At 59.6% G+C, this 42,437-nt stretch carries 38 protein-coding genes; 21 read left to right on the plus strand and 17 right to left on the minus strand.

Translation table 11 applies throughout. The features are described 5' to 3' along the window. The first annotated feature begins 256 nt into the window (after positions 1 to 256). The 4 genes from purE to QRN20_RS07700 all read left to right on the plus strand — a co-directional run bounded on the left by purE (position 257) and on the right by QRN20_RS07700 (position 3,040). Entirely contained in the window at positions 257 to 748 is a 492-nt protein-coding gene (purE, locus tag QRN20_RS07685; RefSeq protein WP_285360062.1) for a 5-(carboxyamino)imidazole ribonucleotide mutase, read from the plus strand. Between the two features lie 9 nt (positions 749 to 757). Then, positions 758 to 1,840 carry a 5-(carboxyamino)imidazole ribonucleotide synthase gene (locus tag QRN20_RS07690; RefSeq protein ID WP_069142578.1) on the plus strand — a complete coding sequence of 361 codons (1,083 nt, stop codon included), beginning with the start codon at positions 758 to 760 and terminating at the stop codon, positions 1,838 to 1,840. A gap of 338 nt (positions 1,841 to 2,178) precedes the next feature. Continuing rightward, positions 2,179 to 2,424: a GlsB/YeaQ/YmgE family stress response membrane protein gene (locus QRN20_RS07695; protein ID WP_004881638.1), complete on the plus strand. Its 246-nt coding sequence runs from the start codon at positions 2,179 to 2,181 to the stop codon at positions 2,422 to 2,424. An 82-nt stretch (positions 2,425 to 2,506) separates the two neighbouring features. Beyond that, a complete protein-coding gene (locus tag QRN20_RS07700; RefSeq protein WP_043304009.1) occupies positions 2,507 to 3,040 on the plus strand; it encodes a DUF3299 domain-containing protein in 534 nt (177 codons plus the stop codon). A gap of 12 nt (positions 3,041 to 3,052) precedes the next feature. Here QRN20_RS07700 and QRN20_RS07705 read toward each other — a convergent pair whose 3' ends face one another. Both QRN20_RS07705 and QRN20_RS07710 read right to left on the minus strand, forming a co-directional pair. Next, positions 3,053 to 3,964, minus strand: coding sequence for a D-hexose-6-phosphate mutarotase (locus tag QRN20_RS07705; protein WP_096767397.1), 912 nt, complete (start codon positions 3,962 to 3,964; stop codon positions 3,053 to 3,055). 109 nt (positions 3,965 to 4,073) lie between these two features. After that, a complete protein-coding gene (locus QRN20_RS07710; protein ID WP_004881633.1) occupies positions 4,074 to 4,475 on the minus strand; it encodes an acyl-CoA thioesterase in 402 nt (133 codons plus the stop codon). Positions 4,476 to 4,903: 428 nt separating this feature from the next. Here QRN20_RS07710 and QRN20_RS07715 point away from each other — a divergent pair, with 428 nt between their 5' ends. From QRN20_RS07715 to QRN20_RS07755, 9 genes are all read left to right on the plus strand, one after another. Continuing rightward, positions 4,904 to 6,193 carry an MFS transporter gene (locus QRN20_RS07715; RefSeq protein ID WP_285360066.1) on the plus strand — a complete coding sequence of 430 codons (1,290 nt, stop codon included), beginning with the start codon at positions 4,904 to 4,906 and terminating at the stop codon, positions 6,191 to 6,193. Between the two features lie 153 nt (positions 6,194 to 6,346). Then, a complete protein-coding gene (locus QRN20_RS07720; RefSeq protein WP_004881629.1) occupies positions 6,347 to 7,345 on the plus strand; it encodes a phosphate ABC transporter substrate-binding protein PstS family protein in 999 nt (332 codons plus the stop codon). 138 nt (positions 7,346 to 7,483) lie between these two features. After that, positions 7,484 to 9,769: an ABC transporter permease subunit gene (locus tag QRN20_RS07725; RefSeq protein WP_163000405.1), complete on the plus strand. Its 2,286-nt coding sequence runs from the start codon at positions 7,484 to 7,486 to the stop codon at positions 9,767 to 9,769. A gap of 69 nt (positions 9,770 to 9,838) precedes the next feature. Next, complete coding sequence (gene pstA, locus QRN20_RS07730; protein WP_285360075.1) at positions 9,839 to 11,455, plus strand: phosphate ABC transporter permease PstA; 1,617 nt, start codon at positions 9,839 to 9,841, stop codon at positions 11,453 to 11,455. A 70-nt stretch (positions 11,456 to 11,525) separates the two neighbouring features. Beyond that, the gene (pstB, locus tag QRN20_RS07735; RefSeq protein ID WP_004881624.1) at positions 11,526 to 12,359 is read left to right on the plus strand and encodes a phosphate ABC transporter ATP-binding protein PstB; all 834 of its coding nucleotides are present in this window, start codon (positions 11,526 to 11,528) and stop codon (positions 12,357 to 12,359) included. 70 nt (positions 12,360 to 12,429) lie between these two features. Next, positions 12,430 to 13,194, plus strand: a complete 765-nt coding sequence (gene phoU, locus QRN20_RS07740; protein WP_029242133.1) for a phosphate signaling complex protein PhoU — start codon at positions 12,430 to 12,432, stop codon at positions 13,192 to 13,194. 204 nt (positions 13,195 to 13,398) lie between these two features. Next, the gene (locus QRN20_RS07745) at positions 13,399 to 14,295 is read left to right on the plus strand and encodes a response regulator (protein WP_004881620.1); all 897 of its coding nucleotides are present in this window, start codon (positions 13,399 to 13,401) and stop codon (positions 14,293 to 14,295) included. A 503-nt stretch (positions 14,296 to 14,798) separates the two neighbouring features. Continuing rightward, on the plus strand, positions 14,799 to 20,030 hold the full coding sequence (locus QRN20_RS07750) for a deaminase domain-containing protein (RefSeq protein ID WP_285360068.1): 5,232 nt from the start codon (positions 14,799 to 14,801) through the stop codon (positions 20,028 to 20,030). 138 nt (positions 20,031 to 20,168) lie between these two features. Then, positions 20,169 to 21,071 carry a peptidoglycan DD-metalloendopeptidase family protein gene (locus tag QRN20_RS07755; protein WP_025995439.1) on the plus strand — a complete coding sequence of 301 codons (903 nt, stop codon included), beginning with the start codon at positions 20,169 to 20,171 and terminating at the stop codon, positions 21,069 to 21,071. Between the two features lie 69 nt (positions 21,072 to 21,140). Here QRN20_RS07755 and QRN20_RS07760 read toward each other — a convergent pair whose 3' ends face one another. The 3 genes from QRN20_RS07760 to phoB form a co-directional block, all read right to left on the minus strand. Continuing rightward, complete coding sequence (locus QRN20_RS07760) at positions 21,141 to 22,481, minus strand: hemolysin family protein (RefSeq protein WP_004881613.1); 1,341 nt, start codon at positions 22,479 to 22,481, stop codon at positions 21,141 to 21,143. A gap of 99 nt (positions 22,482 to 22,580) precedes the next feature. After that, positions 22,581 to 23,903: a phosphate regulon sensor histidine kinase PhoR gene (gene phoR / locus QRN20_RS07765; protein ID WP_004881609.1), complete on the minus strand. Its 1,323-nt coding sequence runs from the start codon at positions 23,901 to 23,903 to the stop codon at positions 22,581 to 22,583. Positions 23,904 to 23,964: 61 nt separating this feature from the next. After that, entirely contained in the window at positions 23,965 to 24,654 is a 690-nt protein-coding gene (phoB, locus tag QRN20_RS07770) for a phosphate regulon transcriptional regulator PhoB (protein WP_004881608.1), read from the minus strand. Positions 24,655 to 24,816: 162 nt separating this feature from the next. Here phoB and QRN20_RS07775 point away from each other — a divergent pair, with 162 nt between their 5' ends. Next, positions 24,817 to 25,194, plus strand: a complete 378-nt coding sequence (locus QRN20_RS07775) for a COG4315 family predicted lipoprotein (protein WP_029241625.1) — start codon at positions 24,817 to 24,819, stop codon at positions 25,192 to 25,194. A gap of 20 nt (positions 25,195 to 25,214) precedes the next feature. Here QRN20_RS07775 and ubiA read toward each other — a convergent pair whose 3' ends face one another. Both ubiA and QRN20_RS07785 read right to left on the minus strand, forming a co-directional pair. Further along, a complete protein-coding gene (gene ubiA, locus QRN20_RS07780) occupies positions 25,215 to 26,105 on the minus strand; it encodes a 4-hydroxybenzoate octaprenyltransferase (RefSeq protein ID WP_058430848.1) in 891 nt (296 codons plus the stop codon). Next, positions 26,105 to 26,665, minus strand: a complete 561-nt coding sequence (locus QRN20_RS07785) for a chorismate--pyruvate lyase family protein (RefSeq protein WP_029241623.1) — start codon at positions 26,663 to 26,665, stop codon at positions 26,105 to 26,107. Before QRN20_RS07785 ends, ubiA begins: the two co-directional genes overlap by 1 nt. A 186-nt stretch (positions 26,666 to 26,851) precedes the next feature. Between QRN20_RS07785 and QRN20_RS07790 the strand changes: the two genes are divergently transcribed. From QRN20_RS07790 to QRN20_RS07810, 5 genes are all read left to right on the plus strand, one after another. Continuing rightward, positions 26,852 to 27,019: a rubredoxin gene (locus QRN20_RS07790; protein ID WP_002555879.1), complete on the plus strand. Its 168-nt coding sequence runs from the start codon at positions 26,852 to 26,854 to the stop codon at positions 27,017 to 27,019. Between the two features lie 23 nt (positions 27,020 to 27,042). After that, positions 27,043 to 28,191 carry an NAD(P)/FAD-dependent oxidoreductase gene (locus tag QRN20_RS07795; protein WP_029241622.1) on the plus strand — a complete coding sequence of 383 codons (1,149 nt, stop codon included), beginning with the start codon at positions 27,043 to 27,045 and terminating at the stop codon, positions 28,189 to 28,191. 188 nt (positions 28,192 to 28,379) lie between these two features. After that, positions 28,380 to 28,679 carry an HU family DNA-binding protein gene (locus QRN20_RS07800; protein ID WP_004881597.1) on the plus strand — a complete coding sequence of 100 codons (300 nt, stop codon included), beginning with the start codon at positions 28,380 to 28,382 and terminating at the stop codon, positions 28,677 to 28,679. Between the two features lie 268 nt (positions 28,680 to 28,947). Next, a complete protein-coding gene (locus QRN20_RS07805) occupies positions 28,948 to 29,388 on the plus strand; it encodes a hypothetical protein (RefSeq protein ID WP_025995431.1) in 441 nt (146 codons plus the stop codon). A 168-nt stretch (positions 29,389 to 29,556) separates the two neighbouring features. Continuing rightward, entirely contained in the window at positions 29,557 to 29,934 is a 378-nt protein-coding gene (locus QRN20_RS07810; protein WP_004881594.1) for an SCP2 sterol-binding domain-containing protein, read from the plus strand. Here the strand turns inward: QRN20_RS07810 and QRN20_RS07815 are convergent, their stop codons facing one another. The 10 genes from QRN20_RS07815 to QRN20_RS07860 all read right to left on the minus strand — a co-directional run bounded on the left by QRN20_RS07815 (position 29,935) and on the right by QRN20_RS07860 (position 39,740). Then, positions 29,935 to 31,896: a DUF7844 domain-containing protein gene (locus tag QRN20_RS07815; protein ID WP_025995430.1), complete on the minus strand. Its 1,962-nt coding sequence runs from the start codon at positions 31,894 to 31,896 to the stop codon at positions 29,935 to 29,937. Beyond that, positions 31,893 to 32,213, minus strand: coding sequence for a DUF2388 domain-containing protein (locus QRN20_RS07820; protein WP_004881587.1), 321 nt, complete (start codon positions 32,211 to 32,213; stop codon positions 31,893 to 31,895). Before QRN20_RS07820 ends, QRN20_RS07815 begins: the two co-directional genes overlap by 4 nt. Before the next feature lie 38 nt (positions 32,214 to 32,251). After that, positions 32,252 to 32,557: a DUF2388 domain-containing protein gene (locus QRN20_RS07825; protein ID WP_029241621.1), complete on the minus strand. Its 306-nt coding sequence runs from the start codon at positions 32,555 to 32,557 to the stop codon at positions 32,252 to 32,254. 92 nt (positions 32,558 to 32,649) lie between these two features. Beyond that, positions 32,650 to 32,970 (minus strand): DUF2388 domain-containing protein, encoded by a 321-nt coding sequence (locus QRN20_RS07830; protein ID WP_285360071.1) that lies wholly within the window; start codon positions 32,968 to 32,970, stop codon positions 32,650 to 32,652. Between the two features lie 319 nt (positions 32,971 to 33,289). After that, positions 33,290 to 33,505 (minus strand): DUF1127 domain-containing protein, encoded by a 216-nt coding sequence (locus tag QRN20_RS07835; RefSeq protein WP_004881584.1) that lies wholly within the window; start codon positions 33,503 to 33,505, stop codon positions 33,290 to 33,292. 320 nt (positions 33,506 to 33,825) lie between these two features. Then, positions 33,826 to 35,319 (minus strand): succinyl-CoA:acetate CoA-transferase ScpC, encoded by a 1,494-nt coding sequence (gene scpC, locus QRN20_RS07840; protein WP_285360073.1) that lies wholly within the window; start codon positions 35,317 to 35,319, stop codon positions 33,826 to 33,828. Between the two features lie 180 nt (positions 35,320 to 35,499). Further along, positions 35,500 to 36,954, minus strand: a complete 1,455-nt coding sequence (locus QRN20_RS07845; RefSeq protein WP_025995426.1) for an NAD(P)(+) transhydrogenase (Re/Si-specific) subunit beta — start codon at positions 36,952 to 36,954, stop codon at positions 35,500 to 35,502. Beyond that, positions 36,951 to 37,274 (minus strand): NAD(P) transhydrogenase subunit alpha part 2, encoded by a 324-nt coding sequence (locus QRN20_RS07850; RefSeq protein ID WP_004881581.1) that lies wholly within the window; start codon positions 37,272 to 37,274, stop codon positions 36,951 to 36,953. The genes QRN20_RS07845 and QRN20_RS07850 overlap by 4 nt, the downstream gene beginning before the upstream one ends. A 10-nt stretch (positions 37,275 to 37,284) precedes the next feature. After that, complete coding sequence (locus tag QRN20_RS07855) at positions 37,285 to 38,406, minus strand: Re/Si-specific NAD(P)(+) transhydrogenase subunit alpha (protein ID WP_029241620.1); 1,122 nt, start codon at positions 38,404 to 38,406, stop codon at positions 37,285 to 37,287. A 425-nt stretch (positions 38,407 to 38,831) separates the two neighbouring features. After that, on the minus strand, positions 38,832 to 39,740 hold the full coding sequence (locus QRN20_RS07860) for a LysR family transcriptional regulator (protein ID WP_029241619.1): 909 nt from the start codon (positions 39,738 to 39,740) through the stop codon (positions 38,832 to 38,834). A 155-nt stretch (positions 39,741 to 39,895) separates the two neighbouring features. Here QRN20_RS07860 and QRN20_RS07865 point away from each other — a divergent pair, with 155 nt between their 5' ends. Both QRN20_RS07865 and QRN20_RS07870 read left to right on the plus strand, forming a co-directional pair. Next, positions 39,896 to 41,077, plus strand: a complete 1,182-nt coding sequence (locus QRN20_RS07865; protein ID WP_122427752.1) for an acyl-CoA dehydrogenase — start codon at positions 39,896 to 39,898, stop codon at positions 41,075 to 41,077. 9 nt (positions 41,078 to 41,086) lie between these two features. Beyond that, positions 41,087 to 42,310 carry a CaiB/BaiF CoA transferase family protein gene (locus QRN20_RS07870; RefSeq protein ID WP_205929099.1) on the plus strand — a complete coding sequence of 408 codons (1,224 nt, stop codon included), beginning with the start codon at positions 41,087 to 41,089 and terminating at the stop codon, positions 42,308 to 42,310. Positions 42,311 to 42,437: the final 127 nt, after the last annotated feature.

Here is a 42,437-nt window from a genome sequence, read left to right on the forward strand (position 1 = left end):
GGCTGTAGTCTTGTTTGCGGGATGTTGCAGGTCGTGAACGACTCGAAGTGTCGTCCCATGCTTCGCCCGTCGCAGGCTTTGCAAAAACCTTGTGCGGATGGTCGTCGAGGGGGCTGTCATCCTGGCGCTTTGAGGTATACTGCGCGGCCTTTGGCCGGTTGAATCGGTCATTATTCGTACAGCAAGCCACGCCGGTCCTCCTGCGTGGCTTGTTGTTTTTAGATGCGCCTGCGGGCGCCCGATGAGAGGCACGACGATGAGCGCACTGGTTGGCGTGATCATGGGCTCCAAGTCCGATTGGTCCACCCTTAGCCACACCGCCGACATGCTGGAAAAGCTCGGCATTCCCTACGAAGTGAAAGTGGTGTCTGCGCACCGCACACCGGATTTGCTGTTCCAGTACGCCGACGAAGCGGAAGGCCGTGGTATCGAGGTGATCATCGCGGGCGCCGGTGGTGCCGCTCACTTGCCGGGCATGTGTGCGGCCAAGACCCACCTGCCTGTGCTGGGCGTTCCGGTGCAATCGTCGATGCTGTCGGGTGTCGACTCCCTGCTGTCCATCGTGCAGATGCCTGCCGGTATCCCGGTTGCAACGCTGGCCATCGGCAAAGCGGGCGCGATCAATGCGGCCCTGTTGTCGGCGAGCATCCTGGGCGCCAAACACCCGCAATTCCACGTTGCGCTGAAGAAATTCCGCGCCGAGCAGACAGACAGCGTCCTGAACAATCCAGACCCACGCCACGCCTGAGGTTTTTCCATGAAGATCGGTGTAATCGGTGGCGGCCAACTGGGCCGCATGTTGGCTCTGGCGGGCACCCCGCTGGGCATGAACTTCGCCTTCCTCGATCCCGCGCCGGACGCTTGTGCGGCGGCATTGGGCGAGCATCTGCGTGCCGATTACGGTGATCTGGATCACCTGCGCCAGTTGGCTGATGAAGTCGATCTGGTGACGTTCGAATTCGAGAGCGTTCCGGCCGAGACCGTGGCGTTCCTGTCCCAGTTCGTGCCGGTCTACCCGAGCGCCGAAGCCTTGCGCATTGCACGGGATCGCTGGTTCGAGAAAAGCATGTTCAAGGACCTGGGCATCCCGACGCCTGACTTTGCGGACATTCAGTCGCAAGCCGACCTGGACGCTGCGGTGGCCAGCATCGGTCTGCCAGCCGTTCTCAAGACCCGCACGCTGGGTTATGACGGCAAGGGTCAGAAGGTTTTGCGTTCGGCCGCCGACGTGGTCGGCACCTTCGCCGAACTGGGCAGCGTGCCGTGTCTGCTGGAAGGCTTTGTGCCGTTCACCGGTGAAGTGTCGTTGATTGCCGTGCGCGCACGCGATGGGGAAACCCGTTTCTACCCGCTGGTGCACAACACCCATGACAGCGGCATCCTGCGCCTGTCCATCGCCAGCACGGATCACCCGTTGCAGGCGCTGGCCGAAGACTACGCTGGCCGCGTGCTGAAGCAACTGGATTATGTGGGCGTGCTGGCGTTCGAATTCTTCGAAGTCGATGGCGGCCTGAAAGCCAACGAAATCGCGCCGCGTGTGCACAACTCCGGCCACTGGACGACCGAAGGCGCCGAGTGCAGCCAGTTCGAAAACCACCTGCGTGCCGTCGCCGGCCTGCCGCTGGGTTCTACCGCCAAGGTGGGCGAAAGCGCGATGCTGAACTTCATCGGTGAAGTGCCTGCGGTGGACAAGGTGATTGCGGTTGAAGACTGCCACCTGCACCACTACGGCAAGGCGTTCAAGACAGGCCGCAAGGTCGGTCACGCCACCGTCCGCAGCCACGACCGCGCCACGCTGGATCGTCAGGTCAAGCTTGTCGAGGCGTTGATCAAGGGCTAAACGAGCTTTTCATGCTCACCGCTGACAAAGGCTCTGGAAAGCGGATCTGAAGCGGTAGAGGCTGGCTGAACACAGGACTGTGGGAGGCGGCTTGCCGGCGATAGCGTCAGTCCAGTCACTGAAGAGTTGACTGAAAACGCATCGCCGGCAAGCCGCCTCCCACAGCGTTTGCAGTTATCCAGCTATACGTGTGCAGAACGACGAGCGCAGAGCGTGCGACACGATCATTCGCCAATCTTCATTTGCGCCGGAACCATTCCCTTTCGCCGTTCTCAGATAGCAGTAAGCCAAGGCTGCATTGGGTCGTGGCACGTTCAATTCATACAGAGGGAAATGGCATGGGTATCATCGGAACCATCTTCATTGGCTTGATCGTCGGCCTGCTGGCTCGTTTTCTGAAGCCGGGCGATGACAGCATGGGCTGGATCATGACCATTCTGTTGGGTATCGCCGGTTCGCTGGCTGCGACCTACGGTGGCCAGGCTCTGGGTATCTATCAGGCGGGCGAAGGCGCAGGTTTCCTGGGCGCACTGGTCGGCGCAATCATCCTGCTGGTCATCTACGGCATGATCAAAAAGCGCTGATAATCCAGCGTCAGCCCTCTGTTTGTACTGCGCAGAGGGCTAGAATGCTCGGCAGTTATTCTTCCCCTTGCCGAGCACTATCATGCGTCGCTTTCTATTAATGACTTTGCTGGTGGTATCCGGGTTCGCACAGGCCCAGATGCCAGAAACCGACTGGCTGGAACTCATGCCCAAGTCGGACCAGAAGGCCCTCGAGGCCATGCCCGAGATTGATCACAACTCCCCTGAAGCGATGGGCACCTTCGACAGCAAGGGCGGATTGAAGCAGAGCAAGGGCTTGCCCGCTGTCATGTATTCCACCAAGACCGTCGCCGCGATGAATGGCAAAAACATTCGTCTGGGCGGTTATCCCGTGCCTCTCGAAACCGATGCCAAAGGCCATAGCACGCTGTTCTTTCTCGTGCCTTATCCAGGCGCCTGCATCCACGTTCCGCCACCGCCACCCAACCAGATGGTGCTGGTGCGTTACCCCAAGGGCTTGAAGCTGGACGATATCTACGCACCGCTGTGGGTCGAAGGCACCCTGAAGGTCGAGAAGATCAGTAACGATCTGGCCGATGCGGCCTATGCGATGGATGCAGCCAAGGTCCGTGTCGTTGTCGAATCGGACCTTTGACGCGTTGCCGATCTAGAGCGGTTCGCTCCAGATGCTCACACCCAGAATGTGCATGTCATCCGGTGCCAGCGTCACCACGTCGCTCATGACGTTGGCGGTTTCGACGCAGACCATGCGCTGCCAGCCGTCCGGCGCCATGTCGGTGAAGCGTGCGGTCTTTTCGATCCACGGGTTCCACAGGATCGCCGAGTTCGAACCGGTGCTGTGAATCTGGATACGACGTTGCCACTGCGGATCGACAATGCTGAGCAGGCCGGGCGTGTCGAGATAGATGCGGTCAGTTTCGCCGGTGAACGTCAAATCGCCCGCCTGCTGACGCTCTTCCCAGTTCTCCAGGGTTTCGATGTAGCGCAAACCGTCCAGCCCTTCGACGCTGACCTGACGTGAGTCGCTGACCGCAAAGTAGGTGTGCAGCGCCTGACTGATGGTGACCGGTTCGGTGCCGCAGTTGTAGCTGACCAGGCTCACACTCAGCGCATCCTCCAGACGAATGCTCAGTTTGAGCGCCACGTTGTGCGGCCAGCCCGGCAATTTGCCTTCGGCCTGCGGCAGAACGAACTCCACCAGCAAGGCGGGGCCATCTTCGCCGACGCCCAGCAGTTCCCAGTCCAGCGCGCGTACTTCACCGTGGGCCTTGGCGGGCTCATCGCCTTGACGCATCGCCTGCACGCTTTCCGGGTTGCGCTCCAGATTGCCGAACCATGGCCAGCAGATCGGCATGCCTGCACGAATCGGCTTGCCTTGCTTGAAGACCGCTTCTTCGTTCAGCCAGACCAGAGGCTGTTGACCGTCGCGCTGGTAGCTGAGGATGTGCGCACCTTGCTGAGCGACGATCAGTTCTGCATCGCCATGACGGATGCGCCAGCAGTTCAGTTCATCGTACTGGACGGGTTCGACGCTGGATTCAACCGGGGATGTAGACATGCGAAATCTCTCACTCAAGGGCCGTGACGAAAATAGACCGTTATGGACGGGATGAGTTTACCCGAGAGGCCGCGACCCTTGCAGGCGCCAGCTCTCAGGCAGGACCGGCTCAGCGGCGCGCGGGAACCGAACGCGTACGGCCGCTGGTGTCGATGGCCACAAAGACGAAAACCGCCTCGGTGACTTTGCGCCATTCGCTGGTCACAGGGTCATCGCTCCACACTTCGACCATCATCTTGATCGAGGTGCGTCCGACTTCGAGGGTGCGTGTATAGAAAGACAGCTGTTCGCCGACGGCCACCGGCACCAGAAAGGCCATGCGGTCGATGGCAACCGTGGCGACACGCCCGCCTGCCACTTTGCTGGCCATGGCCGTGCCGGCCAGGTCCATCTGGGAGACCAGCCAGCCGCCGAATATATCGCCGAAGCCGTTGGTTTCACGGGGAAGGGCCGTGATTTGCAACGCAAGATCGCCTTGCGGAGTTGGATCTTCTTGTTCGAGCTCGATCATGCCTAGGGTGCCTCTGACCCATGACTCTATTATTTTTTGCCGCGGTTGACTGGCGCCATTCAACCCCTTGCACGTGAACATTGTATGTTCCGCTGCCGGGATGGCCCTTGAGGGAAACTCTGCGAAAACCGCTGATTCAGACGTTTTCGCACAAATTCCCACTGCGGTTGACAGTCTGCGAGTATATCGGGCGTTGCGTCATAGAACGACCGCCGGGTTCTCTTTTTGCCCCTGCAAAGTTCTCGCTAGGTGTTTTTTGAGACAATTTGTTATCTTGCTGGACCTCTACAGGTGACAAGACTGCCTGTACACGCAATTTTGGTGCCTATCAGCACAGTTGCCCCGGACAATCGCTTCTGCACGCCACCCCGCCGCAGCCAGCGTAGCTGTCGCATGCCCTTTCAGAACAAGCAAAGAGAAGCCTTGTCATGTCATCTGTTTCTTCCAGTACCGCGCAGCCGTCGCGACCCTTGACCCGTAGCGATTACAAGACGTTGTCGCTTTCCGCCCTGGGTGGCGCGCTGGAGTTCTACGACTTCATCATTTTCGTGTTTTTCGCGGCGGTGGTCGGAAAGCTATTCTTCCCGGTGGATATGCCTGACTGGCTGCGCATGATGCAGACCTTCGGCATTTTTGCTGCCGGTTATCTGGCACGCCCGTTGGGCGGCATCATCATGGCGCACTTCGGCGACCTGCTGGGGCGCAAGAAAATGTTCACGCTGAGCATTTTCATGATGGCCGTACCGACCCTGATCATGGGTCTGCTGCCGACCTACGCACAGATCGGCATGTGGGCACCGATTCTGCTGCTGCTGATGCGCGTCATTCAGGGCGCGGCGATTGGTGGTGAAGTCCCTGGCGCCTGGGTGTTCGTGTCCGAGCACGTGCCGGCACGCTACATCGGTTATGCCTGCGGCACCCTGACGGCGGGTCTGACGGCCGGCATTCTGCTGGGCTCGCTGGTCGCCACGGCGATCAATACGATCTACAGCCCTGTCGAGGTGGCGGACTACGCCTGGCGTATCCCGTTCCTGCTGGGCGGCGTGTTCGGTCTGATGTCGGTTTACCTGCGTCGTCTGCTGCACGAAACGCCGGTGTTCGCCGAGCTGCAACTGCGCAAGGCGCTGGCTGAAGAAGTCCCGCTCAAGGCGGTACTGCGTGACCATCGTGGCGCGGTCGCGCTGTCGATGCTGATGACCTGGCTGCTGTCGGCCGGCATCATCGTCGTGATCCTGATGACCCCGACCATCCTGCAGACCATTTATGGTTTCCCGGCGGCCACGGCATTGAAAGCCAACAGTCTGGCCATTGTCTTCCTGAGCATGGGCTGCATCGCGGCGGGGGCACTGGCTGACCGCGTCGGCGCCGGGTGGGTGTTTCTGCTGGGCTGCGCCGGTCTGCTGGCGAGTTCCTGGACCTTCTATCACATCCTGGCGGACAACCCAGGCGTGCTGTTTCCGCTCTATGCGATCACCGGCCTGTTCGTCGGGACAATCGGTGCGGTGCCGTATGTGATGGTCAAGGCCTTCCCGCCTGTGGTGCGCTTCTCGGGTCTGTCGTTTTCCTACAATCTTGCGTACGCAATCTTCGGCGGCCTGACCCCGATGGTCGTGACCTTCATGCTCAAGAGCAGCCCGATGGGACCGGCCTGGTACGTGGCCATCCTGTGTGGCGTAGGCATGGCAATCGGCGTCTACCTGATTTCCAAAAAGCGCTGATACGTCAGTCCCGATCCGGCATTACGGTTAAGGCCATCCCCTGAGCAAGGGTGATGGCCTTTTCATCTTATTGTCATAATCAATTCATAGAGTGGTCACAAGACTCGCCCTGGCGCGTCTGGATCCCTACATACCCTGCCAGGAGCGCAAGGCATGACACTCAAGAGTTGGATGACTGCACTTACATTCGCTGCGGCCGGAGTTGCCGCTGCCAATTCGTTCGCTGCCGTTGACCCCGCCATCAAGGCCTACACCAAGACTTCCGGTGTGTCGGGCAATCTCTCCAGTGTCGGCTCCGACACCTTGGCCAACCTGATGACCTTGTGGGCCGAGGCGTACAAGAAAGAATACCCGAGCGTGAACATCCAGATTCAGGCAGCCGGCTCATCGACAGCGCCGCCCGCGCTGACCGAAGGCACGGCCAATCTGGGGCCAATGAGCCGCAAGATGAAAGACGGCGAACTCTCGGCGTTCGAACAGAAGCACGGTTACAAACCGACGGCCATTCCGGTGGCAGTGGATGCCCTGGCGGTATTTGTCCACAAGGACAACCCGATCAAGGGCCTGACGCTGCAGCAGGTCGATGCCATTTTTTCCGTGACGCGCCTGTGTGGTGCCAAGGCGGATGCGAAGACCTGGGGCGATGTCGGCGTGACAGGCGATCTGGCGGGCAAGCCGATTCAGCTGTTTGGCCGCAACTCGGTGTCCGGCACCTACGGTTATTTCAAGGAAGAGGCCTTGTGCAAGGGCGACTTCAAGCCCAACGTCAACGAACAGCCAGGTTCGGCCTCGGTGGTCAGTTCGATCAGTAATTCGCTGAACGGTATCGGTTACTCGGGGATTGGCTACAAGACCTCGAATGTCAGGACGGTTCCGCTGGCGAAAAAGGAAGGCGCAGAATTTGTCGAAGACAATGAAGCCAACACCTTGAACGGCACGTACCCGCTGTCCCGCTTCCTGTACGTCTACGTGAACAAGGCGCCCAATCAGCCTTTGGCACCGCTGGAAGCCGAATTCATCAAGCTGGTGCTTTCGAAACAGGGGCAGGAAGTGGTGATGAAAGATGGTTACATTCCGCTGCCCGCTCGCGTGGTCGAGAAGGCGCTGACCGACCTTGGCCTGCAGGGTGCCGCTGGAGTAGCGGCGAAGTAAAAGACGCATCAACGAGGCTCAATGGACTGGCCTTGTCACACGTTGAACAGTCCGCCGCCGGTTTTCCTGGGCAGCGGGCTTTTTTGCGTCACTCTTCTGTAATGTTTCTGTCATACAAGGCCGCTACGGTGTGTGCGCATGAATGAGTTGGCTAAAGCCGCAATGAATCAGGACTCACCTCCAGAGCGTATTGACTTCAATACGCCTGCGATGCTGCGCAAGCGTCGTTTTCGCGCGTTCAAGGATCGCCTGACTCACTGGTATGTCGCCATCGGTGGCCTGGCGGTGCTGGCCGCAATCACCCTGATTTTCTTCTACCTCGCTTACGTGGTGGCGCCGCTGTTCAAGGGCGCGAGCCTGACCGCCGCTGCGCCACTGAATGCCGCCTGGCTGCAGGACGCCGGCAAGCCGCTGATGCTTGCTATTGAAGAACAGAACCAGATCGGGATGCGCATCTCCGACAAGGGCGAAGTGGTGTTCTTCAACATCAGTGACGGCGCGGAGCTGCAACGTGTCGCCCTGCCGATTCCCGCTGGCGCGAGCGTCGTGTCCATCGGTAAGGACCAGCCGGGTGCACCCCTGATCGCGCTGGGGCTGTCCAACGGGCAGGTGCTGGTGTTCAGGCATTCGTACCTGACCACTTATCCGAACAATCAGAAAACCATTACCCCAAGCGTTGCCTGGCCTTTCGGCGAGACGCCGCTGGTGCTGGATGAAGCCGGGCGTGCCGTCGAGCACGTGACGGTCAGCGCCGACGGGGAAAGCCTCAAGCTGGCGGGTTCCACCGGTACGCAATTGCATGTCATGGCGCTCGATCAGACCGAAAACATGATGACGGGCGAAGTGACCCGCGAGCAGAGCCGTATCGAGCTGCCGCAGATGTCCGCTGAGGTCAAAGCCATCTACATCGATCCGCGTCAGCATTGGCTGTACGTGATCAACGGCCGTGCGCAGGCCGACGTGTTCAGCCTGCGTGACCGCACGCTCAACGGTCGCTATAAACTGCTGGAAGACGGCAACGCCGAAACCACTGCCAGCGCGCAACTGGTGGGCGGCATTTCCTTGATCATCGGCAACTCGAAGGGCGGCATGACCCAATGGTTCATGGCCCGCGACACCGACGGCGAGCAGCGCCTCATGCGCGTTCGGGATTTCAGAATGGGCAGTGCGCCCATCGTGCAGATCAAACCGGAGCAACGTCGCAAAGGCTTTATCGCACTGGATGCGTCGGGCAAGCTGGGGGTGTTCCACAGTACTGCGCACCGCACCCTGCTGATCGATAAGGTCGTGGACGGTCCCGGGATTCTGGCATTGTCGCCTCGTGCCAACCATGTGCTGGTGGAAAGCGGCAGTACATTGTTGCCGCTCACCTTGGATAACCCGCACCCGGAAGTGTCCTGGAGTTCGTTGTGGGGCAAGGTCTGGTACGAAAACTACGATGAGCCCAAGTACGTCTGGCAGTCCACGGCGTCCAACAGTGACTTCGAGCCCAAACTGAGCCTGGCGCCGCTGACCTACGGCACGCTCAAGGCGGCGTTCTACGCGATGCTACTGGCGGCACCGCTGGCCGTCGCCGCTGCGATTTATACGGCCTACTTCATGGCGCCGCGCATGCGCCGTAAGGTCAAGCCGGTGATCGAGCTGATGGAAGCGATGCCGACGGTCATTCTCGGCTTTTTCGCCGGTCTGTTTCTGGCCCCGTATCTGGAAGCCCATCTGCCGGGCATCTTCAGCCTGTTGTTGCTGACGCCCATCGGCATCCTGCTGGCAGGCTTCTTCTGGACGCGTTTGCCGGATTCGATTCGCCTGCGTGTGCCGGACGGTTGGGAAAGCGCAATTCTGATTCCGGTCATTCTGCTGGTGGGCTGGTTCTCGTTGAGCATGAGCCCGCACCTGGAAAACTGGTTCTTCAGTGGCGACATGCGCAGCTGGATACGTGACGACCTGGGCATCACCTACGATCAGCGCAACGCACTGGTGGTCGGGCTGGCAATGGGTTTTGCCGTGATTCCCAACATTTATTCGATTGCCGAAGACGCGGTGTTCAGTGTGCCGCGCAGCCTGACCCTTGGTTCGCTGGCGCTGGGTGCCACGCCCTGGCAGACCCTGACGCGTGTCGTGATCCTGACCGCCAGCCCTGGCATTTTCTCGGCCCTGATGATCGGCATGGGTCGTGCCGTGGGTGAAACCATGATTGTGCTGATGGCGACCGGCAATACGCCGATCATGGACATGAACCTGTTCGAGGGCATGCGCACGCTGGCGGCCAACGTCGCCGTGGAGATGCCGGAGTCGGAAGTGGGCGGCAGTCATTATCGAGTGTTGTTTCTGGCGGCGTTGGTGTTGCTGATGTTCACCTTTGTCATGAACACCGTCGCAGAGCTGATTCGTCAGCGCCTGCGCAAGAAATACTCGTCGCTTTAAGGAAGGTAGAAGTTCGTGAAAAGGAACTCCCTCAAAGGCTGGTTCAAAAGCGGCGCCCCCGGCGTCTGGATGAGCGCGGGTGCCGTTTCCATTGCCGTGATCATGACCATCGGCCTGCTGGCTGTGATTGCCGTGCGAGGCCTGGGGCACTTCTGGCCCGCCGACGTGATTGCTGCGCAATACGACGTGCCCGGCCAGGCGAAGCATATGCTGGTGGGTGAGCTGGTCGAGAAGGAACAGGTGCCGCGTGTGCGCTTGAAGGATGCCGGTTTGCCGGTGCCCGAGTCGGGCCCTGAATTCATGACCCGTGAGCTGTTCAAGGTGGGTAATCGTGACCTAAACCCCAGCGATTTTACCTGGGTGATCGGCGAATGGCTGACGGATGAAAGCCGGCCTGTCGACCTGATGACTCTGGAGCGTCGTGAGTGGGGCAACTTCTATGGCTATCTGGTCAATGTGAAGGAGGACGGCAGAGTCGTCGCCGAAGGCGAAGCAGCCTGGCCGACCCTGCAGGAGCGCATCAAGCGCGTCGAAACGCTGGCTGACGAACTGTACGCACTGGAAAAGAAAGACATTGGTGCCATCAACCATGGCATCGAGCGTCTGCGCCTTCAGGCCCGCAAGCTGGAACTCGACGGCAGGCTGGATGCCGCCGCGCAGGCCGACATGGCGGTCGAGCGTGCAGAACTTGATGCCCGTTACGCAGCCATCGAAGATCGCCTCAGTGCGCTGCATCAGGCCTTCGATCGCGACAGCCTTACGGCGCGTGATGCCAATGGCAAGGAAATCGAGATCAGTCTGGGCAAGGTGGTGCATGCCTATCAGCCCAACGCGATGGGCACGGCCACCAAGCTGAGTTTCTATTTCAAGAAACTCTGGGAATTCCTGAGCGACGACCCCCGTGAAGCCAACACCGAGGGCGGTATTTTCCCGGCCATCTTCGGCACGGTGATGATGACCCTGATCATGGCCGTCATCGTCACGCCATTTGGCGTGCTGGCGGCGGTGTATCTACGTGAATATGCCCGGCAGGGTCCGCTGACCCGCCTGATCCGGATTGCGGTCAACAATCTCGCGGGCGTGCCTGCGATTGTGTACGGCGTGTTCGGCCTTGGGTTTTTCGTCTACGTGCTGGGCGGTTCGGTGGATCGGCTGTTCTTCCCCGAAGCCTTGCCTGCACCGACCTTCGGCACGCCGGGCCTGTTGTGGGCATCGCTGACCCTGGCGCTGCTGGCAGTCCCGGTGGTGATCGTGGCGACCGAAGAAGGGCTGGCACGTATTCCGCTGACCCTGCGCGAAGGTTCGCTTGCCCTGGGGGCCACCAAGGCCGAGACGTTGTGGAAGATTGTGCTGCCCATGGCCAGCCCGGCGATGATGACCGGACTGATTCTGGCCGTGGCCCGTGCTGCAGGCGAGGTCGCGCCATTGATGCTGGTCGGGGTGGTCAAGCTGGCGCCGTCGTTGCCGGTGGACGGAAATTATCCCTACCTGCACCTCGATCAGAAGATCATGCACCTGGGGTTCCATATTTACGACGTGGGCTTTCAGAGCCCCAACGTCGAGGCTGCGCGACCGCTAGTCTATGCCACGGCGCTTTTGCTGGTGCTGGTGATCGCCTTGCTCAACCTGTCGGCGGTCAGCATTCGCAACCATCTGCGAGAAAAGTACAAGGCACTCGATAACTGATCCCTGAGTGCCGCCCCCTCGAGCGAGGCGGGCGGCCCGATGAAACGAATGGTTCGCACAGGAGCAATCCATGCAACACGAAAGCCCGAATCACGGCATGAATATGTCGGCTCTGAGGCGTCACAAGCAAAGCCTGTATCTGGCCGACGAAACCGTGGCGATCGAAGTGCCGGGGCTGAATCTGTTCTATGGCGAAAAACAGGCGCTGTTCGACATCGCCCTGAACATTCCCAAACAGAAGGTCACATCGTTCATCGGTCCGTCGGGTTGCGGCAAGTCCACACTGTTGCGCACCTTCAACCGCATGAATGATCTGGTCGATGGCTGCCGTGTCGAAGGCGCGATCAATCTGTACGGCCACAACATCTATACCAAGGGCGAGGAAGTTGCCGAGCTGCGCCGTCGCGTCGGCATGGTGTTCCAGAAGCCGAACCCGTTTCCCAAGACGATCTATGAAAACGTGGTCTACGGGCTGCGCATTCAAGGGATCAACAAAAAGCGCGTACTCGACGAAGCGGTCGAGTGGGCCTTGAAAGGCGCTGCACTGTGGGATGAGGTCAAGGATCGACTGCATGAGTCGGCACTGGGCCTGTCTGGCGGTCAGCAACAGCGTCTGGTCATTGCCAGAACCATCGCCGTGGAGCCGGAAGTCCTGCTGCTCGACGAACCCTGTTCGGCACTCGACCCTATTTCGACCCTTAAAGTCGAAGAGCTGATCTACGAACTGAAATCCAAATACACCATTGTGATCGTTACTCACAACATGCAGCAGGCGGCTCGGGTGTCGGATTACACCGCGTTTATGTACATGGGCAAGCTCGTCGAGTTTGGTGACACCGATACGTTGTTCACCAACCCGGCCAAAAAACAGACTGAAGACTACATCACCGGTCGTTATGGCTAGGACGTGCTTCGTCAGACCTGAACCACCGCTGCGTTTTCGCAATTAACCGGACGTTCCAAGGACACCCAGCATGATCCACAAAGACAGCCACACGCATCACATTTCCCAACAGTTCAACGCTGAACTCGAAGACGTTCGCAGCCATTTGCTCGAAATGGGTGGCCTGGTCGAGAAGCAGGTCAACGATTCGGTCACGGCGCTGATCGAAGCCGACTCGGGCCTGGCCCAGCGGGTTCGTGAAGTCGACGACCGGATCAACCAGATGGAGCGCAACATCGACGAAGAGTGCCTGCGCATTCTGGCCCGTCGTCAGCCTGCGGCTTCTGACCTGCGTCTGATCATCAGCATCTCCAAGTCGGTGATCGATCTGGAGCGCATCGGCGACGAAGCCACCAAGATCGCCCGTCGTGCCATCCAGCTGTGCGAAGAGGGCGAGTCGCCGCGCGGCTACGTCGAAGTGCGGCATATCGGCGATCAGGTGCGCAACATGGTGCGTGACGCGCTCGACTCGTTCGCCCGCTTCGATGCCGAGCTGGCCCTGTCTGTGGCTCAGTACGACAAGATCATCGACCGCGAGTACAAGACCGCCCTGCGCGAGCTGGCGACCTACATGATGGAAGACCCGCGTTCGATTTCCCGCGTGTTGAACGTCATCTGGGTGCTGCGCTCGCTGGAACGAATCGGCGATCACGCCCGCAACATCTCGGAGCTGGTGATCTACCTGGTTCGCGGCACTGACGTCCGTCACATGGGCCTCAAGCGCATGAAGGAAGAAGTGCAGGGCATTTCTGCGAGCGAAAAGACTAATGTTCCGGGCGACGCTGACGATAAGTAAGATTGCCTGCAATAAAACGCCCGGCACCTGCCGGGCGTTTTTCGTTGTGCAGAAGTACATTCTCAGCCGCCTGCGGATTAAATCCCATGGCGCAGTCAATCAATATGGCAGTTGGCTACTGGTCAACGCTATGCTTGCCGAAACAAAGGGCGTGTTGGCATTTAGCAGTTCGCCTCCAGAGTGAACACGTCCGCAGGAGCGTCGATGAGTAAGGTCAGTGTATTGGTGGTGGATGACGCGACGTTCATTCGCGACTTGGTTAAGAAATGTCTGCGCAATTATTTTCCCGGGATTCACACCGAGGACGCAGTCAATGGTCGCAAAGCTCAGGCGGTGCTGAGCAAAGATACGTTCGATCTGATTCTGTGCGACTGGGAAATGCCGGAAATGTCCGGTCTTGAACTGTTGGCCTGGTGCCGCTCGCAAGACAATTACCTGAAAACCGTGCCGTTCATCATGGTGACCAGCCGTGGCGACAAGGAAAACGTCGTGCAGGCCATTCAGGCCGGTGTGAGTGACTTCGTCGGCAAGCCGTTCACCAACGAACAGCTGCTTTCCAAGGTCAAGAAAGCCTTGGCCAAGGTCGGCAAGCTGGACGCGGTCATGTCCACCGCCCCGGCCCGCATGAACTCGCCACTGAACGACTCGCTGAGCGCGCTGACCGGTGGCAAGGCCGAGGTGGTTCGTGCTGCACCAGCCGCTGCTCCGGTTTCCGGCGGTATTGCCAAGGCACCGCCTGTGGTTGCCAAGACTGCAGAGCCGTCCGGTCGCGGACAAGGCCAGTTGCGTCTGCCCAACGGCATTCAGTCCTGCGTGATCAAGGCGTTGAGCCTGAAGGAAGCGTCGCTGGTCGTGCGTCGCAGCGATAACCTGCCGCAAGTCCTCGACAGCGCTGTGCTGGACCTGGAGCAGGGCGAAAGCAATGAGACCGCTCGCTTGAACGGCTACCTGCATTCGGTTGCGGCCTTCGAACAGAAGCCCGACAGCGACTGGCTGCAAGTGATCTTCCGTTTCGTCGACCAGGACGCGCAGAAGATGGACTACCTGTCACGCCTGATTGCCCGCGGCACGGCCCAGAAGCACTTCGTTCCGGGGGCTTGATCCTCGATTCTGTCGAAACGCGCTGCCAGACAGCGCGTTTGCCCGCGATAGGTTCTTACAGACAGAAAATCAGTGACTGACATGACGCAATCGCGGGCAAGCGCGCTCCTACAAAAAATCGCTTTTCTTCAGTAGGTTACAGGTTGTTTGATAAGAGGCGGCTTGCCGGCGATCTGCCGGGAACCGGCAGCAAAACCTGCACACGCGGTGTTTCAGATGCACTCAAGGGCCGCTGCGCAGCCCATCGCTGCCGTCGTAACCTCCGAGAGCTCCCACGCCCTGCGGGCAGAAGCAGATTTCAGCGCTTCTCCAGAAGCCAGGTGTCTGATAAAGGCTGTTGCTACCGCTGGAAGATGACGCCCACATCCGTCTGTTTGACGTCCGACAGGTCGGGATGAGCTTTCTCGCTCATTCAGGCGAGCCGTCTGCTTTCCCGGAACCTGCAGGTTCTATTTAGTTTTTCCAGTCCCTCACCGTTCGTGAGGCTACTGGAAAATGACTGAATGTTATCCACATCGCTCCAATCCCCCGACATCCTGGCGATCGACGCCAGTCAACTGCTTCTCGCCATCGAGCGTGCACTGGGTGCATCCAGCGATTCGGCCTCCTACATCACGGATGGCATCGTTCTGCCAGACGATCAGTTTCGGATTGTCAGGCGGGTGCTGATTCACCTGCTGGGCGAGGACATCCGGTTCTCGACACGCGATCTGGCTGCCGCAGATGCTGAGCAGGAACACAAACTGTCACTTCTGTATCGCAGCGCCAAGGCTCGTAAACTCTACGCGGATGCCATGGGCGTGGAGGAGGCCGGTGTCAGCCCCTGGCACATGCATCAGTTCTACGCCCGTATCGCCTGGCTGAATGAATCGACGGTCACTGGCGAAGCGGCCAGGGCGCAACTGGAACACTACGTGTTCAAGTCACTGCCGTTCTGGGGCGCTGCGGCGGTGCCCGGAAAATCGGGCTATTCAGCGTTAGGTGAGCTGCTTACACCCATCCCGGAAGATTTGCGTCTGTGGATGGTGCAGTTCAAGCGCGGTGCTCGTCTGGTGCCGGTTGCCGAGTGGATCGGCCACTGCTCGGCACAGTCGCTCTATAACGGCCTGACGGCGCTGCATGCGCGCGAGTCGGACGGCGACATGCCTGACGCCTTGAGCCTGTTCTGCGACACTCTCTCAGACCTGATACCTACGGATCGCTATCACGACCGGGAGTTATCCGACTGGCTGAATCCGCTGCTGGCAACGCCGGCTGGCTGGTCTGACTGCATAGGCGTGTTGACCAGCGTCGAGCACCGCGAACCGACCCTTGGCGGCCTGCAGATCGATGCGGGCACGCATATGTCATTGCCGACCCGGATTGAGTACCTGTGCAAGCTGGCGGCCTATGTGGTGAACCCCGATAACGAGCACTGGCTGGCGCCTGCAATCGCCAGTGCAGAACAAGCGCCCGCCATGCGGGCGTTGTCGCTGGCCATCAGGCTTCGATTCGAGCACTGGAACCTGGCGTTCGGGCCAGCCATGATGCTTGCTTCGCTGTTACTGATGCCGGCACTTGAAACGAGCATCGAACCGGACGATGCCTTACCCACTGCTCATACCCTGAACAGTCAGGTCGTCCCGCCGCTGGATACCTGGAGTCCGATGCACAATGCGGACTACCTGTTCTCTCAAATGGGCATCGAACTGCTTTGCGATTCAAACGAAGCAGGCCGCACGCTTCGCTTGTCACCCCAGCACACCTGGCATGCGCTGACCCATACCGTGCAGTTTCAGTCCGCCGTGGCGCCCTTGCTCGAGGCCATGGGCTGGTACGGCGCGCATCCCGGAGAGCAGGCTTCTCCCCGCATCACTCAGGCACTGGTCGGGCGTTCGATCATCGACTTTTTCCTGGGCGCTCCAGAAGCCGATGGCGAATCTCTGGAAACCTTCATCAGGCGCGGGTGGGTGCTGGACTACAGCCATGTGCAACTGAGAGAAAAGGTCCGGGACCTGGTACGGAACAGGCAGCCCGGTGCATCGCCGAGCACGGTCGACCTGCTGCATTACCTGTTGTTGCGCGAAACGATGCCCGAACTGTTGGTAGACGGCGTACCCGATCATTTGCAGTACGGGCGATCCCTGCAGAGCGTTGCCTTGCTTCATGGCGTCGCGCTGGTCGAGGCGATGACGCCGGGACTGGCGGTCATCACGTCTTACGATGAGCTGATCAAAATCAGTGCAGAGCTGGCCGAGTCCGAGGATCCCGGGGTTCAGGCGCTCTGGGCAACAACGCTGACCCTGCCTGCCTGGCGCTACGCCACGGCGCATGGCGCTGTTGAAGGTGCAGCCAGTGATGATCTTCAACAGGCATCCGCCGCACGGGTTGCTCAGGCCCTGAGCTATTTGCAGACACAGCAGGAATTGCACGCTCAGGAATTGAACCGTTTATTGGCAATCAAGCCGCCCGACCGCAAGGCTCTGGCAGCGCAAATGCTCACCGAGGGGGATGTGCCTGAATCGCTATGGGAGGAGCCTGTAAGTGCCGATCATTGGTCGGTCCTGCAGAACTGTGGATTCACGGTCGCCGCCTCCTATTCCATTGATCGCCTGACCGCAGTGGGTCAACCCCAGGCTACCGTCATCCAGTTGGTCATGATGGGAGAGGTCTACCTCTCCGACACGCCGACCATTGCGCAGGCCTATGCCACTGCTTTCAAGACGTTCAGCGAATCGCTGGTGAGTGCCGAAACCGACGTCATCAAAAGGCTCTTGTCCGAGGCGCAGCCCGAGGTTCGGGCGAAACTGTCGGGTTCGACCTGCGAGGTGAGTAGTGTCCGCTTCGAGGCGCAAGAGGGCGTTCAGGGCATCTTCGTCCGCTGCCAGGAGGGTGATCACCTCAATGACTTCGAGGGCCACTCGGTAAAAGAATCCTTTTTCGAGCTGATTCCCGCGTGCGGCGTGGTGCGTGAGGTCAGCCAGTCGTTCATGTATTCGGTCGACGGCGTGACCTGGTCGGGCATCATTTCGATTCCTGAGGCGCTGCGTCGGCGCGAAGCCCATCAGCAACGTATCGAAGCAGCCAGAACCACGCCTTTACTGCCTATGGACAGCGACGCGTACCTCACAGGCACGGTATCGCGCAGTTCTACGGTTCCGCATACCCCTTTGCAAGGAACGCTGATTCCTTCGGCGAAGCTGATTTATCTGCCGGATGCCGATGAACAGACCCGCATCGACACGCTGGCCAGCAGCGCCGCCACGCATCTGCTTGCCCGGTTTCTGGAGCAGAGCAACACCGAGCATTCACACGAAACCCCCTGGGAGCATATCTGGGCGAAGGAGCGTGAGTATGCCGATACCGCTGCGCGGTTTCTCATTCCGTTCTATGGGTGCATTCAGGATCTGCGGGCGGGCGAGCACTCCGCCGGGGTGATCGTGGGGTGCGTGCTGGATGGGGTATTCGCCCTCATCCCGCTGGGGCAGTTTGCAGGCGCAACCGCTCGCATCGTGATGCGGGCCGGAGAGCTGACGGTGTTGTCGATCACTCGGCTGACAGGCAAGGCGCTCGGGCGACTGATGGTCGGTCTTGCAGAGCAAAGCGGCCTGGCGGTGTTGCGTGACTTGGGCAAGGCCGGTGTGAAACTGAGCAGGCTTGGCTGGTCGGCGCTGTTGCACGTCTCGCCCTCGCTGAAAACCGTATTGTCATCGCGAGCGGTGGTTGAAAGTGTTTTCGGTTTCGACAAGGGCATGTACCGGGTGCTCGACAGTGTCGAACGCCCCTGGCAGCCGCTGCGTGTGGCGTCGGACAGCCATGCAGCGGTGGATGGCCGCCCGGCTGTGGCTGTCAGGAACATCGGCCGCCCGGAGGCACCCGATTTCAGGTTGCTCGATCCGGACTATGACCGTGTTTTCGGCAAGACACTCACGCCTGTGTCGCAGGGCGAGCGCCTTGAGCTGTCTTCCATATCGGCCGCTGACGGGACAGGTCCTGATCGCTATCCGGCTGTCGTGCCCATCACTTCCAGGGCCGATGGCTTTCATGAGGTGCGCATCGACCGCGCGTCCAGTGTAAGTAGCATTGAAAGGGGCGAAGGGGAGTACGACATTCTGGTCGACGGTCAGGTCTATCACCTGGACTCCGGCGCGCCGGATGCCGCGCTGCGCAAACGGGCGGTCGAAAAGCTCTCCACGGCATCGGGCACTCTGGAGGAAGTGGAAAACCTGTGCCGGGTTCGTCGTGATCTGGAGCCGGTTGTCTGCGCCACGGGGATCAGGCTTGCCACCCCGGTTCCCGAGCCGGTTCCTGCAGGCTCGACGGCTCCGACGCGAACCGGCAAGTACCCCAGTCAGGCCATGAATGCCCGTGAGTTCACGCTGGCCAGGCTTTCAACGCTTGCGAATGACGAGTCGGGCATCGATGTTTTCGTCAACGAGGGCAAATTCTGCAAGTGGGCCGAGCCGGACGAGGTCACCGCAACCACCTCAGCATCCAGTGGCAAGGTCGTCAGTCCGCTTTCGGAACAGGAGCTTGCGCATCTCTCTTTGCCTGAAACACCCAAGTATCTGCCTGCGCTCGAAGGGACGCTGGCCCAGGATGGTGTGTTGGGTCTTCCGGCGAACATATCCCATGATGACGCCGTGTGGATCTATCAGAATATCCCGGTGATCGAGGTTGGGCCTTTGGCTTCAGGTGTGAACGATGCCCGCACGTTACGTGGCGTCAGGCTGCAGATTGGCGATAAAGACTGGATTTTCATCGAGCCTGACAGCGGGGTGTTCTACAAGGCCCTCACGCCAGCCGAAGGCAGCTCGGAACTCGGGTTTGCCCGTGTTGAAGCGGCAGACGAGATCAATGAGTTCATTCGGGTTTCGGAGCAGTACCGAGTCTTTCGCGAGCGTCCCAATGCCGTGGTGGATCAGGAAAACATCGCACGTCTGCTGTTTGATCTGCTGGACGAGTCGGAAAGGGCTGCGTGGAATCTTTCCTGGGACAAGGCCATCCACAGCTATGACGATTATGCGCAATGGTGCAAGGCCAACGGCGAGAAGAACGAGTTGTTGGCCATTGGTCGTAACGTGCTGTCGGGTGAGGAGATCCAGAAAAAATTCGTCGATCTGGTCAAGGCCAGCGTTCCCGACTTCAGGAAAGTTGCCGAACGAAGCCTGCCCGAGCAACAGCACATTGTGGAGGTGCTCAATAAACTTCTGCCGGTGCAGGGCTCGAAGGCCAAGTGGGAGGCGTTGAATCTGCAGAGTGTGGTCACGCCCAAGGCGGCGAAGACTGTTCTCGGGCAGATCAAAGGTGCCAACCTTGCGTTTGCGCACATTCATACCGAGTCGGGAGAGCGAATCGTGTATTACGCGCTGTCCGGCGGTCAGCGCGCCAAGGACCTGAGGCTGCAACTCGACATGGCCGAAGGCAGCGAGCGCGTCATCGATGGCGTGATCTTTCGCGACGCTCGTGCCCGTATGGCGGGGCGTGAGCCTGACCCGACGTTCACCAGCCTGCCGGTGGTGCGCGATGCAAACCACCTTGTGGTCAGGGAGTTCTCTCGTCACGTGGATTCCGAGCGCCTGATCGCGACCATCATCAAGCAAGACATGGCGTCCACCCCGCTGGTCCACATCAAGTTCTTTACGGTGCTCGATACCTGCCGGTCATGCGGTGGATTTGTCTTGCCGCGTCTGAAACTCGACTTTCCCGATGCGCTGTTTTCGGTGACGTACATGAAGAATTACGCGCCGGGCTGATGCGCTTTGAGCGTCTCGCAGGCTTTCTGACGTGCAGTTTTTGGCGTGCGGTCTGTTGCCGATTGATACCGTTGAGTGCTGTTCGGGCCTTAACGCTGCTAGGCTTGGCATCCATTACCCATGAACCCGAACCTTCCGATGCTCGAACGCCTGCTGATCCTGATCGCCCTGACCCTGGCCACGCCTGTGGCCTGGGCGATCACGATCTATAAAACCACTGATGCCGATGGCGTCGTCTCATTCTCGGACCGCGCCTCGCCTGGTGCGTCCGTGATGGTGTTCCGGGACCGGATGGTGGAGCGCATCGATCAGCAGGTGCACCTGAGCATCCGGCGTGACAGGGGCGTACACAGCCTTTACGTGCGCAACGACTTGTATGCGCCGGTCGAAGTCGAGTTGAAACTGTCCAGTGTGACGAACGTGCTGGGCGTGGCAGGCTCGTCGACAACCCTGCGCCGCACGATCCCGGCGCGAACCAACGAGCGTGTGGTGGTGTTGAGCCCCAAGGTGGCGAGCAAGGCGATGAATTACGCGTCGATGCTGACCTCGACCCTGGGCGACCCACGCAGCACGGCGCAGTCCTATCGTTATCCGCTGCCCTGGATCGGCGGCCCGTTTCGCCTGACCCAAGGGCCGAATGGCAAGTACAGTCACTTCGGTGTCAAAGGACGCTACGCAATGGACATTGCCATGCCCGAAGGCACGCCGATCATTGCGGCGCGTGGCGGCACGGTGATCAAGGTCGAGAACAGCCAGTCAGGCCGGGGTTCGAACGCCTCGGGCAACTTCGTGCGCATCCTGCATGACGACGGCACCATGGGCGTCTATCTGCACCTGATGCAGGGCTCGGTGAGCGTCAATGAAGGGCAACGGGTAAGGGTGGGCAGTCCGCTGGCGCGCTCCGGCAATACCGGCAACAGCACCGGCCCGCACCTGCACTTCGTCGTGCAGCGCAACACCGGCCATGAACTGGTCTCCATCCCCTACGAATTCGCCCAGCCTGTGCAGAGCCTGCCCAACTTTGCGGTGGGCGGGAATTAGTCTGACGTTCGTCCTGATCGTGCCCATGCTCCGCGTTGGCACGATCAATCAAGAACTGGCGAGCAAGCCTCAATCCAGCTTCAGCACCTTGGCCAGGACGATCTTGGGGCCTTTCATCTTTTTGATGATGATGCGCAGGCCTTCGACTTCCATCTGCTCTTCTTCTTCCGGCACCCGCTTGAGGGTTTCGTAGATCAGGCCTGCCAGGGTTTCGGCTTCGATGTGGTCCAGGTCGATGCCCAGCAGACGCTCGATCTTGAACAGCGGCGTGTCGCCCCGCACCAGCAGCTTGCCCGGCTGATAGGCCAGGATGCCGCGCTCCACCTTGCGGTGTTCGTCCTGAATGTCGCCGACCAGCACTTCCAGCACGTCTTCCATGGTCAGGTAGCCGATGATCTTGCCATCGGCTTCTTCAACCACGGCAAAGTGCGCGCCGCCCTTGCGGAACTGCTCAAGCAATTGGGACAGCGGCATGTGCCGGGAAACACGTTCCAGCGGGCGGGTCAGCTCGGCGAGGTTGAACGACTCGGGAAGGTGGTCCAGGTCAGCCAGTTCCAGCAGCAGATCCTTGATGTGCAAAAGACCGACGAACTCGCCGCGTTCGGCGTCGTATACCGGGTAACGACTGAATTTGTGGCGACGGAACAGCGCCAGGATTTCCTTGAGCGGTGCGTTGAAATCCAGCGTGACCATGTCTTCGCGGGAGTTGGCCCAGTCCACGACTTCCAGCTCGCCCATTTCCACGGCAGAGGCCAGCACGCGCATGCCCTGGTCGCTGGGGTCCTGGCCGCGGCTGGAGTGCAGGATCAGTTTCAGTTCGTCGCGGCTGTAACTGTGTTCGTGATGCGGGCCGGGTTCGCCCTGGCCGGCAATGCGCAGAATGGCGTTGGCGCTGGCGTTGAGCAGGTAGATCGCCGGGTACATGAGCCAGTAGAACAGGTACAGCGGCGCAGCAGTCCACAGCGACAGCAGCTCCGGCTTGCGGATCGCCCAGGATTTGGGGGCCAGCTCACCGATCACGATGTGCAGGTACGAAATGATGAAGAAGGCAGTGAAGAACGAAATACCTTTGACCAGTTCCGGCGTATCGACGCCCATCGCACTGAGCAGCGGCTCCAGCAGGTGAGCGAAGGCCGGCTCACCGACCCAGCCAAGCCCCAGAGAGGCGAGGGTGATACCCAGCTGACAGGCCGACAGGTAGGCATCGAGCTGGCCGTGTACCTTGCGCAGGATGTGTCCGCGCCAGCCGTTCTTGTCGGCAATCGCCTCGACCCGCGTGGAACGCAGTTTGACCATGGCAAATTCCGCCGCAACGAAGAAACCGTTGAGCAGAACCAGGAACAGCGCAAAAAGAATCATGCCGAAGTCGGCAAAGAGTGAAGACAGGTTGAAACTAGGGGAAGGGTCCATGGTGGGGTTTTACGGGGTCCGTTCTAACAGAATAAGAGGTGATGCTGCGCCGAAAAAGCGCCATGAACCCGGCAATGTAGCGGCTGTACAAGCGATTGCCTAGTAGTCTGAGTCGTCGCTTTCGGGTTTGGACATCTGGCTGGTGGCAAAATGGCAGGTGAAAACGCTGCCCTTGTTCGGCACGCTGTTGATTTCAAGGGTGCCGCGATGACGCAGCAGCACGTGCTTGACGATCGCCAGCCCCAGCCCTGTGCCGCCAGTATTCGACGCACGGCTGGTGTCGACCCGGTAGAAGCGCTCGGTCAGACGCGGCAGGTGCTTGGTGTCGATGCCGATTCCCGAATCCTGCACACTCAGGTGCGCGCCACGCTCGTCTGTCCACCAGCGGATGCGGATAGTGCCTTCTGCAGGTGTGTACTTGACCGCATTGAAAATCAGGTTGGAAAACGCACTGCGCAGCTCGGTTTCGCTGCCCTTGAGCCGCATCTCGCTTTCGATGCTGAGGCTGATCTGCTGATTCTTGCTGCCTGACAGCGCGTTGGCGTCGGCTTTGATGGTCTTGAGCAGGTTGCTGACGACCACCGGGTGATTGTCCGACGGGTAATCAGTGGCTTCGAGCTTGGCCAGCAACAGCAAGTCGTTGAGCAGCGTCTGCATGCGCCCACCCTGCTGGTGCATCTGCTGCAGCGCCCGCACCCAGCGTGGATTCACTTCATCCACGTTATCGAGCAGGGTTTCCAGGTAGCCGAAGATGACCGTCAGCGGTGTGCGCAATTCATGGGAGACGTTGGCGACGAAGTCCTTGCGCATCTGCTCCAGCTGGTGGATGCGCGTGACATCGCGCACCAGCATCAGGTGTTCGTTGTTGCCGTAACGGGTAATCAGCAGCTGTATGCGCAAGTGATCGTTGGTGGGCGAGGGGATTTCCAGCGGTTCGGCGTAGTTGCCTTGCGCGAAGTATTCCTTGAAGCGCGGGTGACGCACCAGATTGGTCACCGGCTGGCCGCTGTCCTGCGGCGTCTTGAGACCCAGCAGGGTTTCGGAAGCGCGGTTCCACCACTCCAGATTGCCCTCGCTGTCGAGCATGATCACCGCGTCCTTGAGGGCAGCGGTGGATTCCTGGACTCTGTCGATCACGGCCTGCAGACGGCCTCTGACCCGCTGGTCGCGGCGTTGCAGGTGATAGATGCTGTCGAAGACTTCGCCCCACAGGCCGTAGCCATCCGGTGGCGGTTCGTCAGCCTTGTGGCTGCTCAGCCACTCGTGCAGACGCAGCAGTTGCTTGAGGGTCCAGGCCAGATACAGGCCCAGTCCGATGGACAGGCTCCAGCCGTACTGTCCGCTGATCAGGCCGACCAGCAGGCAGGCGGTCACCAGCAGCAACATGTGGCGTATCAGCGTGCCATGCCAATTTTGGTTCAATTAAGGGTAAATCCTTGTCTGGTGCACGCTGGCCGGTGCCCTGTGTCTGCGAAAACGACTGTCAGCTTTTCGTGGAAAAGCGATAGCCGGTGCCGCGCACGGTTTGTACCAGATTTTCATAAGCGTCACCCAGGGCTTTGCGCAGGCGGCGAATGTGAACATCCACAGTGCGCTCCTCGACATAAACGTTGCCGCCCCAGACCTGGTCCAGTAACTGACCACGGGTGTAGGCGCGTTCCTGATGGGTCATGAAGAATTGCAGAAGGCGGTATTCGGTCGGGCCCATTTCTGCCGGTTTGCCATCGATGGTAACGCGGTGGCTGATCGGGTCGAGCAGCAGGCCACCGACTTCGATGGGTGCTTCACCGTCCGTCGGCCCGGCACGACGCAGCACGGCCTTGAGGCGCGCCACGAGTTCCCGAGGGGAAAACGGCTTGGTGATGTAATCGTCAGCGCCCACTTCCAGGCCCTGAATCTTGTTGTCTTCCTCGCCCTTGGCCGTGAGCATGATGATCGGGATGTCCCCGGTCAGCTCATCGCGCTTGAGACGACGCGCCAGTTCGATGCCTGAGGTTCCGGGCAGCATCCAGTCGAGCAGAATCAGGTCCGGCTTGCGATCAACGATGATCGCGTGGGCCTGCTGAGAGTTTTCGGCTTCAATACAGTCGTAGCCGGCCATTTCCAACGCAACGGCGATCATTTCGCGAATAGGCGCTTCGTCGTCAACGATCAGAATGCTCCTGCCAACCATGCTTGAACCTCGTGTCATTTAACTGTCTTGGGGCGCATTAGATAACGGAATTATTGCAGTCGTGTGACAGGTTGGGATGAGGCTATCACGCATGCCATCGGCCGACTAAGCTGGGTGGGCTGTCTCGAACTCATTTCTACGATAAAAAAGAGGATGTACCCGATGGCTAATGTCTCTACTTCACTCAAGTGTCTGCTGGCTGCCGCCGCCCTTGTATCGTCCGCACTGGCCTTCGCAGCCGAGCCTGCTATGGAGAAGGACGGCAAACTGGTCGATCATGAAGGCATGGCGCTCTACACCTTCGATAAGGACAGCACGGGCAAATCCGCCTGTAACGATCAGTGTGCGATCAACTGGCCGCCGCTTGCCGCCGAAGCCGACAGTTCGGCCGAGGGCAAGTGGACAGTGATCACCCGTGACGACAAGACCCGGCAGTGGGCTTACGACGGCAAGCCGCTCTACACCTTCAAGAGCGACACCAAGGCGGGAGAGGTCACCGGTGACGGCAAGGGCGGTGTCTGGCACGTGGCCAAACCCTGAGGCATGAAGCCATTGGGTGATCAGCGCACCGCGTAGTCGGCGACAATCCCCAGGAAGATCGCCAGCCCTGCCCAATGGTTATGGAGAAAAGCCTTGAAGCACGCGTCCCGCTCGCGCAGGCGCGTGCTCCAGAACTCCCAGGCAAAGCAGCCTGCGGCGACTGCCAGACCTGCGTAGAAACACATCCCCAGCTCGAACCGCGAACCGGCGAGCATCAGGCATCCCAGTGCCAGACCCTGCAACGTCAGAATGATCACGCGGTCCGCATCGCCGAACAGCACGGCGGTGGATTTCACACCGATCTTCAGGTCGTCGTCGCGGTCCACCATGGCGTAGTAGGTGTCGTAGCCGACCGTCCACAACAGGTTGGCGATGTAGAGCAGCCAGGCAGCGGCAGGCAAGTCGCCGGTCTCGGCCGTGAACGCCATCGGCATGCCCCACGAGAAGGCCGCACCCAGCACCACCTGCGGGTAATAGGTGTAGCGCTTCATGAAGGGGTAGCAGGCCGCCAGCGCCAGACCGCCGAATGACAGCCAGATGGTCGTTGCATTGGTGAACAGCACCAGCACAAAGCTCAGGCCCACCAGCACCGCGAACAGAATCAGTGCTTCCCGGCCGCTGACCTTGCCGCTGACCAGAGGCCGCTGCTCCGTACGCTTCACATGGCCGTCCACCTTGCGGTCGGCGTAATCGTTGATCACGCAGCCTGCTGCGCGCATCAGGAATACACCGACCGTGAAGATAAAAACGTTTGCCAGCGACGGCGAGCCCTTGCCGGCTATCCAGAGCGCCCACAATGTTGGCCACAGCAGCAGATAGACGCCGATCGGCTTGTCGATTCGCGTCAGCTGGACGAAGTCCCAGACGCGTGGATTCAGGCGATTCAGTGATTTGAGCAACGACAGGTACATCAGACGGGTTCCTTGTTCTGAACCAGGCTCAGGAAAGACGGCAGGAAGACTTCGGCGACCAGCACGCGCAACGGGCCGCGACTGAAACAGGAGCGGCGTGCCCACAGGCCTTTGGCAGAATCGGCAGGCGGCAGGCAGGTGGCAGGGTAACGGCAGACTTCGAGCGGGCCACGGTCGAATGCAGGGTCACTGAACAGCAACTCACCCAGTGAACGCGATCCCAGCGTGTCCATCTGCAACCCGCCGTTCTGCAGGGCGCTGCGGGCCGCCACGCTGCGGGCGAAGACCCAGCGGTTGCCATTGCCGAGCAGATACACTTCGCGAACCCAACCCTCGCTCGCTTCAGGCAGCGCCAGTGCGGCGCATTCGTCATCGCGTAACGACTGCCAGCCTTCGAACAGCGGAATGACGCTGAATCCTCCGTCGGACAGACGGTCCAAGCGACGGGTCAGGGAATCCTGATTGAACAGCCAGTCCAGAATCACCGGCGCGGGCGCATCGACCAACCGGTCGCGCTCAAGCCAGACTGGCGTCGTAAAGGCGGGGTTTTGCTGGGTCACGGTAAGCATGCGTCGGCAGTTATCGGGGCGGCGAGCTTATCACGATTGATGACCCCGACAGCCGGGGGGAAGACAGCCAGTTATATAAACGGGCTTGCATCCCGGACTGCCGATCAGTACAACGCCCCTTCAAGCGGCGAACGACCGCTGCGCCAATACTCAGCCTGATGAATAGAGAACCGAACCATGAAGAAGTGGCAATGCATTGTCTGTGGTCTGATTTACAACGAAGCCGATGGCTGGCCGGATGACGGCATCGCGCCGGGCACGCTCTGGCAGGATGTACCGGAAGACTGGCTGTGCCCCGACTGTGGCGTCGGCAAGATGGACTTTGAAATGATCGAAATCGGTTGATCCACCTCACTCGGGAAACAGCAATGAGCGCACCTGTCGTCATCATCGGTACCGGCCTTGCGGGCTACAACCTCGCTCGGGAATTTCGCAAGCTGGACAGCGAAACGCCGCTGTTGCTGATCACTGCCGATGACGGCCGGTCGTACTCCAAGCCCATGCTGTCCACCGGGTTTGGCAAGAACAAGGAGGCCGACGGGCTGAGCATGGCCGAGCCTGGCGCCATGGCCGACCAATTGAAGGCTGAAGTGCGCACGCACACGCGCATCAGCGGTATCGATCCCGGCCACAAGCGCCTGTGGATCGGTGAAGAGGCTGTGTATTACCGCGATCTGGTGCTGGCCTGGGGCGCTGAAACCATCCGCGTGCCGATCGAGGGCGACGCAGCGGATGCGGTGTTCCCGATCAACGATCTGCAGGACTACGCGCGCTTTCGGGCGGCCGCTGCCGGCAAGCGCCGTGTACTGATTCTGGGTGCAGGCCTGATCGGCTGCGAATTTGCCAACGACCTGATGCTGGGCGGCTACGAAGTGGATCTGGTCGCGCCCTGTGAACACGTCATGCCAACGCTGCTGCCCGCCGCCGCCGCGGCGGCTGTGCAGATAGGGCTCGAAGGGCTGGGCGCGCGTTTCCACCTGGGGCCGGTGCTCACGCGCCTGCAACGCAGTGGTGAGGGGCTGGAAGCCCATTTGTCCGACGGTCAGGTGATCACCTGCGATCTGGTGGTGTCGGCTATCGGCCTGCGGCCCAGAATCGATCTGGCGGCAGCCGCAGGTTTGCAGACCGGACGCGGCATTCTGGTTGATCGTTATCTGCAGACGTCGCACGCCAACATCCATGCGCTGGGCGACTGCGCGGAAGTCGACGGCTTGAACCTGCTGTACGTGATGCCCCTGATGAGCTGCGCAAGAGCCTTGGCCCAGACCCTGGCCGGAACACCCACGTCGGTGAAATACGGGCCGATGCCGATCACTGTCAAGACGCCTGCCTGCCCGCTGGTGGTTTCGCCGCCTCCGCGTGGAACACAGGGTGTCTGGAGCGTCGAAGGGCAGGGCGCCGACATCAAGGCACTGTGTCACGACGCCGAGGGACAATTGCTGGGTTACGCGTTGACCGGCGCCGCCGTTATGGAAAAACTCGCCCTGAACAAGGCGTTACCTGCGTTATTGGCATAATTTCGCGTCATTTTGTCGGATAGAACACTTATTTGTACCGATAAACCTCGTCCATCCACTGGCGCAGGTAACGTCGGCATGCCATCCTCGCTCTCGTCTGCCGCTACGTAGAGCCGTCGCGGCGCCTTGTTACTGTTTGCCATAAGCAGTACGGAACATAAAAACAAAAACCGTAAAAGAGGCTTCATATGCGTAAACCACAACTTGCAGCCGCCATTGCTGAAAAGGCGGATCTGACCAAAGATCAATCCAACCGTGTTCTCAATGCCATTCTTGAAGAAATCACCGGCGCTCTGTCTCGCAAGGACAGTGTCACCCTGGTTGGCTTCGGTACATTCCTGCAACGCCATCGTGGAGCCCGTACCGGCAAGAATCCGCAAACCGGCGAACCGGTGAAAATCAAGGCAAGCAACACGGTTGCCTTCAAACCGGGCAAAGCCTTGAAAGACAGCGTCAATCCCGAGCCAGCCAAAAAGAAGAAATCCTGATAACAACGGCTTGCCTCGGCGGGAGGTAAGCAGTGAGCGACGGGCACATCAGTCAGACTGGGTGCCCGTTTTTCATGCGCGCAGAACAACCGTGGCGTCAATGTCGTCGCGTTGACCCTTCGTAAGAAGTTTCCTACTTGATTGCACTCGTCTGCCTTCCAACAGCTCAGTCTTTCCTGACTTTTTATCGTTGCTCATTCCCTTAAAGTCCCGCTCCCGCAGCTTTTCTGGCTCGCGGCGCTGAACACTAAATCTTGGGAAGTCAAAAATGAATAAGCTATGGAAGTTCGCTGCTGTTGCAACCCTGATCGCCGCCACCTCGGGCTGCGTCAGCTACAACGTGAGCCAGCCGACTGCACCACTGGAAGGCACCGTCAAAACCGATCTGAAGGCTGACGTGAAAGTGGGCGGCACCATCAGTGGCGAGTCCTCCACCAACGTACTGTTCAACTTCCTGAGCATCGGTGGCGATACCCAGTTCGCGGACGGCGTTGCCTACGGCGGTGCGAGCGGCGGCGGAATGGGCCTGGCACTTCCAGACCCGGTATCGACGGCCAAGGCTGCCGCAGCCTACAAGGCTGTCAAATCTTCCGGTGCCGACCTGATCGTTGCGCCGCGTTATGAAGTCAACGTGAAGGACTACTTCATCTTCAAGAAGGTGAATGTGAAGGTTACGGGTAACAAGGGCAGCATCAGCAGCATCCGCTGATTGATCGCCGAAGTGCTGCCGTGCCCGTCAGGGCAGCACTCACGAGCTGAAAAAATTGTCTCGATTCTCGCCGAAAATAAGAATTTTCCTACAGGAAACAGGCGGATAAGCCGCTACACTGCGCCGCCGATTCTGACCGCCGGTTCGAACTCTTGCTGAGGCTGTTACATGAAATTTCGCTTTCTTCTCTGGATGCTGGGCCTGTTGATGGGCCGCGCCAGTCGTAACAACCCTGCGTTCCAGCAACAATTGGCGGGCAAGGACCTGACGTTCCAGTTGCAGACAACAGACGGCAGGATCGCCCGCCACTTCGTGGTTCGTGATCAGCGTATTCACAGTGTGAAAGGGCTGGCTGCAGAGCCTGCGTTTGCCATCTCGTTTCGCGATGCCGCATTCGGCTTTGCCACTCTGCAGGCCAAGAACAAGCAGCTGGCCTTTATGCAGGGCATCCAGGACAAGGACATTCAGATCAAGGGTAATCCAGCCCTGGTGATCTGGTTCCAGGGCCTCACCAAATATCTCAAGCCTAAAAAGAAGACCGGCTGATCAAGGTAGCTGAAGTCCGCCAGACGCCTTGTGCAAGGCGCGCAGGTGATCACCCATCTGTTTGAGGTTGGCTTCGTTTGCGGCGATTTCCTTCGCACGTTCCGGACCCAGCAACGCGCGTACTTCCTTGTCGAGGTCGCCCGTCAGGCGCTTGAGTTGCTTCTGGCGCTGGCTGCTCTCGCTTTCCAGCTGTTGCCATTCCGTAGCCTGCGGCAAGCCGTAACCTCTGCTGCCGAGCAATTCTGCAGGGCGGCTGAGGAAGCCGCTGCTGGCCAGCAGTTCCTGCAAGGTGCCGGTCGCTTTCGAGACGCGGCCGTCTTTCTGCTCCCGAGCCCCGAGATAGCTCTGCTTCACTTCGTCCTGGGCCAGCAGCAACTGTCGACGCAGGCTGGCCTGTTCCAGCAGCAGAATGGCGGCGCTGGTGCGCAGGTCAGCCTTGTCGAACCACTGACTGCGCTCGTGAGCAGGCAGACTCATCCAGTCTTCGACGGTGGTCTGCCGGATCGGCAGTTGCTTCTTCAGCACCTCGAACATGGCCTGATAGCGGTCGCGATAGGAATCGAAGCGGTAGCCAAGCCGTAACGCTTCCTTGGGATCGTCCAGCACGCTGGTATCAGCCAGACCACGCCCTTTGAGCACTTCGAGCAAGCCGTTGGGCAGGATGCTGTCCAGACCGACCAGCTTGGGGTTATGCGTACCGCTGCGAAGCAGCTTGAGGTTCTCCACCGCGCAGTTGTTCGACAGGAAGTAATAGTTGCCGTCGTAGCTCCAGTGCATTTCGGCGGCGTGCTGGACCAGCCCTTCGATTTCAGGGCGCGACAGCGTGATCGGTACCGACGCCAGACTGCGCAGTTCTGTCTTGGTGTATTCGTCGATTACCTGCGCCAGCGGCAGCACGAACAGTCGCGAAGGGTACGCGCCCATCAGGCCGTCCCAGCTGGATAACTGTACGTCTCCCACAAAGGCGCGGTAGGACAGGACCAGATGCTGGTCCAGGTCGAGCCGACAGTCCGGCCCGCGCGGGCGCCCCGGCTTGCAGATCACCAGACGCAGCATGCTGTGGCCCCAACGGCTCACCCAGTTCTGATTCGCCTCGGCCAACAGGTAGTCGACGGCGTAGACGCGTTCGGGGTCCAGCTTGCCCAGAGGCTCGCGGCCAAAATCACTGCCCGCGTTCAGGTACGGATAAAAGGTCGGGCAGGTCTCTTTCGCAGCAGGTGCCCAGCCGAAACGCTCCTTGTAGTAGGCGTACAGCGCAGGACGACGACAGGCGTAGGCCGGGTCGAGCAGGAAGTACTCCATGTTCACCGCCACGAACTCGAGCGGGCTGGTGGTCTCGTAGATGTCGGGACTGCGGGCAACCTGACCGTTATGTTCTTCTCGTTCGCCACGGCGTCCGACGTATTGTTGCCAGCCGGCAAGGTCCAGCAGGCGAGGATCGTCGCTCAGGGTGAAACGTCGTTCGGTCTGGCCGCGGCAGTCATCGGGCAGGCCGACGTTGCCCAGCGAGCTGTTGCGACGTGAACAGCGCACCAGCGTCGCCCGCTCGCTCGCCGACCACAGGCGTGCGCGGTCATAAATGTGAGTCAGCTCATGCAGAACGGTGGCGAGCATTTCCCGGCGTACCGTGCCGTGCGGCCGACCGGTCTGCGTCGTCGCGGCAGAGCCGTCGGTCAGCGCAGGCAACAGATGGGTATTGAGGTACAGCTGATAAGGGCCTGCCGCCTGGCCGTAGGCATTCTGCGGCATGTCACTGGACCAGCTCACGTTGACGGTGCGGTCCAGCGACTCGACGAAGCTGGGCGGCAGAGCGCGCATGGCCTCGTCGATCAGCGCCTGGCTGGCTTGCTGTTGGGCCGCATCAAGGCCGTTGGTCTGCAGCTCAAGCTTCAGGCTGGCTGAAGCATAAGTCCCGACCAGCGACAATGCGCCGGCAAGCAGCCAGACGCCAAGTCGCCTCACAGTGCGAGGATGGCTTCAGCCAGTGTCTGGTCGCTGGCATCGCGCGCTTCCGGCACGCGGGCACGCAGCGTATCGAAGGCCGCGTCGAGCTGGGCGCCATGGATGTCGCCGTTGCTGGCGACGTAGCTGGCTGCATCGTCCCGGGCTTCGCGCACGACTTTGGAGTCGCGGATCGAGGTGGTGGTGTCCGAGGTGAAGTCGATGGTACGACCAAATGCACGGACAATGATGTTACTCGTGGCAACAACGGTCTGAGCCTGGGCCAGGTCGGCCATCAGCAGCAGGCCAAGGGAAACAGCAATCAGCGGCGTACGCATGTCAGTAACATCTCCAGTTACGCAGAAGGGCAAAGTGGCTATTGGACGAGGATTGCCTGCGCCAGTTCAAGGTCGCTGGCACGAAGTTTTTCATCAGCCTGGCGCAGGCTGCGCAAGGCCGATTCGAGTCGGGCCCCGCGGATCTTGCCGTCGCTGGCGATGAACGCAGCAGCATCATCCTGAGCTGCCATGATCTGCTTGTTATCGAACGGTGAGCTGCTGACCTGGCTGGTGGCATACCCGGTCTTGACCAGGCCCTGCGTGGTTGAGTCGAAGGCATGGGCAGAACCCGTCCAGACCAGGCTGGCGAGAGAAGCGAGCAAAAGAGAGTGCAATGAACGCATGGCTTTCACGTACCGGCAAAACAGGCGTCAAGGCTAGCGCAATGCTCTGGCCGGAGCTACCCCGGCAGCTTGCAGGCCGCCGGAGGCACTCGTCAGATGGCCAGAATGGCCTGAGCCAGCTGGGCATCGGTGGAGTGCAGTTCAGGCAACTGCTGACGGATGTGCTGGAAGGCGCCTTCCAGTTGCGCACCGCGGATATCGCCGGCGCTGGCCACGAAGCTGGCGGCATCGTCACGTGCTGCGCGAACGATCTTGTCGTCCTTGAACGAAGACGAAATATCGGAGGTCGCATCGGTCGATGCCGCGACAGCGCCGACGACTGTGTCGGTCGTCACGATGAAGCTGGAGGCGTTGGCGCTTGCGGCAGCGGCAGTCAGCAGAACGGCAGCGCCAAAGGTACGTAGCAGGGACATGGTCGAATTCCGTCAGATGGAGTTACAGGCAGAGGTTGCGGGAGGCACAGGCTGTGTGCCAGGCCGATCAGGCGTCCAGCCTATATCAGCGCTGTCCGGCTTGCTATTGCAATACCGCGTTGAAACGCCATACGGCATACATGAAATGGTAACTGTACCGGCTTCTTTTTGTAACATTTAAAACTGTACTTGTTTTGCTTTTGAAATCCTTGCAGCGCAAATGACAAGACCCGATTCAGTTGCCTGAATCGGGTCTTGTATGAAGCAATTCGGGTTGCTGGCGGGAGACTTCAGCAGTCTGGGGCCAGCGGGCGCTGCGTTAGCGCCAGAACGGCTTGCTCAGCTCTTCGTAACGCTGTGCTTCGCTGATACCTGCGTCGGCCAGCAAACGTGCATCCAGGCGAGCCAGTTGATGGCGGCTGGAGAGACGACGCTGCCAGAGCATCAGGTTGGCGAACATGCGCAGAGGCAAGGACGATTTGGCAGTAGTGGCGGTGCTTTCGCTGAACAGATCGGAACTGATTGTACGTTCCATGGTGTGACTTCCTTCCGCTTGTGGCGGGATAAGTGAGTTGCTTGACTGGTGCCCATTCTCCGCTTGATTGGCCAGCCCCAATAGACACAGTTCATCTGTATTGTGAGGGTTCAGTTAACTGTTTATAGGGACTGTTTTGTTCGTTATTGGGGCAACTGTACCGGTCTGCACATTTTTAGTGCATTTTGCAGTGGGTCGCACTAAATCTGACTCACCTCATGCTACTTTTGACCAGTACAGCAGTACAGTTTTTTCAAGTACAGGGAGTAACAGTGGAAAGGTGGGCAACAAAACCATTTACTCACCTCCAACTGTCTTGTTCAGACGGGCAACATGCGACCGGTCTCTTCCAGATTCAGGTGCCAACTCAGTGCGTCGCGCAGTATGTGAGGCGTATGGCCACCGCGCTGGCAGGCGGCGTTGAAATAGTCGTTCAGCGCGGCGCGATAATCAGGATGAACACAGTTGTCGATGATCACCCGGGCGCGCTCACGCGGCGCCAGACCACGCAGATCCGCCAGACCCTGTTCGGTCACCAGAATGTCCACATCATGCTCGGTGTGATCGACATGGCTCACCATCGGCACCACGCTGGAAATCGAGCCGCCCTTGGCAATCGACTTGGTCACGAAGATGGCCAGATGCGCGTTGCGTGAGAAGTCGCCGGAGCCGCCGATGCCATTCATCATTCGCGTGCCGCACACATGGGTGGAGTTCACGTTGCCATACAGGTCGAACTCCAGGGCCGTGTTGATCCCGATGATACCCAGGCGGCGAATGACTTCCGGATGATTGGAGATTTCCTGCGGGCGCAGCACCAGTCTGGATTTGTAGCGATTGAAGTCGGCAAACACCTGAGCGTGCTTGGAGGCTGAAAGCGTCATGGAGCTGCCCGAGGCAAAGCTCAATTTGCCTGCATCGAACAGATCGAAGGTGGAATCCTGCAACACCTCCGAATACATGGTCATGTCATGGAAGGGCGAATCCAGCAAACCGTGCATGACTGCGTTGGCAATGGTCCCGATGCCTGCCTGTAATGGCATCAGGGTGTTGGTCAGCCGTTCTTCACGCACTTCATTCTTGAAGAACTCCACCAGGTGTTGGGCGATGGCCTGCGTTTCCACATCCGGTGGCAGCACAGTGGACGGGGAGTCAGGCTGGTTGCTGATGACGATGCCGATAATTTTGGCCGGATCGATCTTCACTGCATGGCTGCCAATCCGTGAATCGGCTTCCAGCACCGGAATCGGCAGGCGCGTAGGGCGGTAACTCGGAATGTAGACGTCATGCAGGCCTTCCAGCTCAAGCGGCTGGGCCAGATTGATCTCGACGATCACCTGCTTGGCGAGAATGGCGAAGCTGGCGGAGTTTCCCACCGAGGTGCTCAACACCAGATGACCGTCCTCGGTGATGGCGACGCATTCGATCACGGCCAGGTCGACGGCCTTGATCTGGCGATTGCGCAATTGCTCGACGGTATCGGACAGGTGCTGATCGATGAACATGACGGTGCCGTCGTTGATGGCGCGGCGCAACGTGCTGTCCACCTGGAACGGCATGCGCCGGGAAAGCACACCGGATTCGGTGAGTTGCTTGTCCAGATCGTTGCCCAGGCTGGCGCCTGTCATCAGGCTGATCTTCAGTGGCGAGGTCTTGGCGCGTTCGGCCAGCGCCTGGGGAACGGCTTTGGCTTCGCCTGCGCGGGTGAAGCCACTCATGCCGACGGTCATGCCATCTTCGATCAGGGCAGCGGCGTCGGCTGCGCTCATTACCTTGCTCATCAGGGAGGGCAGGCGGATACGGTCACGGTACATGGATTCTTTCTCGGAGGTGGAGACGAGCGACAAGTCTAGAGAGTCGGGCCTTGTTCGTCCCGCTACCATGGTCGAATTTGAGGGCTCTAATTAGCGGGTCTCAGCGCAAAACACTGTTACGTGAAATGTAAAAAGCCCCGGTCGCAACGCGAGCCGGGGCTGTGCTGAAGCAGATGCAGGCTATGCGTTATCGACCGCCTTCACCATGTCCTCGATCACCTTTTTGGCGTCTCCGAACACCATCATGGTCTTGTCCAGATAGAACAGTTCGTTATCCAGACCGGCGTAGCCGCTGGCCATCGAGCGCTTGTTGACGATGATGGTCTTGGCCTTGAACGCTTCGAGGATCGGCATTCCGGCAATCGGCGATTTCGGATCGTTCTTGGCAGCCGGGTTGACCACGTCGTTGGCGCCGAGCACCAGCACCACGTCTGCCTGACCGAACTCGGAGTTGATGTCGTCCATCTCGAACACCTGGTCATAAGGCACTTCTGCCTCGGCCAGCAGCACGTTCATGTGGCCTGGCATGCGTCCTGCCACCGGATGGATCGCGTATTTCACCGTGACGCCGTGATGCACCAGCTTCTCGGTCAACTCCTTGAGCGCGTGCTGGGCACGTGCCACTGCCAGACCGTAGCCCGGCACGATGATTACCGTGTCGGCATTGGTCAGCAGGAAGGTGGCGTCGTCCGCCGAACCGGATTTCACCGGGCGTGCTTCCTTGGCACCCGCCGGGCCAGCCGTGTCCGTTGCGCCGCCGAAGCCGCCGCCGATGACATTGAAGAAGGAGCGGTTCATCGCCTTGCACATGATGTACGACAGGATCGCCCCGGAAGAGCCCACCAGCGAACCGGCGATGATCAGCATCGAGTTGTTCAACGAGAAACCGATGCCCGCTGCCGCCCAGCCCGAATAGCTGTTGAGCATCGAGACCACCACCGGCATGTCGGCTCCGCCAATCGGGATGATCAGCAGAACGCCGATCACGAATGCCAGGGCGAGCATGATGGCGAACGCGGTCAGGCTGCCGGTGAACATGAATGTCAGACCGAAGAACAGTGTGGCCAGGCCGAGAATCAGGTTCAGCTTGTGCTGCCCGGCAAACTGTACGGGTGCCCCCTGAAACAGACGAAACCTGTACTTGCCTGACAGCTTGCCGAACGCAATTACCGAGCCGGAGAAGGTGATCGCACCAATCGCCGCGCCCAGGAACAGTTCCAGACGATTGCCGGTCGGGATGGCGTCGCCCAGGTTGCGAACGATACCCAGCGACTGAGGCTCGACCACCGCCGCGATGGCAATGAACACCGCTGCCAGACCGATCATGCTGTGCATGAAGGCCACCAGCTCCGGCATCTTGGTCATCTCGACGCGCTTGGCCATGATCGAACCGGCTGTGCCGCCGACCAACAGGCCGACGACTATATAGCCGATCCCTGCGCTGGTGCCTTCAGCGGTCGACAAGGCCGCGAGCTTGAACACCAGGCCGATCGTTGTGATGACTGCCAGCCCCATGCCCAGCATGCCGAACAGGTTGCCACGGCGCGAAGTCGTCGGGTGGGACAGGCCTTTGAGTGCCTGGATGAAGCAGATCGACGCGATCAGATACAGCAGCGTTACCAGATTCATACTCATGGCTTCTGCACCTCGTCTTTCGCTTTAGGTGCCTTTTTCTTGAACATTTCCAGCATCCGCCGGGTAACCAGAAAGCCGCCGAACACGTTGACCGCGGCCAGCGCGACCGCCAGCGTGCCCATGGTCTTGCCCAGCGGAGTGACCGTGAGCGCGGCGGCGAGCATCGCACCTACAATCACGATCGCGGAGATAGCGTTGGTCACGGCCATCAATGGCGTGTGCAGCGCAGGCGTCACGTTCCAGACCACGTGGTAGCCAACATAGATCGCCAGCACGAAAATGATCAGGTTGTAGATGCCCGGGGAGATCAACTCTTCCATTGGTGTGTCCTCAGCCGTTCTTGCGGATGACCTGGCCGTCGCGGCACATCAGGCACGCGGCGACGATGTCGTCTTCCAGGTTGATCGAGAATGCGCCGTCCTTGTCGAACAGCAGCTTCATGAAGTCCAGCAGGTTGCGCGCGTACAGCGCCGAGGCATCGGCGGCGACCAGCGCTGGCAGATTGGTGTGGCCGACGATGGTCACGCCATGCTCGATCGTGACCTGATCCGCTACGGTGAGCGGGCAGTTGCCACCCTGCGCGGCAGCGAGGTCGATCACCACGGAGCCCGGTTTCATCTGTGCCACGGTCTCGGCGCTCAGGAGTACCGGTGCCTTGCGGCCGGGGATCAGCGCGGTGGTGATGACGATGTCCGAAAGCTTTGCGCGTTCATGCACGGCGACAGCCTGACGCTGCATCCAGCTGGCGGGCATGGGGCGTGCGTAACCACCGACGCCTTCAGCGCATTCGCGCTCTTCGTCGGTCTCGTAAGGGACATCTATGAATTTCGCACCCAGCGATTCGATCTGCTCTTTCACAGCCGGTCGCACGTCCGACGCTTCGACCACTGCACCCAGACGCTTGGCAGTGGCGATCGCCTGCAGGCCGGCCACACCGGCGCCGAGGATCAGCACCCTGGCAGCTTTCACCGTTCCGGCGGCAGTCATCAGCATCGGCATGAAGCGCGGGTAGTGATGAGCGGCGAGCAGAACGGCCTTGTAACCGGCAATGTTGGCCTGCGACGACAGCACGTCCAGGCTCTGTGCTCGCGAGGTTCTTGGAGCGGCTTCAAGCGCGAAGGCGGTAATGCCACGCTCGGCCATCCGGGCGATGTTCTCGTTATTGAAGGGGTTGAGCATCCCGATCACGATCGTGCCGCTCTTTATAAGCGTCAGTTCGCTTTCATTCGGGGCCACGACCTTGAGGATAAGTTCGCTGGCGAAGGTGTCGTCGGCTCCGCTTATGGCGGCGCCTGCGGCCTCATAGGCACTGTCCGGTACGCTGGCATGAATGCCTGCTCCGCTTTGTACAGTGACGCTATGTCCCTGGCTGATCAGCTTCTTGATGGTCTCCGGGGTGGCAGCCACCCGGGTTTCACCTGACTGGGTTTCGAGAGGAACACCAATGTGCACGACAGAATCTCCTGCGCGATCTTTTTATCTTCATGAATAAACCAGTGCACTACGGCTGGTGCGTCTGGAGTAGCCGGTCAGCACGCCCCTGAATACAGGGAGCGCCGCATTTTGCAGGCGAAGTCAAAGGGCTTCAACACATTATGTAACGAGACTGAAAATTAACTACAAGTCATCCTGTGACCTATTGTCGCACAGGTCGCCTTCAGGCCTTTGTTTACGGGGCTTTTCTGAGTTTATAGCTGGATCGGGGTAAAGACCGACGTTTTTCCTGCACGCAGCCGAAAAACTGAAAAAAGGGCTTTATCCCTTATAAATAAAAGGTTTAAGGCATTGTTGAGCGTTATCGTACAACTGTTGTATATGCGACATATGCTTATATCTGTAGGTGATAAGCATCATGCACTACGCCTTGTCACAGAGGCTCAAGCCCTTACGGATGGCAGCGTGTAGCCATTTGCCTGATCAATGAGCCAGTCGCGGAAAGCCCGCAATGATGCTGATTCGACTTTTCGCTCCGGAATCATCAGGTGATAAGCCTTGTTACTCGGTAACGAACGGGCGTTGGCAATCACAAGGCGTTTTTCATGCAGCTCGCGCTGAATGAGGAAGGGTGGGATCAGCGCCACGCCCATGTCGTGCATGGCGGCTTGCGCAAGCATGGAGAACAGCTCGTAGCGAGGGCCTGTCATGTCGCGTGCGATGTTGAGGTTCTGAGCGTTGAACCACTGTCGCCAGGCGTAAGGGCGCGTGGTTTGCTGAAGCAGCGGCAGCTCGGCCAGCTCGCTCGCATCGAGATGCTCGCGGCCTTGCATGAAGGCGGGGCTGCAGACGGGCATGGAATTCTCACTCATCAGCCGATGTGCTTCGGTGCCCGACCACTCGGCATCGCCAAAGTAGATCGCGGCGTCGAAGTCGGTATCGGCGAACAGGAACGGACGTGTGCGATTGGTGAGGTTGACTGTCACTTCAGGGTGCCTGTTCTGGAAGTCCCTCAGGCGAGGCAGCAGCCACTGAGTGCCGAAGGTTGGCACCACGGCAAGCTCGATGACGCTCGTTCCCTGCTGACCCATGATCGACAGCGTGTCGCGCTCCACGGCATCCAGCTGCAGGGCGACCCGACGGCTGTAGGAAAGTCCGGCTTCCGTCAGCTTCACGCCGCGCCGTGAGCGCCGGAAAAGCTCGAGGCCAAGAAACGCTTCCAGACTACCGATCTGTCTGCATACGGCCCCTTGGGTGAGCGACAGTTCCTCGGCGGCCCTGGTGAAGCTCTCGTGGCGCGCGGCAGACTCGAAGCTGATCAGTGCGGTGGTGCTGGGTATCTTGCGTCTCATGTACGGTGTCCTCACTGATCGCTCTGATTTGTCGAGCTTTACAACGTTTCGGAGTGAGAAATTAGCACAACAGATTGAGGAATCCTCGTTTGTCGATGCGGCGATCCGGGTCTAGGATCAGGCACACACCATTCAGGCATACGTGAGGGCAGGTTATGAGCGGCAAAGCGAGTTTCAACTGGATCGATCCTCTTTTGCTGGATCAGCAGCTCACTGAAGAAGAGCGCATGGTTCGTGACAGCGCCGAACAGTTCGCCCAGAGCAAGCTTGCCCCGCGAGTACTGGAAGCCTTTCGGCATGAGCAGACAGATCCGGCCATCTTTCGCGAGATGGGTGAAATGGGATTGCTGGGTGCGACCATTCCAGAAGAGTTTGGCGGTAGCGGCCTTAATTATGTGTGCTATGGCCTTATTGCCCGTGAGGTCGAGCGTATCGACTCCGGTTACCGCTCCATGATGAGCGTGCAATCTTCGCTGGTCATGGTGCCGATCAATGAATTCGGTACGCAGGCGCAGAAACAGAAGTACCTGCCCAAACTGGCCTCCGGCGAATGGATTGGCTGTTTCGGTCTTACCGAGCCCAACCACGGTTCCGATCCGGGCGCCATGATCACCCGCGCCAAAAGTGTCGAGGGCGGCTATCGCCTGACCGGCAGCAAGATGTGGATCACCAATAGCCCGATTGCCGACGTGTTCGTGGTCTGGGCGAAGGATGACGCGGGTGATATCCGCGGCTTCGTTCTCGAGAAAGGCTGGGCGGGTCTCAGCGCTCCGGCGATCCACGGCAAGGTCGGTCTGCGAGCCTCCATCACCGGCGAGATCGTGATGGATAACGTATTCGTGCCCGAAGAGAACATCTTTCCGGACGTGCGCGGGCTCAAAGGGCCGTTCACTTGCCTGAACTCGGCACGCTACGGTATTTCCTGGGGGGCTTTGGGTGCTGCGGAGTTCTGCTGGCACACGGCTCGTCAGTACACGCTTGATCGACAGCAATTTGGTCGGCCTCTGGCGGCCAATCAGTTGATCCAGAAGAAACTGGCTGACATGCAGACCGAGATCACGCTGGCTCTGCAGGGCTGCCTGCGTCTGGGGCGCATGAAAGATGAGGGAACCGCTGCAGTGGAGATCACCTCGATCATGAAGCGCAATTCCTGCGGCAAGTCTCTGGATATCGCACGCATGGCGCGTGACATGCTTGGCGGTAACGGCATCTCCGACGAGTTTGGTATCGCACGCCATTTGGTCAATCTGGAAGTGGTCAATACCTATGAAGGCACGCACGACGTGCATGCGCTGATTCTGGGTCGTGCGCAGACCGGCATTCAGGCCTTCTATTAAGGAGGGCGGATCATGGGCGCGCTTTCTCATATCCGGGTGCTGGATCTGTCGCGTGTGCTGGCCGGTCCTTGGGCAGGGCAGATACTTGCCGACCTGGGTGCGGATGTCATCAAGGTCGAGCGGCCGGTATGCGGCGACGACACCCGCTCATGGGGGCCGCCGTTTCTGAAGGATGAGGCGGGGCAGAATACAACCGAGGCGGCTTACTACCTGTCGGCCAATCGGAACAAGCAATCGGTGACCATCGACTTCACGCGCCCTGAAGGTCAGCGGCTGGTGCGCGAGCTGGTGGCGAAGTCCGACATCGTGATCGAGAATTTCAAGGTGGGTGGGCTGGCGGCCTATGGTCTGGACTATGCGTCGTTAAAGGCTGTGAATCCGAAGCTTATCTATTGCTCCATCACCGGGTTTGGTCAGACAGGTCCTTATGCGAAGCGCGCGGGCTATGACTTCATGATTCAGGGGTTGGGCGGTTTGATGAGCCTGACTGGCCGACCTGATGGCGATGAAGGTGGCGGGCCTGTAAAGGTCGGGGTGGCGCTGACTGACATATTGACCGGGTTGTATTCGACGACCGCTATTCTTGCTGCGCTGGCCCATCGTGATCAAAGCGGCGTGGGTCAGTACATCGATATGGCATTGCTGGACGTGCAGGTCGCCTGCCTCGCCAATCAGGCAATGAATTACCTGACGACTGGAGTCGCGCCAAAGCGGCTGGGGAATGCCCATCCGAACATCGTGCCGTATCAGGACTTCCCGACTGCCGATGGGGATTTCATCCTCACTGTAGGCAACGACAGCCAGTTCCGTAAGTTTGCCGAGGTGGCGGGGCAGTCGCAGTGGGCGACAGATCCTCGTTTTCTCACTAATAAGCTGCGCGTGGCCAATCGGGGTGAGCTGATACCGCTGATACGCCAGGCAACCGTGTTCAAGACGACGGCGCAGTGGGTGGATGAGTTGGAAGCGGCAGGCGTGCCTTGTGGGCCGGTCAACGATCTGGCGCAGGTGTTTGACGATCCCCAGGTGCTTGCCCGCGGACTCGCTATTGAGTTGCCGCATGCATTGGGTGGTCGTGTGGCGCAGGTGGCCAGCCCGATCCGATTGTCCGAGACACCGGTGGAGTATCGGCGTGCGCCTCCCTTGCTGGGGGAGCATACAGCGCAGGTTCTGCAGGCGTTGCTCGGTATGAGTGGGGATGAGGTGGCGGCTCTCAAGGAGGCAGGCGTGTTGTAGCTATATATAGATAGGCCGGGTTTTGGCCGTCTCTATATAGCTATAGGCTTGGGATCCACTAATTTCATCTGATTTGAAAATAACGGTTGACGCGCTCGTTGAGGTGTCTATAATTCGCCCCACTTCC

Source organism: Pseudomonas sp. fls2-241-TYG-175 (genome assembly GCF_030209155.1).
GTDB classification, from domain to species: Bacteria; Pseudomonadota; Gammaproteobacteria; order Pseudomonadales; family Pseudomonadaceae; genus Aquipseudomonas; species Aquipseudomonas viridiflava.

What these genes read in the sequence shown, in the direction of transcription:
- purE (WP_285360062.1), top strand. Translation starts at nt 257, where the DNA reads ATGAGCGCACTGGTTGGCGTGATCATGGGCTCCAAGTCCGATTGGTCC.
- QRN20_RS07690 (WP_069142578.1), top strand. Translation starts at nt 758, where the DNA reads ATGAAGATCGGTGTAATCGGTGGCGGCCAACTGGGCCGCATGTTGGCT.
- QRN20_RS07695 (WP_004881638.1), top strand. Translation starts at nt 2,179, where the DNA reads ATGGGTATCATCGGAACCATCTTCATTGGCTTGATCGTCGGCCTGCTG.
- QRN20_RS07700 (WP_043304009.1), top strand. Translation starts at nt 2,507, where the DNA reads ATGCGTCGCTTTCTATTAATGACTTTGCTGGTGGTATCCGGGTTCGCA.
- QRN20_RS07705 (WP_096767397.1), bottom strand. Translation starts at nt 3,964, where the DNA reads ATGTCTACATCCCCGGTTGAATCCAGCGTCGAACCCGTCCAGTACGAT.
- QRN20_RS07710 (WP_004881633.1), bottom strand. Translation starts at nt 4,475, where the DNA reads ATGATCGAGCTCGAACAAGAAGATCCAACTCCGCAAGGCGATCTTGCG.
- QRN20_RS07715 (WP_285360066.1), top strand. Translation starts at nt 4,904, where the DNA reads ATGTCATCTGTTTCTTCCAGTACCGCGCAGCCGTCGCGACCCTTGACC.
- QRN20_RS07720 (WP_004881629.1), top strand. Translation starts at nt 6,347, where the DNA reads ATGACACTCAAGAGTTGGATGACTGCACTTACATTCGCTGCGGCCGGA.
- QRN20_RS07725 (WP_163000405.1), top strand. Translation starts at nt 7,484, where the DNA reads ATGAATGAGTTGGCTAAAGCCGCAATGAATCAGGACTCACCTCCAGAG.
- pstA (WP_285360075.1), top strand. Translation starts at nt 9,839, where the DNA reads ATGAGCGCGGGTGCCGTTTCCATTGCCGTGATCATGACCATCGGCCTG.
- pstB (WP_004881624.1), top strand. Translation starts at nt 11,526, where the DNA reads ATGCAACACGAAAGCCCGAATCACGGCATGAATATGTCGGCTCTGAGG.
- phoU (WP_029242133.1), top strand. Translation starts at nt 12,430, where the DNA reads ATGATCCACAAAGACAGCCACACGCATCACATTTCCCAACAGTTCAAC.
- QRN20_RS07745 (WP_004881620.1), top strand. Translation starts at nt 13,399, where the DNA reads ATGAGTAAGGTCAGTGTATTGGTGGTGGATGACGCGACGTTCATTCGC.
- QRN20_RS07750 (WP_285360068.1), top strand. Translation starts at nt 14,799, where the DNA reads ATGTTATCCACATCGCTCCAATCCCCCGACATCCTGGCGATCGACGCC.
- QRN20_RS07755 (WP_025995439.1), top strand. Translation starts at nt 20,169, where the DNA reads ATGCTCGAACGCCTGCTGATCCTGATCGCCCTGACCCTGGCCACGCCT.
- QRN20_RS07760 (WP_004881613.1), bottom strand. Translation starts at nt 22,481, where the DNA reads ATGGACCCTTCCCCTAGTTTCAACCTGTCTTCACTCTTTGCCGACTTC.
- phoB (WP_004881608.1), bottom strand. Translation starts at nt 24,654, where the DNA reads ATGGTTGGCAGGAGCATTCTGATCGTTGACGACGAAGCGCCTATTCGC.
- QRN20_RS07775 (WP_029241625.1), top strand. Translation starts at nt 24,817, where the DNA reads ATGGCTAATGTCTCTACTTCACTCAAGTGTCTGCTGGCTGCCGCCGCC.
- ubiA (WP_058430848.1), bottom strand. Translation starts at nt 26,105, where the DNA reads ATGTACCTGTCGTTGCTCAAATCACTGAATCGCCTGAATCCACGCGTC.
- QRN20_RS07790 (WP_002555879.1), top strand. Translation starts at nt 26,852, where the DNA reads ATGAAGAAGTGGCAATGCATTGTCTGTGGTCTGATTTACAACGAAGCC.
- QRN20_RS07795 (WP_029241622.1), top strand. Translation starts at nt 27,043, where the DNA reads ATGAGCGCACCTGTCGTCATCATCGGTACCGGCCTTGCGGGCTACAAC.
- QRN20_RS07800 (WP_004881597.1), top strand. Translation starts at nt 28,380, where the DNA reads ATGCGTAAACCACAACTTGCAGCCGCCATTGCTGAAAAGGCGGATCTG.
- QRN20_RS07805 (WP_025995431.1), top strand. Translation starts at nt 28,948, where the DNA reads ATGAATAAGCTATGGAAGTTCGCTGCTGTTGCAACCCTGATCGCCGCC.
- QRN20_RS07810 (WP_004881594.1), top strand. Translation starts at nt 29,557, where the DNA reads ATGAAATTTCGCTTTCTTCTCTGGATGCTGGGCCTGTTGATGGGCCGC.
- QRN20_RS07820 (WP_004881587.1), bottom strand. Translation starts at nt 32,213, where the DNA reads ATGCGTACGCCGCTGATTGCTGTTTCCCTTGGCCTGCTGCTGATGGCC.
- QRN20_RS07825 (WP_029241621.1), bottom strand. Translation starts at nt 32,557, where the DNA reads ATGCGTTCATTGCACTCTCTTTTGCTCGCTTCTCTCGCCAGCCTGGTC.
- QRN20_RS07830 (WP_285360071.1), bottom strand. Translation starts at nt 32,970, where the DNA reads ATGTCCCTGCTACGTACCTTTGGCGCTGCCGTTCTGCTGACTGCCGCT.
- QRN20_RS07835 (WP_004881584.1), bottom strand. Translation starts at nt 33,505, where the DNA reads ATGGAACGTACAATCAGTTCCGATCTGTTCAGCGAAAGCACCGCCACT.
- scpC (WP_285360073.1), bottom strand. Translation starts at nt 35,319, where the DNA reads ATGTACCGTGACCGTATCCGCCTGCCCTCCCTGATGAGCAAGGTAATG.
- QRN20_RS07845 (WP_025995426.1), bottom strand. Translation starts at nt 36,954, where the DNA reads ATGAGTATGAATCTGGTAACGCTGCTGTATCTGATCGCGTCGATCTGC.
- QRN20_RS07850 (WP_004881581.1), bottom strand. Translation starts at nt 37,274, where the DNA reads ATGGAAGAGTTGATCTCCCCGGGCATCTACAACCTGATCATTTTCGTG.
- QRN20_RS07860 (WP_029241619.1), bottom strand. Translation starts at nt 39,740, where the DNA reads ATGAGACGCAAGATACCCAGCACCACCGCACTGATCAGCTTCGAGTCT.
- QRN20_RS07865 (WP_122427752.1), top strand. Translation starts at nt 39,896, where the DNA reads ATGAGCGGCAAAGCGAGTTTCAACTGGATCGATCCTCTTTTGCTGGAT.